We start from the raw sequence: 54,399 nt of genomic DNA on the forward strand, positions 1-54,399 counted from the left end.
CAGGCGGTTAAGGCGCGGGCGATCCATCGGGACGGGCGAGCGAAAAGCGGTGTTCGTCGAGCCGGTTGAGGGTCCAGCCCTGCGAGGCGGCCAGCGCCTCAAGCTCGGTCGGGGCGACAGGATCGTCCGCCTCGATCACGATGGCCGCTACCTCACGAAGGGCGCGGGCCGCCCGCAACGCCGGCCAGGGGCATTTCATCCCCCGCGCGTTGACGATGAGCGGAGCGGCGTCACTTGTTGCCATAGGGGTTCTTGGCGCTGCGCAGCGTCAGGCGCACCGGCACCGCACCGAAGCCCAGTTCCTTGCGGATGCCGTTCACCAGATAGCGGCGATAGCTTTCGGGCAGTTCGTCGAGCCGCGTGCCGAACAGCACGAAGGTCGGCGGACGGGTCTTGTTCTGGGTAATGTAGCGCAGCTTGATCCGCTTGCCGCCAGGAGCAGGCGGGGGATTTGCTTCCAGCGCGCGCTCGAACCAGCGGTTGAGGACGCCGGTCGAGATGCGCTGCGACCAGGCGGTGCGGGTTTCGAAGGCAACGTGGATCAGGTCGTCCAGACCCTTGCCGGTGGCGGCGGAGACGGTCATGATCGGCACCCCGCGCACCTGCGCCAGGCCATCGTCCAGCGCCTTCTTGATGCCCTGATAGAGCGCCGACCCGTTTTCGACCGTGTCCCATTTGTTGAGCGCGATCACGAGCGCGCGCCCTTCCTCCAGCACCTTGTCCGCGATGCGCAGATCCTGCGCCTCCAGCCCGCGCGTCGAATCGAGCAGCAGCACGACGACTTCGGCGAAGTTCACGGCGTTCAGGCCATCGCTGACGGCGAGCTTTTCCAGCTTGTCCTGCACCTTGGCGCGCTTGCGCATGCCCGCAGTGTCGATCAGGCGGACGGGGCGCTCGACCCCCTCCCGGCTGGTCCAGGACCAGTCGACGGCGATGCTGTCGCGCGTGATGCCGGCTTCCGGGCCGGTCAGCAGCCGGTTTTCGCCCAGCAGCCGATTGATGAGCGTCGACTTGCCCGCGTTAGGGCGGCCGACGATCGCGAGCTTAAGTGGCGCGCTTTCGTCATCCTCGTAAAATTCCTTCTCCTCCTCCGCATCCTCTCGCTCCAGATGCGGCAGCAGCGCCTGGAACAGGTCGGCAAGACCCTGTCCATGTTCGGCGGAAAAGGGGATGGGTTCGCCAAGGCCGAGGCCGAACGCCTCCATGACGCCGGGGTCTGCCGCCTTGCCCTCCGCCTTGTTGGCGACCAGCACCACCGGCGCGTCATTGGCGCGCAGCCAGCGGGCGATTTCCTCGTCCAGCGGGGTGATGCCCGCCCGCGCGTCGATCATGAACAGCGCGACATCGCAATTGTCGACCGCCGCTTCGGTCTGGATGCGCATCCGGCCGGGCAGGGATTGGGGGTCTTCATCCTCGTAACCGGCGGTGTCGATGATGGTGAAGTCGAGGCCAAGAAGGTGTGCCTCGCCCTCCCGCCGGTCGCGGGTCACGCCGGGCTGGTCGTCCACCAGTGCCAGCTTCTTGCCGACCAACCGGTTGAACAGGGTGGACTTGCCCACATTGGGGCGTCCGACGATGGCTACCGTGGGCAGCATGCCCGTTTCCTTCCAAAATCATCACGTCATCAAAACAGCGCACCCGCGCAGGCCGGGCCTGCGCGGGTGCGCCGCATAACATATCGGGGGCGTTAGCGGAACGCCGTCAGCTTCCCGTCGTCGGCCAGGACGTAAAGGATGTTGTTGGCGACGATGGGCGACAGCGACATGGACCGGTCTAGATCCTGCGTCGATTGCACCGCGCCGGTGGCGGGATCGGCATAGACCATCTCGCCCCGGGTCGACACCACGATCAGTTTGCCGCCCGCGAGAACGGGACCGGTCCAGCGGATCGCCTTGTCCTTCTTCTTTTCCTTCTGCCAGCGGCGCAGCTGGCTGACCCAGCGGATCTTGCCGGTGGCGCGCGCGACGCAGAGCAGGCGCGCGTCGCTGGTGACGGCGAACACCCATTCGCCCGCGACCCACGGCGTGGAGATCCCGGCGATGTTGATTTCCCACAGGCGCTGGCCGCTGGTCAGTTCATAGGAGGCCATGCGGCCGCCCTGGCCGATGGCGAACACGCGCCCGCGATCGATCACCGGATCGGCGTCGATATCGGTCAGCGTCGCCACCGCGGTCGAGATGCTGGTGCGCGACAGCGCGTCGCCCCATAGGCTGCGGCCGTTTTCATAGCGATAGGCGCTGATTTCGCCCGAGCTGTAGCCCGCGATCACGGTGCCCTGCGCCGCGGCCGGCGCGGCGACGCCGAAGATGCCGGTGACCTGCAGCGTGCCGCTATCGGTCCACTGGGTTTCGCCGTCGCTCTGGTTCAGCGCGAACACCTGGTTGTCCTGGCCCATCACATAGACGTGGCCGTTTTCCAGCGTCGGCGCGCCGCGCAACGGGCCGCCCAGATGCTTTTTCCAGATGATCTTGCCGGTCGCCGCCTCCAGCGCGGCGACGTCGCCGATGCCCGTGCTGGCGAAGAGGCGATCGCCAAGAACGCTGACGCCGCCGCCGAACAGCGCGCGGCCATTGCCCTTGCCATCGGCTGGCAGGCTGGTCTGCCACAGCTTCGACCCGCTTGCCGCATCGAAGGCAATGACATGGGCACCGCTGTCGATCACGAACAGCTTCCCGCCCGACACGACGGGCGAAGCAGCGAGGCGTGCCTGCGGGGTGCTGCCCTCGATCGAGGCCGTCCAGATCTGCGCCGGCGATCCGCCGAGCGAGACATGGCCCATCGCCTTGGACGGGCCGCCGCCGGGCTGCGACCATTCTTCATTGACGTAGGGCGCGGGCAGGCTGACCGGCACATCCGCCAGGGTCGGGTCCGCCTCGACCCCCTGTTCATTGTTGAGGATCGAAACGCGGTTGCCCACGACCGGGGTCTTGGGGCCGCCCTTCTTGCCGCCGACGATGCCGCACCCGGCCAGCAGCGCGATCATCGCCGCTGCCGTCACGCTGCGCCCCAGAGGCGACAGGCTCTTCATGCTCACCATCCGCTCGATTATCCTTCGTTCGGCTCAGCCGGAATCTCGACCGCGTCAATCCCCATGACGCCTGCCATCTGACGCGCGCGTGAACGGATCGAGTCCGGAACGCCCGCATCCTTCGCCATCGCCGCGAACATGGGGCCGGCGAGGTCCGACTTGCCCATCTTCACATAGGCCAGCGCCACCAGTTCGCCCGCACTGCCGAACCAGGGCGCGCCTTCGACCGCCAGCGGCTTCAACCGGTCCACCACCTGCTGGGGCTTCAGGCTGTCGAATTCGAGCGCGGTCTGCCGGATCAGCGCCAGATCGCGATAGGGCTGGTCCAGGCCACTGTCCGCCGCCATCGCTGCATAGATGGCGACCGCCCCCTTGGTATCGCCCTTACGCGATGCGACGCCTGCCTTGGTCAGCAGCGCGGCGGCGCGATAGCCCGGCTGGTCGGCCTGCGTCAGCGCGTCCAGCGCCTTGGCATCCGGCGTACCGCCGCCGATCGCGGCCGCGAGCACCGTATCCACCTGCTCAGAGGTCGCTTCCGACTGCGTCTTGACATGATGCTGCCAGTAGAGCCAGCCGCCAAAGGCCGCTAGGCCCAGCACGATCGCCGCCAGCAGCAGGCGGCCATAACGCTGCCAGAAGGTCAGAAGCTGGTCCTGGCGGACGGCCTCGTCGACCTCGCGCATGAAGACTTCGCTGTTTTGCGGCGTCAGGGCCACGATATACTCCGGAACATGGATCAGAAACGTGCGGACGGAAGGCGCGATCAATAGCGGCGCTTATGCCACAGGCAAATCACTTTTTGGGGCGATAGACCTGTTCTTCGGTCGGGAAGCTGCGGGCCCGCACATCGGCGGCATATTGTTCGGCGGCGGCGCTGATGGTCGCGGCGATATTCTCGAACCGTTTGACGAAGCGCGGCACCCGGTCGAACATGCCCAGCATGTCTTCCGTCACCAGCACCTGCCCGTCGCAACGGGCCGATGCGCCGATGCCGATGACGGGGATGGCGACGCTGTCGGTGACGGCGACGGCGATCTCCTCCATCACCCCTTCGATCACCAAACCGAACGCCCCGGCATCCGCCACCGCCTTTGCGTCTGCCACGATCTTGGCATGTTCCGCCTTGCTCTTGCCGCGCGCGCCATAGCCGCCCAGCGCGTTGACCGCCTGCGGCGTCAGCCCGACATGGCCCATCACCGGGATGCCCCGCTGGCTGAGGAACGCGATGGTTTCGGCCATGGCCACGCCGCCCTCCAGCTTCACGCCCGCCGCGCCGGTTTCCGCCATGATGCGGCTGGCGCTGGCGAAGGCCTGCGCCGGCGAGGCTTCGTAAGCACCGAAGGGCATGTCGACGAGGACGAGGCTGTGATAGCTGCCGCGCACCACCGCCGCGCCATGGGCGATCATCATGTCCAGCGTGACTGCCAGGGTGGAAGGCAGGCCGTAAATTACCTGGCCCAGCGAATCGCCCACCAGCAGCATGTCGCAATGCGGATCGAGCAACTGCGCCTGCCGCGCGGTATAGGCGGTCAGCATCACCAGCGGGTCGGCGGTCCTGCCGTCGACCTTGCGCCGCTGGATCGCGGGTACGGTCAGCCGCTTCATCGGCGCGGGCGTCGGATTGGCCCGGCTGGTCGCGGTGTCAAGGGTGAAGGTCGTGGACATGCGACGCGCTCTACCGCAGCGCGACGCCCCGCGCAAATGGGGCGGCCCAGCTGGCCGCCCCGTCCGTGCGATCAGAAGGAGACCTTGATCGTGCCGCCCCAGGTCTGCGGATCGCCCACCTGGCCGGCGATCAGGCCGACATTGCCCGGCGCGACCTGAAGATTCTCGATATAGTCGACGTCGAAGACGTTGCGGACCCACCCGAACACATCGAACCCTTCGCCGCGGAAGCCGGCACGCAGGTTGGTGAGGGCATAGCCCTTGACCTCCGTATAGATGGACGGCGACGCGTTCGAGTTCCAGTGCGAGCGATAATTGCCATCGACGCCCAGATAGACCTGTCCGTCCTTGTCGAGGAGGTGGGCGGGAATGTTATATTCCGCGCCGTAGGAGAAGGCCCATTTGGACACGCCCGGCAGCCGCTGGCCGGAAATGTCGCAATTGGGGCGGCTGAAGGACGGGTTGGCCGCCGTGCCGGCCTGTCCCGCAGGGCTCCACTGCGCGGCGTTGGTGGTGACCGTACCGCCGGCCAGTTCCGGCGGACAAGGCGCGTCGACGAACTTCTTGTACTTGGCGTCGGTATAGGCGCCGTTCGCGTAGGCGGTGAAGCGGTCGCTGACGAGGATCTTGAAGTCCGCCTCGATGCCCTGCGAGCGGACCTTCTGTGCGTTGGCGAGATAGCCGCGCAGCACGCCGAACTGGCCGTTGTTCACCGTCGCCTGGAAATTCTTGATCTCCGTGCGGAAGGCGGTGAGGTTGAAGGTCGCGCGGCGATCGAGGAACTGGGTCTTGAGGCCCGCCTCGAAATGGTTGACCGACTCCGGCTTCACCGTACCCGCGCTCAGGATCGGCTGGTTGTTGGCGTCGAGCGGCAGGCCGTTCTGGTTGATGCCGACCGTCTTGAAGCTCTTGGCATAGGTGGCATAGGCCAGCACGTCCGGCGCGATCTTGTAGTTGATGTTGAAGTCGTAGGTGAAGTTCCAGTCGCTGGCCGAGGGCGCGCTGATCTGCGGCTGGTATACGCCGCACTGCGCCGCAAGGACCGCGTTGCCGGCCGTCGCTGCGGGCGCGCAGCTGGCGATTACCTGACCCGATCCGGTCGTAACCACGCGCTGGTAGAAGCCCGACTTCTTGTCATAGTTGATCCGCGCGCCCGGCTGGATCGTCAGTTCGGGCGTGACCTTCCAGCTCAGCTGGCCGAACAGCGCGGCGCTGGTGCTTTTGAGATACTGGGTGTTGCTGGCGGTCAGGCCGTTGAGGATGCCGGCGTTGATCTGCGCCGCGTTGGTCAGGCTCCAGCGGCTGGCATCCGCACCCTGCGATTCGACGCCCTGCGTGTCGATCCGCTGCTTGAAGCCGAACAGGCCGACCACGAAGTCGATGTCCTGGCTTTCGTAATTGTAGCGGAATTCCTGGCTATACTGGTCCTGCTGCGACGGGTTCTGCGAACGGGCGACGATGGACAGGCCAGTGAAGTCGCGGTCGTTTTCCGGCTTCCAATCCCAGAAGCGCCAGGCGCTGACGGAGGTCAGCGTGCCCGGCCCCACGTCCCACTTCACCTTCAGCGAGGCGCCGCCGATCTTGTTGCCGGCATTGAGGTTGCTGTCGAGGTCGGAGAGGCGATCATAGGGATTGCGGCTGGGCACCTGATAATTGCGGCCGGCGGCGTTGGCGGCCGCGACCAGCGCATCATATTGACGGGTCAGTAGCCGCTGCGTCGTGCCCACGCGCACGAAGGTGGTGCCGCAGCATTCCGGATCCTGGCGGCTGTAATCGCCGGACAGGGTGATGCTGAGATCTTCCGTGGGCTGGAACAGCAATTGCGCGCGCAGCCCGAGATTGTCCTGTTCGTTGATCCAGCGCCTGGTCGCGACATTGTAGAGCGTGCCGCGCCGGCTGGTGGTGGCGACGGCGACGCGCGCCGCGACAGTTTCCGACAAGGGGCCGGAAATCGCGGCCTTCGCCTGCTTGTAGTTGAGGTTGCCGGCGGTCACCTCGGCCCGGCCCTCGAAATCGAAAGTCGGCTGGTTGGTGGTGATGTTGATCGCGCCGGCGGTCGTGTTCTTGCCGTACAGCGTGCCCTGCGGCCCACGCAGCACTTCCACCTGCGCGACGTCGAGGAAATCGAAGGTCGCGGCGGCGACGCGGCTGTTATAGACGTCATCGACATAGATGCCGACGCCCTGCTCGAACCCGTCGCTGGTCAGGCCGAAGGGCACGCCCAGGCCGCGGATGTTGACCGATGTGTTGCGCGGGTTGGTGGTATAGACCTGAAGCGTTGGTGCAAGCTGCTGCAGCTTCACCACGTTGAAATTGCCGGTCGCCTCAATGCTGTCGCCGCGGATGACCGAGATGGCGAGCGGCACCTGCTGCGCAGTTTCCTGGCGGCGGCGAGCGGTGACGACGATCACGTCGCCGCGCGGCGATCCGCTGGTGGCTCCCTGTTCCGGCGCAGCTTGAGCGGGCGCGGGCTCCTGCGCGGATGCGGCCGACGCAATGAAGCAAAGGCCCGCGACGCCGGCCAGCAATATGGTACGCGCAATCATGTCATTCCCCTTGTTCCGGATGTCCGGTGGACGATTGGGGGGCTTCCCTGTGTCACCTGCCGGTCCCCCGAGCCGCAGGCCGCCGCGCCGGTTCGCGCGGACTTGGTATCAGGCCGGCGATGCCGGTCAGGCGGTCAGCCGCGTCTTTTCCGTGACGTCGATCTGGACCACGCGGGAGTCGTGCACGGTGAGCGTGATCGACCCGAAGCGCAGCCCTTCCAGTACGTCGCGCACTTTCTCGATGCTTGCGATGATATCGCCGCGCTGGCCTTCCGGGCGGGCGTGGCGGATGTCGATCGGTCTGTGTTCGCTCATAGGCACCTCATGCTGCCTTCCTTATCTCAACCTCAAAGATAGACAAAAAAGCAAAATTAAGGGGCGCGCAAGTTTGTCTTGTCGCGCCCCTTCGGGGGGTGAGCCTTATGGATGCATGGCTTGGGAAGGCCGCGCTTCCTTCACGGTCAGCGGCAAGGCGGGGCGCATCTGCCGCGCGGCGGAGGCCTGTTCGCGCGCATTGTCGATAAGCTGTTCCAGCAGCGACTGGCCGAACTGCCAGTCGCCAAGGCCGGAATCGGCGTTTATGTGGCCCGCATAGCCGGCATCGACGAACTGGCTGCCCCAATTCTTGCCGATGCTGTGCGCCCGTTCGAAGAAGATATAGGGGTCGTCGCGGCTGGCCACCATGATCGACGGGAAGGGAAGCTGGGCGCGCGGCGTCGGGCCAAAGCCGCCGATCGTCTCGGGCGTTTCCATCCGGTCGCAATCGGGCGGTGCGACCAGCAGCGCGCCGGTAACGGGCCAGCCATAGGCCTGGCTCTGAAGCGCGCCCCACCAGGCGACCGCCATGCAGCCCAGGCTGTGCGCGGCCAGAATGACCGGCGCGTTGGCCTCGCGAATCGCGGTGTCCAGGCGCGTGACCCAGGCGTTGCGGTTCGGACTGGCCCAGCTGCCAAGATCGACCCGTTGACAGTCGCCGCGCCGTTCGTCCCACAAAGTCTGCCAGTGACCCGGTCCGCTATTGTTAAGGCCGGGGATCGTCAGCACCACCGGCTGGCGCGCATCACCCGAGAAACCGAATCGCTCCATCGTCTGATCCTCATCCTTGTCCGAGCCTCTCAAGATAAATCTATGCAAACGGTAGACAATGGGTCAGCGGTGAAATGTGGTGAAATTTGGGCAGTTGGAAAAAGGGCGATGACGGCCCGTTCGCGGTGGCGGTTTCACCCCGCGACAGCCCTCACCAAGGATAGATCATCCCATAATATTGGTAGACGCTGCGGCCATAATCCTCATCATAGCGGGGATCCTCGCCCGCCCCGTGGCGCGGCGCATGTTCGAGCAGCCGCTTGTCCAGATCGACGACATAACCGCCCTGCTGCGTGTCATAGTGCAGCATCGACCAGGGCAGGGGATAATGATCCTGCCCGATCCCCAGGAAGCCGCCGAAGGACAGGACGGCATAGCGGACCTGGCCGCTTGCCTTGTCCACCATGAAGCGGGCGATCTGACCGAGATGGTCGCCCTGTCGGTTGAAGACCGCCGTGCCCTCCACCCGGTCGGACGCGATCAGATCGCCCTGATGGGCCGGAATGTCGATCATCGTCACGCTCCTGCATCAATTGCGCTATTCTATGGCAACCATGGGGAGCCCGGCGGGTTCCTCCGGTTCATCATCAAAGGAGCAGAGGCAATGAAGATCAATCGCAGCGGTTCGGCGGTCTGGACGGGCGGCCTCAAGGACGGAAAGGGCGCGATCTCGACCCAGAGCGGGGCGCTCAGCGCCTATCCCTATGGTTTTGCCGCGCGGTTCGAGGGGCAGCCGGGCAGCAATCCGGAGGAACTGATCGCGGCGGCGCATGCGTCCTGCTTCACCATGGCGCTCTCCCTCATCCTGGGCGAGGCGGGGCTGACAGCCGAGAAGATGGAGACGAACGCCGTCGTCACGCTGGAGCAACAGGATGGCGGCTTTGCCGTCACCGCCAGCCGCCTGACGCTGAAGGCCACCATCCCCGGCGCGGACGACGCCACCTTCCAGGAACTGGCCGGCAAGGCCAAGGCGAATTGCCCGATTTCCAAGCTGCTGAAGGCGGAGATCAGCCTTGAGGCGGAACTGCTGAACTGACGACCGGCGGCTCCTTCAAAGGGTATCTGGCGCGGACATGCTCGCGCCAGGCGATATAGAGGCCGCTGGCGATGATGAGGACCGCCCCGATCCATGTCGTTGCCATCGGCCATCCTTCGCCGATGAATGCGCCGAGCAGCGTGGTCCAGATGATCGCACTGTAATCCATCGGCAGCACGACCGACACCGGACCATAACGCAGGGCGGCGGTCAGCAGAATTTGCGCCGTCCCGCCGACTACGCCGATGACGAACAGCAGGCCCCAGGTCGCCGCATCATGCGGCTGTGCGAAGAACAGCATGGCAAGCCCGAGCGGCGCCATCGACAGCAGGGTGAACCAGAATACGACCGTGCCGGCCTGTTCCGTGCGGCCGAGTTCGCGCAGCACTAGGCTCACCATCGCGGTCAACACGGCGGCGGCGAGCGCCACCGCGACGCCTTCCGCCGGGAAATGACCCGCGTCCGGGCGAACCATCACCAGTACCCCGGCAAAACCCAGCAGCACCGCACCCCAGCGATGAATGCCCGTTGCTTCCCGCAGAATGAGGGCGGACAGAATCGTGCCGAAAATCGGCATGGTGAAGCCGATCGTCGCCGCTTCGGCCGGGGGCAGCAGGATATAGGACAAGAAATTCAGGATCATGCCGATGAGGCCGATGGTCATCCGCGTCGCATGGACGCCGATGCGTCGGGTGCGGATCGATCCGACGCCGGTGGTCAGCGCGACCGTGGCGAACACGACCGGCAGCGCGATCAGCTGGCGATAGAAGGCCGTTTCGATCAGGTTTACGCCATGGTTGGCAGCGATCCGGCCGGTGACGAACATGATCGAGAGGCAAAGGACCGCCATCAGGCGCAGCGCCATCGCCAGCAGCGGGCGATGCGGACGAGATGCGGGGGCGGCGGTCACGCCACCCCCTTAGCCCGGCAGCGCCGCAGCGCAACCGGGCCATTTGTCATTTTGTGGGCTGGAGCGGCTTGCGGAATTTGAGCGTCATGCGGTCGCTTTCGCCGATGGCGAGATATTTCGCCTTGTCCACGTCCTTCTGGGTCAGGACGGGCGGCAGGGTCCAGACGCCCTTGGGCCAATCCGCCGTATCCTTGGGGTTCGCATTGACTTCGGACGCGCCGACAAATTCGAAGCCAGCCTCCTGCGCAATGCGGCGGATGGTCGAGACCTTGAGATAGCCGCTGGTCTTTTCCAGCGCGGTGTCGCGCCCTTCAGGCAGGCGGTGATCGACCACGCCCAGCGTACCGCCGGGCTTCAGCATGGTGTAGAAGGCCTTGAACGTAGCCGCCTCCGTTCCGCCCATCACCATGTTGTGGACGTTGCGGAAGGTCAGCACGGTATCGACCGTGCCGGCGGGAATCGTCGTCACCTCGTCCGGATAGGCAACTACTTTCACTTTGCCATAGACATCGGGCTTGGCGGCGATGAAGCTCTTGTATCCGTCCAGCCCGCGGCCGCCCGGTTGCAGCGCGTAGAAAGTACCGGATTTTGCGAGCAGCGGAGCCAGGATTTCGGAGTACCAGCCGCCGCTCGGCGCATATTCGACCACGGTCTGCCCCGGCTTCACGCCGAAGAAGGCCAGCGTTTCAGCCGGATGCCGATATTTGTCGCGCGCGATATTGGCGGGCGTGCGGCTGGGGGCGGCGATCGACGCGGCGATCGGATCGGCGGCCTTGCCATGGTGGCCGGCATGTTGGGCGACGGCGGCACCCAGCGGCACCAGCATGGCGGCGAGGGCGAGCGGAACGAGACGGTTCATCGGGAATCCTCTCTCTAGGGGGAGAAGAGGATGTGCCCCGCCCGGACGGGCGAGGCAAGTCAAACCGGCAGCTTGGCGCTTACAGACAGGCTTCGAGGAAGGGCTGGTCGAAGCCGAACATGCGCGCCTTGTCGAGCGTGTAGGGGCGCAGGCCCATGGAGCGATATTCGCCCACGATCTTACCGCTGTCATCCTCGTCATGATATTCGAACTTGAACAGTTCCTGCGTGACGATGACGTCGCCTTCCATGCCGATGACTTCGGTGATGTTGGTGACGCGGCGTGACCCGTCGCGCAGGCGCTTCACCTGCACGATCAGGTCGACCGAATCGGCGATCTGCTTGGAAATGGCTTCCTTGGGAATCTTGATGTCGCCCATCAGGATCATGTTTTCCATACGGCCCAGACACTCGCGAGGCGAGTTGCTGTGCAGCGTACACATGGAGCCGTCATGGCCCGTGTTCATCGCGGCGAGCAGGTCGAAACATTCCGCGCCACGAATTTCGCCCAGGATGATGCGGTCGGGGCGCATACGCAGGGCGTTCTTGACGAGATCGCCGATGGTGATCGCGCCCTGCCCCTCCAGGTTCGGCGGGCGGGTTTCGAGCGGCAGCCAGTGCGGCTGCTGCAAGCGCAATTCCGCCGCGTCCTCGATGGTCAGCACGCGCTCGCCCGGATCGATCATCTTCGACAGGGCATTGAGCATCGTCGTCTTGCCCGAGCCGGTGCCGCCCGAAATCACGATGTTGAACCGGCACGCGCCCGCGATCTTCAGTGCGGTCGCCATCTTCGGCGACATGGCGCCCCACTGGGCGAGCATGTCGATGGTGATCGGCTTGGCCGAGAATTTACGGATGGAGATGGCGGTGCCACGCAGCGAGAGCGGCGGCACGATCACGTTGACGCGGCTTCCGTCGGGCAGGCGGGCGTCGGCCAGCGGCGTGGTCTGGTCGACGCGGCGTCCGACCTTGTTCACGATGCGCTGTGCGATCTGGAACAGATGCTCCTCGTCCCGGAACTTGATCGGCGCGATCTGGAGCTTGCCCTTCTTTTCGATATAGGTCTGCTCCGGGCCGTTGACCATGATGTCGCTGACGTCCGGGTCGGCCAGCAACTCTTCGAGCGGGCCAAGGCCCAGCAGCTCGTCGACCAGCACCTTTTCGAGCGCAAACTGCTCGCGCCGGTTCAGCGTCAGTTTGAGTTCGGCCAGCACTTCCATGATGATCGGGCGGAATTCCTCCGCCAGCTCATCCTTGGTGAGGGTCGCCGCGGCTTCGGGATCGACGCGTTCGAGCAGGCGTGGAAGCACCTGTTCCTTGATCTTATGGACGCTCGCCTCGAACCCGGTGGGGCCGGCGTCCTGAACATGCTCGGCATTGGCGCGTTCGGACAGGCGCGACATGGCGTCGGCGTTGCGCTGCATCTGGCTGGTCGGCGCCGCCAGCGGATCGAACGGCGTTTCGCCAGGCAGGGATGCGATGTCGAGGGGCGGGAACTGGTCTCCGCCGCGCGGCAATTCCTCGCGCGGGGCAGGGCCGCCCTGCATCGGCCGGGCTACGCCGAAGCCGGGCTTGATGCCGGCAGGTCCATTCTTCCGTCCAAAGGCGCTCATGATTCTCCGCCGCTTTGCCGGACCGAGCCCATGCCGATGGCCGCCGATCCGTTAGGGTTCGGAAAGGTGAATAAGACGGAAACTTTGATAAAAGGCTAATGTCGCAGGGCTGGTCAGGCTGACGGATTGTGACCGGGGCCTCCCGGCAAGACGAAAGCCGCGCCCCTTGCGGAACGCGGCTTCGTTTCGATCATAGACGCGGGAGGGAAATCAACCGGCCTTTTCAGCGAGAACCGTCAGGCCCTTTTCATTCACCTCGGCAAAGCCGCCCTCGACCGGGATGGTCTCCGGTGCGGCGCCCGCGCTGGCGTAGACCTGGATCGCGCCGTCGCGCACGGTGGACATGAAGGGCGCATGGCCTTCCAGCACGCCGAAGTCGCCCTCGGTGCCGGGGACGACCACCTGATAGACCTCTGCCGAGCGGACGAGCTTTTCCGGAGTCACAAGTTCGAAATGCAGTGCCATCAACTAAACTCCCCCCTCCCTGTCAGGGAGGGGCCGGGGGTGGGCGCGATTGCACCGCAATCGCCTACTACCTTGCGGGATAGGTCGATGTTCGCTGCGCTCATCACCCACCCCAACCCCTCCCTTGAAAGGGAGGGGCGATATTGCTGTTGCTTACGCCGCTTCCGCAGCCAGCTTCTTGGCCTTTTCGACTGCCTCGTCGATGCCGCCGACCATGTAGAAGGCGTTTTCGGGCAGATGGTCATATTCGCCCTCGACCACCGCCTTGAACGAGCGGACGGTGTCTTCGATCTGGACGAACTTGCCGCTGATGCCGGTGAAGACTTCGGCGACGTGGAAGGGCTGCGACAGGAACTTCTGGATCTTGCGCGCGCGCGCGACGGTCAGCTTGTCCTCTTCGGACAGCTCGTCCATGCCCAGAATGGCGATGATGTCCTGAAGCGACTTGTACTTCTGCAGGATCGACTGGACCGCGCGGGCGGTGTCATAATGTTCCTGGCCCACGGTGCGCGGCTCCAGCACGCGGCTGGTGGAGTCGAGCGGATCGACCGCCGGGTAGATGCCGAGTTCGGAAATGGCGCGGTTGAGCACGGTCGTCGCATCGAGGTGCGCGAACGAGGTCGCCGGCGCCGGGTCGGTCAAGTCGTCCGCGGGGACGTAGACGGCCTGCACCGAGGTGATCGAGCCCTTGTTGGTCGAGGTGATGCGCTCCTGCAGCGCGCCCATGTCGGTCGACAGGGTCGGCTGATAGCCCACGGCCGAGGGAATGCGGCCGAGCAGCGCCGACACTTCAGCGCCTGCCTGGGTAAAGCGGAAGATGTTGTCGACGAAGAACAGCACGTCCTGGTTTTCGACGTCGCGGAAATATTCGGCGATGGTCAGGCCCGAAAGGGCGACGCGGGCACGCGCGCCCGGCGGTTCGTTCATCTGGCCGTAGACCAGCGCGACCTTGGAGCCTTCGGAAATGGCGTTGCCGTCCGCGTCCTTGGCGATGACGCCCGCGTCGAGGAATTCGTGATAGAGGTCGTTGCCCTCGCGCGTCCGCTCACCCACGCCCGCGAAGACGGAGGTGCCGCCATGGCCCTTCGCGATATTGTTGATGAGTTCCTGGATCAGCACGGTCTTGCCTACGCCCGCGCCGCCGAACAGGCCGATCTTGCCGCCCTTCGCATAAGGGGCGAGCAGGTCGATGACCTTGATGCCGGTGACGAGGATCGAGGCGTCGGTCGACTGGTCAACGAACTCGGGGGCCTTGGCGTGGATCGGTGACTTGAGGTCAGTGGCGACCGGGCCGCGCTCGTCGATCGGCTCACCCACCACGTTCAGGATGCGGCCGAGCGTCGCGGGGCCGACAGGCACGCTGATCTGCGCGCCGGTATCGGTCACTTCCTGACCTCGGGTCAGACCGTCGGTCGAGTCCATCGCGATGGTGCGGACGGTGTTTTCGCCGAGATGCTGGGCGACTTCCAGCACCAGCCGCTGTCCGTTGTTGCTGGTTTCCAGCGCCGACAGGATTGCCGGGAGCGCATCGGGGAAGGTCACGTCGACGACGGCGCCGATGACCTGCGAAATGCGGCCTACATTGTTGGTGGTTGCCATGACTGCTGTCCTTGCCTGCACTTAAAGGGCTTCGGCGCCCGAGATGATTTCGACGAGTTCGGTGGTGATCGCGGCCTGGCGGCTGCGGTTATACTGGATGGTCAGCTTGTTGATGAGGTCGCCGGCGTTGCGGGTCGCATTGTCCATCGCGGTCATCGACGCGCCCTGTTCCGACGCATTGTTTTCCAGCAGCGCCTTGAAGATCTGCACCGTCACGTTGCGCGGCAGCAGGTCGTCCAGGATCGCTTCCTCGCTCGGTTCATATTCCACCGTCGCGGCGATGGCGTTGCGGTCGGCGGTCTCCGGAATCTTGACCGGGATGATCTGCTGCTCGGTCGGGATTTGCGCCAGCGCCGATTTGAAGCGGGAATAGAAGAGGTGGGCGACGTCGAACTTGCCGTCGAGGAACATGGTGCTCAGTTCTTGCGCCACTGCCTGGGCCTGCGAGAAGCCGGGTTCCTTGGCGCCAGTGGTGTCGAACTGCGCCACGATCTTGCCGGGATAGGCGCGGTTGATGACCGGGCGGCCCTTGCGGCCGATCAGGTAGAAGATGACCTTCTTGCCGTCGAGTTCCAGCGCGCGCGCCTTGGCCAGTGCAGCCTTGACGATGTTCGCGTTGAACGCGCCGGCAAGGCCGCGGTCGCTATTGGCGACCACCAGCAGATGCACGTCGTCCTTGCCCGTGCCCGCCAGCAGCGGAGACGCGCCTTCGCCCGATCCGCCGGCGATCTTGGTGGCGAGGCTCGCCACCACCGCTTCGAGGCGCTCGCTATAGGGACGCGCGGCCTCGGCGGCGGCTTGCGCCTTGCGCAGCTTCGCGGCGGCGACCATCTGCTTCGCCTTGGTGATCTTCTGGGTCGACTTGACCGACCCGATCCGAATTTTCAGTTCCTTGAGGCTGGGCATATTGCACCCTTCATGGCGTCGCCCCGGACGAACCGGAGCGGCGCATAACGTCTATCAAGCGAAAGTCTTGCCGAATGCGTCGAGCGCGGCCTTGAGCTTGCCCTTCGCGTCGTCGCCCAGATCCTTGCTGTCGCGAATCGCCGCCAGCACTTCGGGGTGATCGTGGCGCAGATAGGCCAGCATCAGTTCCTCGTAACGGGTCACGTCCTTGACCGCGACCGAGTCGAGATAGCCGTTGGTGCCCGCGAAGATCGACGCGGTCTGCTCCTCGAAGGGCAGGGGCGAGAACTGCGCCTGCTTCAGCAGCTCAGTGAGCCGTGCGCCACGGTTCAGCAGCTTCTGGGTCGAGGCGTCGAGATCCGAGCCGAACTGGGCGAAGGCCGCCATTTCGCGATACTGCGCCAGCTCCAGCTTGATCGAGCCGGAAACCTTCTTCATCGCCTTCGTCTGCGCGGCGGAACCGACGCGCGACACCGACAGGCCCACGTTGATGGCCGGGCGGATGCCCTGGTAGAAGAGGTTGGTTTCAAGGAAGATCTGGCCGTCGGTGATCGAGATCACGTTGGTCGGGATGTAAGCCGACACGTCGCCCGCCTGCGTCTCGATGATCGGCAGAGCGGTCAGCGAGCCCGCGCCGTTGGCGTCGTTCATCTTGGCCGCGCGCTCCAGCAGGCGGCTGTGCAGATAGAAAACGTCGCCCGGATAGGCTTCGCGGCCCGGCGGGCGACGCAGCAGCAGCGACATCTGGCGATAGGCGACAGCCTGCTTGGAAAGATCGTCATAGACGATGACCGCGTGCATGCCGTTGTCGCGGAAATATTCGCCCATCGTGACGCCGGTATAGGGCGCGAGATACTGAAGCGGGGCGGGCTCCGAAGCGGTCGCGGCGACGACGATGGAATATTCCATCGCGCCATTCTCTTCGAGCTGCTTCACGATCTGCGCGACGGTCGAGCGCTTCTGGCCGACCGCGACGTAGATGCAATAGAGCTTCTTGCTCTCGTCGTCGCCCGCGTTGATCCCCTTCTGGTTGATGAAGGTGTCGATCGCGACGGCGGTCTTGCCGGTCTGGCGGTCGCCGATGATCAGTTCGCGCTGGCCACGGCCAACGGGCACCAGGGCGTCGATGGCCTTGAGGCCGGTCTGCACGGGCTCGTGCACCGACTTGCGGGGGATGATGCCCGGTGCCTTCACTTCCACGCGCTTGCGTTCGGTGTACTGGATCGGACCCTTGCCGTCGATCGGATTGCCCAGGCCATCCACGACGCGGCCGAGCAGGCCCTTGCCCACCGGCACGTCAACGATGGTGCCGGTGCGCTTGACGGTGTCGCCTTCCTTGATCTCGGCGTCGGAGCCGAAGATCACGACGCCGACATTGTCGGCTTCCAGGTTCAGCGCCATGCCCTGCACGCCGTTGGCGAACTCGACCATCTCGCCGGCCTGGACATTGTCGAGGCCGTGGACGCGGGCGATGCCGTCACCCACGGTCAGCACGGTGCCGACTTCGCTCACTTGTGCTTCGGTGCCGAAATTGGCGATCTGGTCCTTAATGACCTTCGAAATTTCTGCGGCGTTGATATCCATGTTCAGCCTTTCATCGCCAGGGCGAGCGTATTCAAACAGGTACGGATAGAAGAATCGATCATTTGGCTGCCGATCTTGACGACCAGCCCGCCTAGGATCGCGGGATCGACCTTCGCGTCGATCGCAACCTCGCGGCCGGCGCGCGCGCGCAGGCTGCGGGCGAGCGCCGCCACCTGATCGCCGTCGAGCGGGTGGGCGCTGGTCACTTCGGCGCGGGCCTCGCCCTTGTGATTCGACAGCAGCGTTTCATAGGCGCGGATCACCGCCGGCAACTGGGCGAGGCGGCGGTTCTGCGCCAGCACACCCAGGAATTTCGTCGTCAGCGCGTCGATTCCCATGGAGGATGCCACGGCCGCGATCGTCTTGCCCGCTGCATCCCGGCTCAGCACCGGGCTGTTGATCAGGCCCTTCAAATCGGGCGATTCGGCCAGCGCGGCCTTGAGCGCGCGCAGGCTGTCCGCCACGGTGTCGAGCGATTGTGCGTCGCGGGCCAGATCGAACAGCGCCACCGCGTAGCGGCCGCTGAGGCTGGCCTGAATACCGCCGCTAGTCTCCACGCGCTTATCGTCCTCCGTTGACTATGCGGCGCTTGCCACGCCGGTCATGCAAAAAGAGGGCGCGGTCTGATCCCGTCCCGAGCCCCTGTCGACGGGCCGGTTAGCAGTGCCATTATGACTATGCAAGTCATGTGACGCGATTCGACCGAAAGGCGGAAATGCGCGCCAAAATCGACCGGCCGTTGCCGCCCGCCCGAATCGCTCAGGGTGCTGGATCGGACGGGGCGAGCCGTCCCTTCTGGCAATGATAGACGATGCGCTCGTTGGGCTGCGCCGGCAGCAGGGCCGCGACGTCATTCCGCAGCGTCGCGATGCGCGCGAGCAGGTCGGCGTCGGCGGCGCAGCCCTTCACCGGCTTGTCCTTGGTCAGCGCGCGGACCTTGTCCATCGTGTCGAGATCGGGCAGCCAGCGCTGAACGCGCAGCGTCCCGGTGGCGGGGTCGAACTGGCTGTCGGTGACGTAATTGCCTTCGTCCGGCACGCCGGTCCGCTGCCATTGCGATCCGGCGGAGACATATTGGGTGCCGCCGTCCACGCATCCGCCCTCGGCCCAGTTGAAGCCGATGTCGCTGGGCTGCGACACCGTCAGCCGGCTGCGGTTGAGGTCGACCTTGCAGACATTGTCGCCCGCCCAGGCGAAGGCCCCGTTGCTGGTGACGCCGCCATCCTGGGGCAGCTTCACCCGATCGTCGATGCTGGAAAAGCTGGGCTTGAGGAAGAAGAGGCCAAGCGCCGCGATCAGCAGCACGCCGCCGCCCGCCAGGAACCAGGTCGACTGCTTCTCCTTGCCCTGGGTGTAGAAGAGGCCGCCTGCGCCCAGGCCCAGCACCGCCAGCGCCAGCAGCACGGCCGCGCCCGCCATCGCATTTTCGCGCGCGGTAATGACGTCGCGCTCGGCATCGTCGCGCGCCTTCGCCAGCGCCTGGTCGCGCGCCTGTGCGCTGGCGCGGTCCTTCTGTTCGCTCGCCTGCGCCTCGCGCTGGGTCAGGGATGCTTCCGCGGCGTCTGCTTCCGCCATGGAGCGGCAGGGGACGACGGTGTGGAGCGATGAGACGCCCGCCTGCCGCAGGAAGGACGCGACCTCCCGCCAGGACACCGCGAAGCCGAACTCCGCGTCATTGCCGTCCGACACCGACCCGAAGCTGTTGACGCCCAGCACCCTGCCGCAATCGTCGACCAGCGGGCCGCCGCTATTGCCCGCCGCGAGCGGCGCGGTGTGCAGGATCGTGTCGAAGCTCTGGCTGGCGCGGCCCGACGAGATGTTGCCGCTGGTCTTGACGGTCGCCAGCGGCTCGACCAGCTGCTTGAGGCCGAGGCCCTGCGCCCGGTCGACTGTGCCGGGATAGCCGATGGCGGTCACATGGCTGCCGTCGCTCACCGCCCCGGCATAGAAGGTGCTGACCGGCAGCCGCCCTTCCTCCAGCTGGATGAGCGCCAGGTCGTTGCCCGGCGAATAGGCGATGATGCGCCCGCCATAGGTCTTCGTCCCTTCGGACGGGATGACGCCGATGACGAGGTTCTTTTCCTCGCGAGCCAGTTCGACGACATGGGCATTGGTCAATACCTTGTCCGGCGCAACGGCAAAGCCGCTGCCATGGCCCACGAAGTAGGCGTCCGATCCGTCCGTCGCGACCAGCGCGACGCGCACCACCCCGCGCGCCGCGGCGGCGATGTCCTGCTGTTCCGCAAGCGAAACGGACGGCGCGGCGAGCGCGAGAGCGAAGCCGAAGAGGATGGCGAGGCGGCGGCGAAGGGCGTGCATAGGTTCGCGCATCCATATTGAAACCCGTCGGCCGTGCAATCGGGAAATGGTGGAATGCCCCGCAAGGCAGGCGGGCTTTTGAGCGCAAGCGGCGGGAAGCGTGGCAGGAGGGGACGGTTTATCGCATAAGGCCATGACCCATATGACTCGCCTGATCCCGCCCATTCCCGACGATGACACCTGCTGGCAGGCCTTCCTGGCCCGCGACCGGGCGATGGACGGCCGCTTCGTCGGCTGCGTCTCGACGACCGGCATCTATTGCAAGCCAAGCTGCGGCGCGCGCCACCCCCGGCGGGAAAATATGCGCTTCCTGCCCGATCCGGTTGCCGCGCGGGCGGCGGGCTTCCGCGCCTGCCTGCGCTGCCGACCGGACGAGGTGGGGCGCGACAGGCTGGCGGTGGATGCGGCCGTCGCCCTCATTCGGGCGGCCGAGGAAATTCCGGCGCTCGACGCCTTGGCCGCGCATGTCGGCTATGCCCCGCATCATTTCCATCGCCTCTTCAAGCGGCAAACGGGGCTGACGCCGGCCGGATATGCGCGCTCCTTGCGCGCCGATCGGCTGAAGGCGGCGCTGGGGCAGGGGGGCAGCATCACCGACGCCATCTATGAAGCGGGCTACAGCGCGCCCAGCCGCGCCTATGCCGACGCGCAGCGGCACCTGGGGATGACGCCCAGCGCCTGGAAGGATGGCGGACGCGGCGTCGCGATTCGCTGGCGGACGGTCGACACCAGCCTTGGCCCGGTGCTGGTCGCCGCGACGACGAAGGGCCTGTGTCGCATCAGCTTCGGCGAGGGCGAGGCGGAACTGCGCGCGCATTTCCCGAAGGCGGACATCCTTCCCGCCGACGCCGCGTTGGACGCAATGGCGCAGGCGGTGGCCGCGCTGGTGGAAAACCCAGCCGCGCCGCCCGACCTGCCGATGGACGTGGGCGGAACCGCGTTCCAGCAGGCGGTGTGGGCAGCCCTGCGCGCGATCCCGCCCGGCGAGACGCGCAGCTATGCGGAGCTTGCGGCCGCGGCCGGGCGTCCCGCCGCGACCCGTGCTGCGGGCAGCGCGTGCGGGGACAACAGCCTTGCCGTGCTCATCCCCTGCCACCGCATCCTGCGCAGCGACGGCTCGCTCGGCGGCTATGCCTGGGGGCTGGAGCGCAAACGGGCGCTGCTGGACCGGGAACGGGGCGAATAGAGGAAAAGACGGCAGAAAAGGTGGTCACGCCCGAGGCAAAGGCCGGAAGTCCCGCACCCGCTTCATGACGGCGGCGCGCTGCGCGTCGGTCATGCTGCGCCAGTGGACGATCTCGTCGATCGTCCGCCCGCATCCTGTGCATGTCCGGCGCGTGGCGTCCAGCGCGCAGAGATTGCGGCAGGGCGTTTCCATCACATGAAGCTGTAGGGATCGACGTCCACCGCGACCCGCGTGCCCGATTTCCAGGCGAGATTGCCCAGCCATTCGCGGATTGCGCCCTGCACGTCCACCTGCCTGTTGGCATGGATCAGCAGCCGGTGCCGATGCCGTCCGCGCAGCACGGAAAGGGGCGCCGGAGCGGGACCATAGACGCGCATCCCATCGATCACAGGCGCGGACTTGCCGATCAGCCGCGCGGTCTGCGCGGCTTCGTCGGCATCCTCGCTCGACACGATGATCGCGGCGAAGCGGCCGAAGGGCGGGGCGTTGGCGCGGCGGCGGTTTTCCGTCTCAACATCGTAGAAGCGCGCGCTGTCGCCGTCGATCAGCGCCTTGATAACCTCGCTTTCGGGCATCCGCGTCTGGATGAAGACGCGGCCCGGCTTCTCCCCGCGCCCCGCGCGCCCCGCGACCTGCACGATCTGCTGGAAGGTCCGCTCCGCCGCCCTCAGGTCGCCGCCCTCCAGCCCCAAGTCCGCGTCGATCACGCCTACCAGCGTCAGGTTGGGGAAATGATAGCCCTTCGTTACCAGCTGCGTGCCGATGATGATATCGACGTCCCCCGCCTCCACCGACTTCACGAAATCGGCGACCTTCGCCGGTGACCAGAGCGTGTCCGACGTGACGATGGCGGTGCGCGCGTCGGGCCACAGCGCCTTCACCTCGTCCGCGATCCGCTCGACGCCCGGCCCGCAGGCGACCAGCGAATCCTCCTCCTTGCATTCGGGGCAATGGCGGGGCGCAGGCGTCACATGGCCGCAATGGTGGCAGGCGAGCCGATGGGTCAGCCGATGCTCCACCATCCAGGCGGTGCAGTTGGGGCACTGGAAGCGATAGCCGCAATGACGGCACAGCGTCAGCGGCGCATAGCCGCGCCGGTTGAGGAAGAGCAGGCTCTGTTCGCCCTTGGCGCGGGTTTCGTTGATGGCCTTGACCAGCTCGGGCGCGATCCAGCGGCCCCGCTCCGGCGGATCGGTCAGCAGGTTGATGCCATGTATGTCCGGCATCTCCGCCCCGCCATAGCGCGACGGCAGCTTGATCTCGGCATAGCGGCCCAGTTCCACCTGGTGCCGCGTCTCGATGGCCGGCGTGGCGGACGCAAGGATAACGGGGAATTTCTCGATCAGCCCGCGCATCACCGCCACGTCGCGGGCGTGATAATGGACGCCGTCCTCCTGCTTGAAGCTCGCCTCATGCGCTTCGTCCACGACGATGAGGCCAAGGTTCGGATAGGGGAGGAACAGCGCGGATCGCGCGCCCACCACCACCTGCGCCTGCCCGCTCGCGATGGCGCGCCATGCCCGCCGCCGCTCGCTCTGGCGCAGGCCGCTGTGCCAGTTGACGGGGATCGTGCCGAAGCGTTTTTCGAACCGTTCGAGAAAAGGCTCGGTCAGCGCGATTTCCGGCAGCAGCACCAGCACCTGCCGCCCCGCCCGGATCGCAGCGGCGATCGCCTCGAAATAGACCTCCGTCTTGCCGGAGCCCGTCACGCCGTCGAGCAGGAAGGGCGCGAAATCACGGGCGCGCACCGCATCCGCCATCGTTCCCGCTGCCGTCGCCTGCGCGTCCGACAAAGCTGGCGGCGCATGATCTGGATCGGGCAGGGGGAAGGGCGTGTCGACGCTCACTTCCACCGCCTCGAAAATATCCTGCTTGATGAGGCCGCGGATCACCGCGTCGCTCACCCCGCCGATCATCGCCAGTTCGCGGATCAATCCCTGTCGCTCGCCGATCCGCTCCAGCGCTTGGGCGCGCTGTTCGGTCATGCGCTCGGGCACGGCGCCGGTCGCCCGATATTCGATGACGGTTCGCGCCCCTTCCAGCGCTGACATGGACGACAGCGCCATGCGCAGCACTGCGGCGGGGGGGCTGAGATAATAGTCCGCCGTCCATTCGATCAGCCGCCGGAGCGGGTCGGGCAGCGGCGGCGCGTCCACCACCTCCAGCAGGTTGCGCAGCCGGTTGTCGCCCACGCTCTCCACATCTGGGAAACTCTCCTCCTCCCACACCACGCCGATCAGCTGGCGCGGACCCAGCGGCGCGACGACGATGCTGCCCGGCTCCACGCGCATCCCATGGGGCACGCGATAGTCGAGGGGGCCAAGGGCGGCATTGAGCAGGAGGACACGGGCGTGGGACATTTGCGACCCCATGTAGGACATGGGGGGCGGGGGACGCTATAGGCGCTGCCAACGAATCACTTTTCGCCTTTGAGGGGACGACCCATGAAATTCTTCGTCGACACCGCCGACATCGCCGAAATCCGCGAGCTGGAGGCAACCGGCCTGCTCGACGGCGTCACCACCAACCCCACGCTCATCCACAAGTCGGGCCGCAAGTTCCTGGAAGTGATCGAGGAGATTTGCGGCGTGGTGGACGGTCCCGTGTCCGCCGAAGTCGTCGCGCTCGACCATGAGACGATGATGAAGGAAGCCGAGATCCTGCGGAAGATCGCCGACAATGTCTGCATCAAGGTGCCGCTGACCATCGACGGCCTCAAGACCTGCAAGGCGCTGACCGGTGAGGGCACGCAGGTGAACGTCACGCTCTGCTTTTCCGCCAATCAGGCGCTGCTGGCGGCGAAGGCGGGCGCGACCTTCATCTCGCCCTTCGTCGGCCGGCACGACGACAACGGCTTCGACGGGCTGCAACTGATCGAGGACATTCGCCTCATCTACGACAATTACAGCTTCAAGACCGAAATCCTGGCCGCGTCGCTGCGCCACCCGATACACGTCCTCGACTGCGCGAAGATCGGCGCGGACGTCATCACCGCGCCGCCCGCCGTCATCAAGATGCTGTCGAAGCATGTGCTGACCGACAAGGGGCTCGACGCCTTCGCCGCCGACTGGGCGAAGACCGGCCAGACGATCCTCTGACCTGAGCGGCTGGCGACCCCGGCAGGATTCGAACCTGCGACCATTCGCTTAGAAGGCGAATGCTCTATCCAACTGAGCTACGGGGCCGTTCACCGGTCCCGATAGCGGGCGATGCCGTCGCTTGCAATCGCCCAGCCAGCCGATAAGCATGGGCGTCATGAACGAAGGGGCGGTTCAAAGGGTCGATGCCGGCGCGCTGGGTGCGCGGCCGCTGCGCTATTATGATTTCTTCATGGCCGCCTTCGTCGCGATCCTGCTGCTGTCCAACCTGATCGGCGCGGCGAAGCTCTCGACCGTCGGCGGCTTCACCTTCGGGGCCGGCATCCTCTTCTTTCCCCTCGGCTACGTCATCGGCGACGTGCTGACCGAAGTCTATGGCTATGCCCGCGCCCGCCGCTGCGTCTGGGCCGGCTTCGGCGCGATGCTGTTCATGGCGCTGATGAGCTGGGTCGTCGTCGCCCTGCCGCCTGCTGACGGATGGCCCGACCAGCCTGCCTATGAGGCGGTGTTCGGCAGCACCTGGCGCATCGTTGTCGCCTCGCTCATCGCCTTCTGGGCGGGCGAGTTCGCCAACAGCTTTGTCCTTGCGCGGATGAAAATCCTGACGCAGGGCCGGCACCTGTGGATGCGCACCATCGGTTCGACCGTGGTGGGGCAGGGGGTCGACAGCCTGCTCTTCTACCCGCTCGCTTTCCTGGGCAATTGGACGACGGCGCAGGTGTTGACGGTGATGGTCACCAACTGGGCGATGAAGGTCGGGTGGGAAGCGCTGTTGACGCCCGTCACCTATGTCGTGGTGAACAGTCTCAAGAAGCGCGAGGGGCTGGACGTCTATGACGCGGGCACCGACTTCACCCCCTTCCGCGCCCGCCTCTCTTGAAATTTCCACCGGCTGCCGTTTCGATAATGCCATGTTTACTACTGTCGCGGCAAAGCGCCGGGAATGAGCAGGCAATGGCATGACCAATTTTCCGCGCCCGCGCAGGGGCCGGATGTCGAACAGCTGGCGCGGGATACCGCCGCCCAGAGCTATGAAGCGATAGAAGCCGAACTCGCCCGCGCCCGCCGCCGGTTCGACGCGACGTTCCACCATGCGCCGGTGGGCATGGCGCATGTCGCGCTGGACGGCAGCTTCCTGCTGGTCAACCCGCGCTTCTGCGCCATCAGCGGCTATGATGCCGACACGCTGATCCGCACCGGATTCCAGCAGATTACCCACCCCGACGATCTGAACGCGGACGAAGCGCTGCTCGCGCGGCTGAATGCGGGGGAACTGCCGCGCTATTCGATGGAAAAGCGGTATATCCGCGCGGACGGCGCGATCATCTGGGTCAAGCTGACCGTGGCGATGGCGCGCGACGAGGCAGGCGATCCGGAACTCTATGTCGCGGTGATCGAGGATCTGTCCGAATTGCGGCAGGCAAGTTTCGAGGCGATCCACGATTCCCTGACGGGGCTGCTCAACCGGCGCGGCTTCGCTTCACGCGCGCGCGACCGGCTGGATGCGGCTGGCATGTCGCGACCGACGCGCTGCCTCCTCTTCCTCGATCTGGACGGGTTCAAGCAGCTCAACGACCGGGAAGGGCATGGCGCGGGCGACGCTTGCCTGATCGACGTCGCCGGGTTGCTCCGCGAGACCGCAAACGAAGGCGACCTCATCGCCCGGCTGGGCGGCGACGAATTCGTCCTGCTGATGCTCGACGAAGTTGTGGACGGCGCGCTGCGCCGGGCGGAGCGGCTCTGCGCCGCACTTGCAGGCTGCGGCAGGGGCATCACCGGCAGCATCGGCCTTGCCGTCGCGGAGGCGGACGGGGCAGAATTGGATGAGTTGATCGCTCGGGCTGACGCGGCGATGTTGGCGGCCAAGCGTGCCGGCAAGAATCAGGTCCGGGTGGCGGTATCCGCGTCGGCGTAGGCGGCGCGCAGGAAATAAAGCCCATCGGGCGGCGCGTTGAGGCCAAGGGCTGCGCGGTCCTTAGCCTCAAGGGCAGCGCGCAGGTCTTGCGCGGTCCATCGCCCCATGCCCACCATCGCCAGGCACCCGACCATCGACCGCACCTGATGGTGCAGGAAGGATCGCGCCGCCGCATGGATGGCGATGCGGTCGCCTTCCCGGGCCACGTCCAGCCGGTCCAGCGTCTTGACGGGACTGGCCGACTGGCAATGGGCCGAGCGGAAGGTGGTGAAATCATGCAGCCCCACCAGCAGTTGCGCCGCGTCGTGCATCGCTTGCGTATCGAGCGGCTGGATCACGCGCCAGGCCAGCCCCTGTTCAAAGGTCAACGGCGCGCGCCGGTTGACGATCCGATAGACATAGGATCGCCCCACGCAGGAAAAACGCGCATGCCAATCGTCAGGCACCACCGCGCAATCCAAGATCGCGACCGGATCGGGTCGCAATCGCGCGTTCAGCGCCTCCATCAGGCGGAAGGGCGCGATCGGCTTTTCCACATCGGCATGGGCGCGCATGGCGATGCCATGGACGCCGGCATCGGTGCGGCCGGCGGCGTGGACCACCGCCGTTTCACCGGTGACGGCGTGGATCGCCGTCTCGATCGCCTGCTGCACGCTCGGCCCATGTGCCTGCCGCTGCCACCCCATGAATGGGCGGCCGTCATATTCGACGGTGAAGGCAAAGCGGGTCATAGGCGGGTCACGGATCGACGCGGCTGCCCGCCGGCATCTCGTAGCCGCGCAGCAATTCGCCCGCGCTCATCGCGCCCTTGCCCGCGCGCTGCACCAGCGTCGGGCGGATCGCGTCATGACCGCAGCCGATCAGCAGGCTGTCGTCCAGCAGTTCGCCGGCCGGTCCGGCATGATGTTCGACATGGGCGGCCAGGATGCGGAATCGCTCGCCGCGATATTCGAAGAAGGCGCCGGGGGCGGGATTGAACGCGCGCACCTGCCGCTCGACGGCATGGGCGTCCTTGGTGAAGTCGATCCGCGCCTCGGCCTTGTCGATCTTGGCGGCGTAGGTCACGCCCTCTTCGGGCTGGGCCATCGGCGGATGCAGCGAAATGTCGTCGAGCACCTCGACCATCAGCGCCGCCCCCGCTTCGGCCAGTTCCCGTGTCAGCGCGCCCGCCGTCTTGTCCTCGATCGGCGTCACATGCTTGGCGCGCATAGGCCCGGTGTCCAGCCCCGCCTCCATGTCCATGATGGTGACGCCGGTGACATTGTCGCCGGCCAGGATCGCCCGATGGATCGGCGCCGCCCCGCGCCAGCGCGGCAGCAGCGAGGCGTGGATGTTCATGCAGCCATGGCGCGGCGCGGTCAGGATGGGGCGCGGCAGGATGAGGCCATAGGCTGCGACCACCGCGACATCGGCATCCAGCGCGGCGAACGCCGCCTGCGTGTCCGCGTCCTTCAGCGTCAGGGGCGTGCGCACCGCGATCCCCAGCGCTTCGGCCCGCTGATGCACGGGGGAGGGGCGCAGCGCCTTGCCACGGCCCGCCGGGCGCGGCGGCTGGCTGTAGACCGCGACGACCTCATGCCCCGCCGAGATCAGCGCATCGAGGGCCGGAACGGCAAAATCGGGGGTGCCCATATAGATGATACGCATGGTCCACTCCTCAAACCTCTTGTCGGCAGGACATGCAACCCTTTATCTCACGATATGGCTTCACCCGAAATCGACGCACTGACGCAGGCCCTCTCGCGGCTCCCCGGACTTGGCCCCCGGTCGGCCCGGCGCGCGGTGCTGCATCTCCTCAAGAAGCGCGAAGGGGCGATGGAGCCGCTGCTGCGCGCATTGGAGGCGGTGAACGAACGGCTGGTGACCTGCCATGTCTGCGGCAATGTCGATACGGTCGATCCCTGCGGCATCTGCGCCGATCCCCGGCGCGATCCACGCGCGCTGTGCGTGGTGGAGGATGTGTCGGACCTCTGGGCGCTCGACCGGTCGCGGCTGTTCCCCGGCCGCTTCCATGTGCTGGGCGGCCGTCTGTCGGCGCTGGAGGGGGTGCGACCGGAGGATCTGGCGATCGACGCGCTTGTGACCCGCTTGGAACAGGGCGGCGTGGACGAGGTCGTGCTGGCGATGAACGCGACGCTGGAGGGGCAGACCACCGCCCATTATCTGGCCGAGCGGCTGGAGCCTTTCCCCATCCGGCTGACTCAGCTGGCGCATGGCGTGCCGGTGGGCGGGGAACTCGATTATCTGGACGAAGGCACGCTGGCGCAGGCGCTGCGCGCGCGGCGGCCGCTGGGCTGACCTGTCCTATCCCGCCGGCATTTCCTATGCCGGTGTCTCTCTGGCGATCGCCGCGCGGCGGAATATGTCCAACATAGGAAATTCAATGTCGGTTTTTACGGGAAATATGCGAAGTTAAGGGGCGGGATCGATCAGTCTGATCGACACGATCCACCCGCGCCCGGCTTGATCCTGCAGCGCGTTCCGCCTATGTTCGGGCCATGGCCATACGTCCCATTCTCGAAGCGCCCGATCCGCGCCTGCGCACCATATCGACCCCTGTCGAGGCGATCGACGACGATCTGCAGACGCTGATCGACGATATGTTCGACACCATGTACGACGCGCCGGGCATCGGCCTTGCCGCCATCCAGGTGGGCGTGCCCAAGCGCATTCTAGTGATCGATTTGCAGGAACCCGAATCGGACGAGGAGGGTGCGCCGCCGGTCAGGAAGCCGATGGTCTTCATCAATCCGCAGATTCTCAAAGGATCTGAAGAGCTTTCGGTCTATAATGAAGGGTGCCTGTCGGTGCCGGACCAGTTTGCGGAGGTCGAGCGGCCCGCCGCCATTCGTGCCAGCTGGATGGACCGGGACGGCCGAATCCACGAAGAGCAGCTGGAAGGGCTGCTTGCCACCTGCCTCCAGCATGAAATGGACCATCTGGAAGGTATACTTTTCATTGACCATCTGTCCCGCCTGAAGCGGGATATGTTGATGAAAAAGCTGATAAAGGCGCGCAAGGCCGCTTGATCTCCATCAGCTTTTTCAGGCTCTTCGAACGACGCTCCGACCGCCCAAGTCGGGGCGTTTTTCTTGGCATTTTTCCGAAAAATCCTTTTCTTTCAATCTGTTCATCTTCCTCGTTCCGTCTTTCCTGCAGCACGTTCGGACGGAAACCCCATTGTCGCTGAAGCGTTGCTGCGTTTGAGGTGCGTGGGGTTATTACCAAGGAGGAACATTATATGTCGCCGTCTCTGACGAAAATGGGGGCCCTGGCCCTGGTGCTGGCCGGATCGGTCAGCCTTGGCGGCTGCGCCACCAAGGGCTTCGTGCGCGAGCAGGTCGCGACCGTGAACCAGCGCGTCGATGCGCTCGATGCGAAGCTCCAGCAGACCGACGCCACCGCGCAGCAGGCGCTGGGCGAAGCCCGCTCCGCTTCGGGTCTGGCGCAGCAGAACGGCCAGCGTCTCGACCAGCTTGGCGCCCGCGTCGATGGCGTCGAACAGCGCATGGCCGAAGCGCAGCGCAAGCGTCCGCGCAACTGATGCGATCATGGCCGGCGCCCCTTGTCGCCGGCCATATTTTTTGAGTATTCAGCCTGCATGAAAAGCCTGTCCCGGCTCCTGCTGTGTCTAAGCCTGATCGCCGTCCCGTCCGTTCAGGCCGCCGAGAAGGCCAAGCCCAAGACCGCTGCCGCAAAAACCACTGCCGCGTCGAAGGCGCGCGCCGCGAAGAAGCCCGTCGCCAAGGCGTCCGCCCTCCCGGCGGTGCCCGATGCGACGGAGATGGTGGTGGACCCGACACCCCAAGCGGCACGCGTCCTGCGCTGGGTAACCGGTGCTGCGGATAATAAGGGCCTGCCCTATGTCGTGCTCGACAAGGTGGCGGCCCGCATCTGGCTCTATGACGGGAAGGGCAAACGGATCGCGGATGCGCCGGTGCTGATCGGCATCGCGCTGGGCGACGATGCGACACCGGGCGTGGGCGCCAAGTCACTGGCGGAGATCGGCCCGGCCGAAAAGACGACGCCCGCGGGCCGCTTCCTCGCCAAATTCGGCGTCGCGGCGGGCAAGACCCGTGTCCTGTGGGTCGATTATGCGACCTCGGTCGCGCTCCACACCATTCCGCCCGGCAACCCCAAGGAAAAGCGGGTGGACCGGATGCTGTCGCCCGACATCGCCGACAACCGCATCACCTTCGGCTGCATCAACGTGCCCAAGGCCTTCTATGCAAAGGTCGGGCCGCTGTTCCGGAAGAAGGGCGGCTATGCCTATATCTTGCCAGACCTGAAGCCGCCGGAGGATGTCTTCCCGCAACTTCACGCCTATCCGGCCGCGCCGAACGCAGTCTGAACCGCCGGGGTTGCTTCAACCCATGCCCTCAGTATCGAGCGCGTAGCCCGCCGACCGCACGGTGCGGATGATGTCCTGATATTGCCCGTCCGCGTTGATCGCCTTGCGCAGGCGGCGGATATGGACGTCGACGGTGCGCAGTTCGATGTCGCTGTCCTGGCCCCATACGCTATCGAGCAGCCGCTCGCGGGAGAATACCCAGCCGGGATGCTCCAGGAAATGCTTGAGCAGCCGGAACTCGGTTGGGCCAAGCGGGATCACCTGGCCGCTGCGGCGGACCTTGTGCCCCACCGTGTCCATCTCGACATCGGCGAAGGTCAGCGTCTCGCCGGCCAGCGCCGGGCGCACGCGGCGCAGCACCGCGCCCACGCGCGCCACCAGTTCGCGGGGAGAGAAGGGCTTGGTCACATAATCGTCCGCGCCGGTCTCCAGCCCGCGCACCCGATCCTCTTCCTCGCCGCGCGCGGTGAGCATGATGATCGGGATGTTGGCGGTGCCGTTCATGCGGCGCAGGCGGCGGCATACTTCGATACCGGACAGGCTTTCGACCATCCAGTCGAGCAGCACGATGTCGGGCGTGCTTTCCTGCGCCATCAGCAGCGCTTCCTCGCCATCGACGGTATGGGAAACGTCGAAATCCTCGCGCTTGAAATGCCAGATGAGCAGTTCGGCCAGCGCCGCGTCATCCTCCACCAGTAGCATCTTTGCTCGTGCCATGGCTTCAATCCTCCCGGGTCAGGTCTGCGCCGCGTTCGCGTTCGGGCAGTGTCTGGCCGGTCGCGGCATAATAGACCATCTCGGCGACGTTGGTGGCGTGGTCGCCGATCCGCTCGATATTCTTGGCGACGAACAGCAGGTGCGCGCATTCGCTGATCGTCTTGGGATTTTCGACCATGAAGGTGACGAGCGTGCGGAAGACGCTGTTGTAGAAATCGTCGACCACCGTGTCGCGCTCCACCACCGCCAGCGCCAGGTCGGCGTCGCGCGCGGCGAAGGCGTTGAGCGCGTCATGCACCATCTCGCCCGCGACCTGCCCCATGGAGGGCAGCAGGGAAATGGGTTCCAGCGTCCGGGTGTTGGTCGCGATCATCGGCACCCGCTTGGCGATGTTCTTGGCATAGTCGCCGATCCGCTCGACCACGCCGACGATCTTGAGCGCCGCGATCACGTCGCGCAGGTCGTTGGCCATCGGCGCGCGGAGCGCAATGACCTGGATCACCAGCTTCTCGACCTCTGCCTCGATCGCGTCGATGCGCTTGTCGTCGGCGACGACTTCTGCGGCCAATATCTTGTCCTGCCGCTGCAGCGCCAGCATGGCATTCTCGATCGCCGCTTCCGCACGCCCGCCCATTTCGGCGATCAGCCCGCGCAGCCGGTCGATTTCCTCGTCAAATGCCTTGATCGTATGTTCTGCCATGTTCGTCTCTCCCCCGATCAGCCATAACGACCGGTGATGTAATCCTTGGTCCGTTCCTGCCGCGGATTGGTGAAGATGTCGGATGTCACGCCATATTCGACCAGTTCGCCCAGATGGAAGAAGGCCGTCCGCTGCGACACGCGGGCCGCCTGCTGCATATTGTGAGTGACGATGACGATGCCGTATCGCCCGCGCAGTTCGTGGATCAGTTCCTCGATCTTGGCGGTGGCAATGGGGTCGAGCGCCGAGCAGGGTTCGTCCATCAGGATGACCTCCGGCTCCACCGCGATGGCGCGCCCGATGCAGAGGCGCTGCTGCTGCCCGCCGGACAGGGCCGTGCCGCTGTCGGTCAGGCGATCCTTCACCTCTTCCCACAGGCCCGCGCGGCGTAGCGACTTTTCGACGATCACATCCATGTCCGCCTTGCCGGCGGCGAGGCCGTGGATGCGCGGACCATAGGCGATATTCTCGTAGATCGACTTGGGGAAGGGGTTGGGCTTCTGGAACACCATGCCCACCCGGGCGCGCAACTGCACCACGTCCATCGATGGCGCGTAGATATCCTCGCCGTCCAGCGTGATCGTCCCTTCGACCCGCGCCGACGCGACGGTGTCGTTCATGCGATTCAAGGTCCGCAGGAAGGTCGACTTGCCGCAGCCCGACGGGCCGATGAAGGCGGTGACATTGTCCATGTCCACGTCGATGGAAACGCCCTTGATCGCCTGTTTGGGGCCGTAGAAGACCTTGACGTCGCGCGCCGTCATCTTCGGGTTGGCGGGGGCGAGATTTTTCTGTTCTTCGGTCATGGCGGTTACCACCGTTTTTCGAATTTGTTGCGCAGGTAGATGGCGAGGCCGTTCATCGCGAGCAGGAAGACCAGCAGGACGATGATGGCGGCGGAGGTCTTTTCGACGAAGCCCTTCGAGACTTCATCGGACCAGAGGAAGATCTGCACCGGCAGCACGGTCGCCGGATCGGTGACGCCGCCCGGCGGCGTTGCGATGAAGGCGCGCATGCCGATCATGAGGAGCGGCGCGGTCTCGCCCAGCGCCCGCGCCATGCCGATGATCGTTCCGGTCAGGATGCCGGGCAGGGCGAGCGGCAGGACATGCTGGAACACCACCTGCACCGGCGACGCGCCGATGCCGAGCGCGGCGTCGCGGATGCTGGGCGGCACCGACTTGATCGCGTTGCGGCCGGCGATGACGATGACCGGCATGGTCATCAGCGCCAGCGTCATGCCGCCGACCAAGGCCGCCGATCGCGGCAGGTGCGCAAGGTTGAGGAAGATGGAGAGGCCAAGCAGGCCGAAGATGATCGACGGCACTGCCGCCAGATTGTTGATCGACACTTCGATGATGTCGGTCCACCAGGTCTTGGGCGCATATTCCTCAAGATAGAGGGCAGTGGCCACGCCGATCGGGAAGCTCAGGATCAGGGTGACGAGCATCGTCAGCAGCGATCCCTTGAACGCGCCCCAGATACCCACCTGCGTCGGGTCGGTCCCGTCGCTCGCGGTCAGGAAGTTCCAGTTGAAGCCGGTGGACAAACGGCCCGCCTGGTTCAGCCGGTCGACGGCGGCTTCGGCCTCCGGCGACCCTTCGCTCTTGGCGGCGAGGTCGACGGCCGTGGACGCCGGGACGCTGATGGTTTCGGTGCGGCCCAGGATCTTGGGATCCGCCTTGATCGCGTCGCGGATGCTGACCCAGGCGGTAGGCGACAGCAGGTCGTCGGCCTTGTCGCCCAGTTCCGCCCGCGCGACCGTGCTCGTCACCATCGGCAGGTTGGCGTTGGCGAGCGCCTCGTCGGTGATGGCGTCGGGATCGAGCAGCAGGGGCGAGGCGGGGAAATCGACCTTCAGCGCGATCTCCGTGCGGGTGAAGCCGCGCAGGCCGTTGCCCATCATGGTGACGAGCAGGAAGGCAAGGAAGGCGGCCGAGAGCAGCACGGCACCCAGACCCAGCAGGCGGAAGCGCCGTTCCGCAGAATAGCGGCGGGCGATCCGCCGGCGCATTGCGTCCGATTTCCAGTCGGTGGGGACACGCTCGGGAGAGCTGGCGACGGTCATTATTCGTAAGCCTCGCGATATTTCTTTACGACCCGCAGGGCCACGATGTTGAGCAGCAGGGTGACGATGAACAGCACCAGACCCAGCGCGAAGGCCGCCAGCGTCTTGGCGCTGTCGAATTCCTGGTCGCCGGTCAGCAACTGGACGATCTGGGTCGTCACCGTGGTCACACTGGCGAAGGGATTGGCGGTAAGGTTCGCCGCGAGGCCCGCGGCCATCACCACGATCATGGTTTCACCGATGGCGCGGCTGACGGCCAGCAGCACGCCGCCCACGACGCCGGGCAGCGCGGCGGGGATGAGGACGCGGGTGATCGTCTCGCTGGTGGTTGCGCCCATCGCCAGGCTGCCGTCGCGCATCGACTGCGGCACGGCGGCGATGCTGTCGTCGGCCATGGAGGACACGAAGGGGATGATCATCACGCCCATGACGAGGCCGGCGGCCAGCGCGCTTTCAGAAGACGCGCCATGGATGCCAATCGATACCGCAAAATCGCGCAGGGCAGGAGCCACGGTCAGCGCGGCGAAATAGCCGTAGACAACGGTCGGCACGCCCGCCAGCATCTCCAGCGTCGGCTTCATCCACTTGCGGACCGTCGGACTGGCATATTGCGTCAGATAGACCGCGCTCATGAGGCCGAGCGGGATGGCGACGATCATCGCAATGATCGCGCCGATGAAGATGGTGCCCCAGAAGAGCGGGACCGCGCCGAACGCATCCTCATTGCCATAGCCCATCGCCGCCGATTGCGGGCTCCATTTCAGGCCGAAGAGGAAATCGATGGGGTTCACCATCGAAAAGAAGCGGAAGCTCTCCCACAAAAGCGAGGCGACGATGCCGAGCGTCGTGACGATCGCCAGCAGCGACGCGATCAGCAGCAGCGCCATCACCAGCCGCTCGACCCGGGTGCGCGCCCGGAAGTCGGGGCGGACACGGGTGAAGGCGAAGGCTCCGCCGGCAAAGGCAAGTATCAGGGCGAGGACGGCCCCTGCGACGCCATATTTCGTGTCGGCGTCGCGATAGGGCTGGACCAGCGCCTGGCTTGCGGGGTTGAACGCGCCCGCCTGCCGGCCGGTGGCGATGGCCCGCGCCTCGCCCAGCACGGCAGAGCGGGAGAAGGGGTCCGCGGGCAGCGCCTGCGCCGCCGGATCGGCCAGCACGCTCTGGGTGACAAGACCGGGCGCGACATTGGCCCAGACAGCGAGGAAGATCGCCGCGGGAATGAGCGTCCACAGCGCCACATACCAGCCATGATAGCCGGGTAGCGAATGGACGGCGTCGCGCCGCCCGCTGGCCCGCGCCACGGACTGGAGCCGCAGCGCGCGGGCGCGGGCGCTGACCCAGGCGATCGCGCCCAGGCCCGCGAGCAGCAGGAGGATGGCTGGTCCGGTCATGTCCCTCTTACTTCAGGTCGGCGCCGTTGAGGACGGTCAGCGACTTCACCGTTTCGGCGCTCTTCTTGCGAACATCGTCGGGCGCGGCGACCATGCCGCGCTTCGTCAGCACGCCGTCGGGGTTCCAGTTGGCGGCGAAGACGTTCAGGAAGTTCTGGAGACCGGGAATGGCGTGCATATGCGCCTTCTTGACGTAGATGTAGAGCGGGCGCGCACCTGGATACTGGCCGGTCGACACGGTTTCGTAGGTCGCCTGGATGCCGTTGATCGGCACATCCTTCAGGCTGTCCTTATTCTCTTCCAGGAAGCTGTAGCCGAACACGCCGACCGCATTGGGATTGGCCCCCAGCTTCTGCACGATCAGATTGTCGTTCTCGCCCGAATCCACATATTTGCCGTCTTCGCGGACGCGGGTGCAGGTCGCCTTATATTCGTCCTCATTCGTGTCCTTGAGCGCCTTCATCGCCGGGTCGCTCTGGCAGCCCTTTTCCAGGATCAGTTCGGCGAGCGAATCGCGCGTGCCGCTGGTCGAGGGCGGGCCGAAGACGGAAATGGCGATGGCGGGCAGGCTGGGGTCGACATCCTTCCAGGTCTGCGCCTTGTTCGGGCCCTTGCCATAGGGATTGGCGGCCAGCGCCTCATAGACGATCTTGGGGGTGAGGGCGATTGCGGGGCCGTTCTTCGACTGAGCGAAGGCCAAGCCGTCGACGCCCACCTGGACTTCAATGATGTCCTTCACGCCGTTCGCCTGACATTGGTCGAACTCCGACTTCTTCATGCGGCGGGAGGCGTTTTCGATGTCGGGATGCTGCGCGCCGACGCCCGCGCAGAACAGCTTCATGCCCCCGCCGGTGCCGGTGGATTCGATGATCGGCGACTTCATGCCGGCATTGCCCTGCACGAACAGTTCAGCGACCGCCGTCGCGAATGGATAGACCGTCGAGGAACCGACCGCGCGGATCTGGTCACGAGTCGCGCCGGCGCCGCCGGTCTGGTCGCCGCAGGCGGCAAGGCTGATGACGCTCGCGGCGCAGGCGGCGAACAGGGCAAACTTCGTCACGGAAACCTCCATTGCAAGGCCGCGATTCGCTTGTCGCCGCCCCCCTCAGGATGCGGCCCTAGTCGCGGACCATCGCGCCTTTGTGACAGTCAGGTTTCATTTTCATGACATGGTGCCCGAAAGCGCAGAAGGCCGCTTTTTCTCGTCATTCCGCGGCGCGATTTCTTCGATGGGGGGCGGCAGCAGCACGGTAATGGTCGTCCCCTTGCCCAGCGTGCTGGCGATGTCGAACCGGCCGCGATGGCGTTCGACGATATGCTTGACGATAGCGAGGCCCAGGCCGGTGCCCCCCATCGCGCGGCTGCGGCCCGAATCGACGCGATAGAATCGCTCCGTCAGACGGGGCAGATGATCGGGACCGATGCCTTCGCCCTCATCCGCCACCACAAGCCGCGCCATGCCGCTCGGCCCTTCGGCTAGGGTGACGTGGATCGGGGTGCCGGGGCGGCCATATTTGACCGAATTGCCGATAAGATTGTGCAGCAGTTGCGACAATTGCGCACGATCGCCCTGGACCACCGGCACGCCGGGGCTGATCTCCATCTCCACCTCCCGGCCTCGATCGCCATGGCTGGACCGGAATACGGCGACGACCTCCGCCGCCAGTTCGGACAGGTCCACGCGCGCGTCCGGCAGTCGATATTTCTCCGATTCGATCCGGCTCAGGGATATGAGGTCGTCGATCAGCCGCTGCATCCGCCGGGCTTCGCCGTCCATGATCTTCAGGAAGCGCTGGCGCGTGTCCGTGTCCTGGCCCAGTTCAGGGTCGGCCAGCGTTTCGATGAAACCTAATATGCCAGCCAGCGGCGTGCGCAGCTCATGGCTGGCGTTCGCGACGAAATCGACGCGCATACGTTCGGCTGCGTGGGTGCCGCTATGATCGACCAGATGCACCAGCCGCCGCGCATCGGCCACTGCGCCCACAGGGGCCACGCGCATCTGCCAGCGCTGGTCGCGCGCGCCCAGCCCCACCAGTTCGACCATGATCGGCTCGGCGAGCGGCGCGCTGCTGGCCAGCCGTTCGGCGGCGGCGGGGTGGCGGATGGCGATGCGGGCGTCTTCCCCCTCGATATGGTTGCCCAGAAGCCGCTGCGCCGCGCGGTTGGCGCGCACGATCCGGCCGCGTTCCACCAGCATGAGGGGGTCGGAAATCCCTTCCAGCAGGCTGGCGAAGTCGGCATGGGCGGTAAGGTCCGGCAGGTCCGCCGTCTCCTGCGCTTCGTGAATTCTTGCCGCACCACCCTCCGCGCAGATCAGCAGGACGATGAGGCCCGCCAGGATCGGCAGGCCGATCGCCACCGGCGAAGCGCCCAGCATCAGCGCGCCGCCCGTGCCGAGCAGCAGCATGGCGAGCGAAGCCGTGATCTGGGAGATGGTCAGTCGATTCATGGTTACCGCGCTGGATTTTTCGCGCATTTGCTGCGATGTCTCGCCGCAATAGCGTGCAATTTTTACGCTTTGGCAAGCGCGACGAGCAATAGGATTATCGAATGAGCGAGCCGACGCCCGAACAGCAGCATGGCCCGGATGGCGATAGCCATTCGGATCAGGACGATGCGCGGTCGGTCGCTGCGCCCTCCCGTCGCCAGTTGCTGATGGGTGGCGCGGTCGCCGCATCTGCCATCGTCTCGATCCGTCCGGCGCTGGCCAATACCGCCGCCTCGGTGCTCAACTGCACTATCCCGGTGCCCGATCAGGGACGCGCCGCCAACTATGTCGCGCCCGACGGGCAACTGGTTCCGGCAGGAACGCCGGGCGCTTTCCCCGGATCGGGCCGGCCGTTCACCGGCGAGCAGGTCAAGCAGGCGATGCGCGGTGGCCGTCTGCCGGGCGTGGGCTATGAGCAGAATCAGGCCTATCTCAATTATATCCGCCGCCTGCAGCGCGGGACGAGCGGTTTCACCTGCTACGCCTCGCTGCAGATGCCGCGCTGAACGGCGCTCTTTTTCCCGCCGACTGTTTGAACCGATGCCGAGCGTTAGGCACTTGGCTACGTCTTGCGCGCTAAAGCGGCGCGGCGGAGCTTGGAAGGTGCCGAACGTGGACGCGATCATTGCCTATCGCCGGGATGCGGCCGACGCCGTGGCCGTCTGCGCGCTCGACGATCTGGTTCTTCTCTACCACCGGCGTTCGGGCCAGACCCATATGGTCATCAGCCCGGTCCCTGAGATATTGGCGCAGCTCGCCGCCGGTAACGCGATGACCCCAGACATGGTGCATGATGCGCTCGCCCGCGACTATGATCTTGGCGAACGCACCGATGCGGTGGCGGAGATCGGCGCGCATCTTGAATCGCTGGTCGCTCTCGGGCTGGCGCGCCGCGCATGAGGCATGCGATCAGGCTGAAGATCGGGCCAGCGACATTCCGCATCGGGTCCGCCTGGCCGCAGCCCGTGGCGCAGCTGGCGCACCTCTACGCCGCCTATCCGGATGTGTCGGATGCGGTCGCGGATTTCACCGTCCGGCTCCAGCCGACCAGCCCCGCCCGGCGCTGGCTGCGCCCGTCCATCTTCATCACCGGCGACCACGGACTGGCCGATGCCGCACCGATGAGCCTGCCGCACGGGCTGCTGGCGGCGGAGATGGGGATGAACCTGCAGATGGCGCTGGGATGGCGGCGGCATCTGCTGCTCCATGCGTCCAGCGTCGAAAAGGATGGTCGGGCGCTGGTGATGACCGGCGAGTCCGGGTCCGGCAAATCCACGCTGGCCGCGCTGCTGGGCGAGCGGGGCTGGCGGCTGCTGGGCGACGAATTCGCGCTGCTCGATCTCGACAGCGGCATGATCCTGCCCTTTCCCCGGCTCGTCAGCCTGAAGAATCAGGCGATCGACGTGGTGACGGCGGCCGTGGGACCGGAGCGGATGGGGCCGCTGCTCCGCGCCACGGCGAAGGGCGACATCCGCCACATGGTGCCACACGCCGAGGCTGTGCATCGGATGGGGGAGGGGGCCATGCCGGCGCTGCTGCTCTTCCCCCGCTTCGGCCATGCGGCGGACGTTCGCCCCTTGGGGCGGGGCGAAATCTTCATGCGGCTGACGCAGGCATCCACCAACTATGTCGCCCTGGGCGAACGCGGCTTCACGGCCCTGACCCGCTTCGTGACGCAGGTGCCGGCGCGCGCCATCGATTTCCCTTCCGGCGACGCTGCGTTCGACATGGTCGATCGCCTCTGGGAGGAGCTGGCATGAGCGCGGTCTCGCTTGTGCAAGCGCTGCGCGATCCGGCGTCCGTGGCAGGGCTGGATGCGGAGGGTTGGAACGAACTGCTTGCGGCGGCAAAGGCGGAGCGGTTGATCGCGACTCTGGCCTGGCGGCTGGACGGGCAGGCGGTGCCGGTGGAAGCGCGTGCCGTGCTTGCCGATGCGGTGGCGGATGCCGCGCGGGAAGCGCAGCAGGCGCTCTGGGAAGCGGATCGCGCGGCGCACGCGCTCGCGCCGCTTGGCATCCCGGTCGTGCTGCTCAAGGGGACTGCTTATGCCGCGGCCGGCCTGAAAGCCGGGGAGGGGCGCTTCATCGGCGACCTCGACATTCTCGTGCCGCGCGCGGCGATGGCTGATGTGGAACGGGCGCTGATCGCAGCGGGTTGGGAATGGGTGAAGGACGACGCCTATGACGACGCCTATTACCGGCAATGGATGCACGAACTGCCGCCGCTGATCCACGCCGAGCGCGATCGGATGATCGACGTCCATCACACCATCCTGCCGCTCACCGCCAGGCCGAAGCCGGACGCCGCCATCATGCTGGCTGACGCGGTTCCGACAACTGACGGGTTATATGTCCTGTCTCCCGAAGACCGGATCGTCCATGCCGCCGCGCACATGCTGGCGGACGGCGATCTGCGGGGCGGCCTGCGCAACCTGTGGGATATCCATTGCCTCTGCGTCGAAAACGCAGAACGGGATCAGCACTTCTGCTTATCTCTGTTTGAACAGGCCGCGCACCATGGATTGACCTCTGTTGTCTGGCGGGCGCTGAGACTGACGCGTCATCTATATGGAACGCCGCTTACTTCCTACTGCTCGCCCATCAATGTAGGTTATGGTTTGCGGAAGGGCGATAGGCTGTTCATTGCCCGCCTCCTCGCCCGCGACGGATGGGGACGGGAAACGCGCAAGCCGCTGGTCTTCGCCTTCTATGTCCGGTCGCACCTCCTGCGGATGCCGCCGCTCATGCTGGCGCGGCATCTGCTCACCAAATGGCGCAAGGGGCATAGGCCCCAATGATCGGCAGGGCGCTCAGCGCTCGCCCAGCATCGCCCGGATCGCCAGCCCTGCCATGTCCGCCACCGCCAGTATCTGCGCGGCCGTCTTGCCCGCGCGCGCATCGGCGGACATGCCGGACATGATCGCGGCCATATAGTCGGACACGACCTGTGCCTTGTCGGGATGAGTGATTGCAACGAAGTCGCGCATCCGGGTGCAGCTGACGTCAAGAACGGCGCGCGCGCGGCAATTCGCTTCGGGATCGACACCCCGCGCGCCCTCCAGCACCAGGCATCCGGGTGCGTGCGGATCGGCGGCGTAGATCGCCGCCGCCTTGCGCAACAATGTGGACAAGGCCTCCGCCGGATCGTGGCCCGGAGCCAGCAGGTCGCGCATCGGCGCCGCGGCGCAGTGGTATCGCGCGAGCACTTCCTCATATAGCGCGGCCTTGTTGCCGAAGGCGGCATAGAGGCTGGGCGGGTTGATCCCCATCGCCTCCGCCAGCGCCGCCACGCCCACCCCTTCATAGCCATGGGCATGGAACAGAGCCTGCGCCTTCTGCAGCGCTTCGTCGCGGTCGAAAGCGCGGGGCCGGCCACGGCCTTTCGATTTTTCTTTATCGATCACTATAAAAATCCTTGAACCGCCCTCCGCGCATTATACATAGCGACTGCTACAAAATTCTCAAGGATAGCTCTCATGACTGACTTCACATCCAAGAAAGCGCTCGTCATTGGCGGCAGCCGTGGTATCGGCGCGGCGATCGTCCGCCGGTTCGCGGCGGACGGCGCGCAGGTGACCTTCACCTATTCGGGCTCGCACGACGCGGCGCAGGCGCTGGCGGCGGAAACCGGCGCGACCGCCGTCAAATCTGATGCCGCTGACCGGCAGCAGGTGGTGGACGTGGTCGCCGCCCAGGGACCGATCGACATATTGGTGGTGAACGCCGGCGTCGCCATGATCGGCGACCCGCTGACCTTCGACGCGGATGAGGTGGATCGCATGATCGACATCAACGTCCGCGCGCCCTATCACGCGTCGGTGGAAGCCGCACGGCAGATGCCCGATGGGGGCCGCATCATCGTCATCGGCTCCGTCAACGGGGACGCCGTACCCTTCGCTGGCGCGGCGGCCTATGCCCTCACCAAATCCGCGCTCCACGGGCTTGGGCGGGGGCTAGCGCGCGACTTCGGCGATCGACGCATCACCGTCAACATCATCCAGCCCGGCCCCATCGACACGGACATGAACCCGGCGGACGGCGAGATCGCCGAGATCGTGAAGCCCTTCATGGCGATCAAGCGCTACGGCAAGGCGGAGGAAGTCGCCGGCCTGGCCGCCTATCTCGCGGGTCCGGAAGCATCCTATGTCACCGGCGCGTTCCACACGATCGACGGCGGCTTCGGCGCCTGATGCCCTTGTGGTGCGGGCGCTCCATGGGAGCGCCCGCCGCTCACTTCTCTTTCAATATGTCCAGAGCCAGCACGGTCATCGCTTCGCTCGCCGTGGCGATGACCTGGTCGGCTTGCGGGGCCCAGAAGGGGCTGTGCAGCGAGGGAAGGCTCGCCTGGCCCGCCTTTGCCGCTGCCATCTTGTCGGCCGGCACGCCGCCGACCCAGAAGATGAAACTGTTGATGCTCTTGTCCGCGCGGTAGAAGCGGCCGAAATCCTCGCCGCCCATCACGGCCGGCGTCTTCACCACCCGGCCTTCGGGGAAATGGGCTTTCAGCAGCCCCGCCATCTGCTCGGCGAATTCGGGCGGATTATAGGTGGAGGGGGTGAATTCATCCTTCACCGTCACCACCGGCATCCGGTCGTCCGGCACGCCCGCGGCAATGGCCTCTCCGCGCGAGATGCGCTTGATCCCCTCGATCAGCTTGGCGCGGGTCTCGTCCGAATAGCTGCGCACCGTCAGCAGCAGCTTCGCCTCGTCAGGGATGATATTGTGCTTGGCGCCCCCCTGGAAGCTGCCGACCGTCACCACCGCCGGATCCTGCGGTTCCTGTTCGCGGCTGACCAGCGTTTGCAGGCTAGTCACGATCCGCGCGCCCAGCACGATGGGATCGCGCGTCGTCTGGGGATAGGCCCCATGGCCGCCCACGCCCCTCACGTCGATGTCGATGCTGTCGACATTGGCGAGGGCATAGCCTGGCGTATAGCCGATCTGTCCCGCCGCCAGGTTCGCCGCGTCGTGGAAGGCGATGGCGTGGGTCGGACGGGGGAAGCGGGTGTAAAGCCCGTCCTCCAGCATGTCGCGCGCGCCCTTGCCTACTTCTTCGGCCGGCTGGAGGATCATGACGAGCGTGCCGTCCCAGTCCTTCTTGCGCGCCGCCAGCAGCTTCGCCGTCTCGATGAAGGCGGTCATGTGCGTGTCATGGCCGCAGGCGTGCATGACCCCGGTCTCCACGCCCTCGGGCGTCTTGGTGCGCACCTTCGACGCGAAATCGAGCCCGGTCTGCTCCACCACGGGCAGCCCGTCCATGTCGGCGCGGATCAGCAGGACCGGGCCGGACCCGTTTTTCAACACCGCCACGACGCCCGTGCCGCCCACCTTTTCCGTGACGTCGAACTTCAGCGCGCGAAGCCGTTTCGCCAGCTTGGCGGCGGTGTTCACCTCCTGCAGCGACAATTCGGGATTGGCGTGCAAATCGCGGTAGAGCGTCATCAGCCCGTCCATATCTTTGGCGATGGCCGCGCCGATCTCGCTTTGCGGCGCGGCGGCGGCCGGCGCGGGCGTCTGGTTCTGGGCCTCCGGCGTCTGGGCGGCGGCGATGGACGATAGGCTGGCGGCGGCCAGAACGGCCGTGAGCGCATGGCGCATGTTCGATTGTCTCCCTTGCTGCGTGTCAGCATAAAAGGAAAAGCGCGCTCGAAAAGGGGCAAAAGGAAAGGCCCGCTTCCTTGCGGAAACGGGCCTCCTGCTATGAACCGGTGCTGCCGATCAGAGGTGGAACACCAGGCCCGCCATCGGGCGGAAGCTCTCCCAGTCATAGGTGTCGACCTGGAAGCGGACGCGTACGCCGCTGTTGCCGGTCACGCCGCCAAGGCCGATTTCCTTCGGCCCGACTTCGACGCCAGCGCCGTACATCCAGTCCTTGCGGTCGGGCCAGCCGCCCTTGCCGTTGACCCACTGATAGCCGGCCGACGCGTAGATCAGGCCGCTTTCACCGGCGCGTGCGCCGAACCGGCCCTTCACGCCATATTCCCAATCGATGTCGCTGAACCCCTTGGTCGCGTTGCCTTCCACGCCGACGAAGACCGGGCCGAGCGGAACGTTCACGCCCGCGATGCCGCTGATCAGCGCGCCGTTCATGATGGTTTCGCCGGGGATGCGGCCGAATTCGCTGCCACGGTCGAAGGTGTGGTAACCGCCGAGCACGCCGACATAGGGTTCGATGCCGAAGGCGTCGGTGCCGTCAGGCGCGGTTTCCTGCGCGAAGGCGACCGAGGGCAGCGCGGCGATCGCCGCGGCGGCGAGGAGAAGCTTTTTCATGACTGAAATCCTGCGAAGTTTGGTTTGCGTTTGCGGGAGCTTAACCCACGGCAATCTTCGCAGGTTTCCTCCGTGACGCTAAAATCTCGCTGCGTTGCAAAAAAGACACGGAAACTTGCTGTAAGATGAACGGCTTACTGCGCGGTCCACCCTCCATCGATGCTGAGATTGGCGCCGGTGACTTGCGCCGCCGCGTCGCTGCACAAGTAGAGCGCGGTAGCAGCGACCTGCTCGGCGGTGACGAACTGCTTGGTCGGCTGACCCGCGAGCAGCACGTCGTTCATCACCTGCTCCCGCGTCATGTTCCGCGCCTTCATCGTATCGGGAATCTGGTTTTCCACCAGCGGCGTCCAGACATAGCCGGGCGAAATGCAGTTGGCGGTGATGCCGAAGGTCGCGACTTCCAGCGCCACCGTCTTGGTGAAGCCGGCCAGGCCGTGCTTCGCCGTCACATAGGCCGCCTTGAAGGGCGAGGCGACGAGCGAGTGGGCCGACGCGGTCTGGATGATCCGCCCCCACTTCTTCTCCTTCATATAAGAGATGGCGAGCCGCGTGGTGTGGAAGGCGGCGTTGAGGTTCAGCGCGATGATCAAATCCCATTTGTCGAGCGGAAATTCCTCGACCGGGGCGACGTGCTGCATACCCGCATTGTTGATGAGGATGTCGATGCCGCCGAACGCCTCCGCGGCTTCCTTCATCATCGCCTCGATCTGGTCGACCTTCGTCAGGTCGTGGCCAGAATAGCGCGCCGCCGCCCCGGACAGGCTTTCCAGCCCGACGCGTTCCTTCTCGATCGCGGCCGCATCGCCAAAGCCATTGATGACGACGTTCGCGCCTTCCCCGGCCAGCGCCTTGGCATAGGCGAGCCCGATGCCGGAGGTGGAACCGGTGATCAGGGCGGTCTTGCCGGCGAGGGACTTGCTCATGCGCTCTTCTCCTTGAGATGATCGGGGGCGTCGAGGTCGAAGGTCGCGCTCTTGCCGTCGAGGATGTTGCGGGCAATGAGGTCGCCCTTGTGCATCACTTCCTCCACCGCCTCGCGGCCCTGGCTCCAATGATCGAGCATGGTCGATCGTGAAAATTCGAAATCCTTCGCGCCGCTTTCCCAGTTGCGGGTGCGGTAGATGAGGTGGACGATGTTGACGGACGCGCAATCCAGCATCCCGCTAAGGCGCAGCGCATCGGGATCGTTGCGCAGCTCCGACGGCAGCTTATCGAGCAGCGCCTTGATTGCTCCATGCTCCCGCCGCAGCCGCAGATACTGGTCCGTCACCTGGCGGGTGCGGCTGCTATATTGAATGTCCTTCATCCTGGAATAGACATCGGTCATCTGCCGCGGCATCGGCCCTTCGGCGGGAAACAGGTCGACCTGGAATACCAGCATGTCCTCGGTCTGGTGATTGAGGACATGGGAAAGCGGCGTGTTCGACACGATGCCGCCGTCCCAATACCAGCGCCCGTCAATCTCTACGGGCGGGAGGCCGGGGGGCAGGGCACCCGACGCCATGATGTGCCGCGCGTCGATCCGCGTGTTGCCACCAGGGCCGCGCGTATCCCAATAGGCGAAATTGCCGGTTTCGACGTCCACCGCGCCGACCGAAAGCCGCACCGGCCCGTCGTTCAGCAGATCCCAGTCTACGCAGGCGTCCAGCGTGTCCTTCAATGGGGCACTGTCGTAAAAGCTGATTGCGCCCGGAGTCCCTTCGGGCATCAGCGCGGCTGGCCACAGACGCGGGCGGAACATGCCCGGCACGCCGAAAGTCGCGACCGTGGCGGCCGCGCCCAGATGCGCCGCTTCGCGGATCGGGTCGAATTCGGGCAGGATGACATTGGGCATCCCGCCCGACACGGTATACCAGAATTTCTTGAGCCGGCTGATCCGGCGATGCGGCGGATTGCCGGCGATGATGGCCGCATTGACCGCACCGATGGAGATGCCGGCGACCCAGCTGACGTCTACCCCCAATTCGTCGAGCCGTTCATAGACGCCCGACTGGAAGGAGCCGAGCGCACCGCCGCCTTGCAGCAGCAGGGCGACCTCGCGCGGCAGGGGCAAAGGCGTTCGCGCGCGGCGCGGCGGCGCGGCGTGTGCGGGATGCGGTTCGATGTCAGCCATGATGCAGTGCAATATAGACTCTTGGGCCGTCATTCCAACTTAAACTCCCGTAACAAATTGCGCCGCGCCGCAACCTTCCGCCCATCCGGCGGTTCCCCTTACCGCTTGGATCGCATAGGAAACGATCGCGAAAGGGGATGGCGGCATGCGGCTCGACGACGAACAGGAAAGCAGCCATTATGATGTGCAGGACGGGCGCGGCGGCGGCTTCGGCGGCGGACTTGGAGGCGGGCTCGGCATGTTGCTGCCGCTGGTGGGAAGCCGCTTTGGCTGCGGCGGGATCGTGGTCGTGCTCATCATCATGGCGGTCATGGGGATGAACCCGCTCAGCCTTGTCGGCGGCGGCGGCGGGCAGCAAGTCCAGACCGAGCGGCCGAAGGTGGAAGAGCTGTCGGACGTGCAGCGCACCTCTCTTAAGGTGCTGGGATCGACCGAGCGCCGCTGGAGCGACATCTTCCGGGCGGAAGGGCAGCAATATCCGCCGCCAACACTGGTCTTCTACAGCCAGAATGGCCAGTCGGGCTGCGGCGCGGCCATGTCGGCGATGGGGCCGTTCTACTGCCCGGCCGATCAGCGCATCTATCTCGACACCGACTTCTTCAACGAGATGAAGACGCGCTTCAACGCGCCGGGCGACTTCCCGATCGGCTATATCATCGCGCATGAGGTCGGCCATCACATCCAGACCATCACTGGCGAGGCGGACCGCATCCGCAAGGCGCAGCAGCGCGCCTCGGAGGCCGAGGGCAACGCGCTCCAGGTAAAGATGGAATTGCAGGCGGACTGCTATGCCGGCGTGTGGGCCGCGCGCGACACCAATTTGATGGAAGCGGGCGACCTTGAGGAAGGAATGCGCGCGGCCGAGGCGATCGGCGACGATACGTTGCAGAAGGCGGCTGGCCGGCGGCCGGTGCCCGAGAGCTTCACCCACGGCACCAGCGCGCAGCGGATGGAATGGCTGCGCAAGGGCCTCTCGACCGGCGACCCCGCCCAGTGCGACACGTTCAAGGGTGCGATCTGAACGCGGCTATTGCTGGGCGCCGCGGAAGGATGCGCTTGCCTGCGTCCCCGGCACGCTGTTGCCCCCGTTCGCGGGCGCAACTGCGGGCAGCCCGTTGCCGGGCGCCAGCATCGGCTGACCCGCGCCTGGCAAAGGCTCACCGGCATCGCTGATTTCGGTCCGCCCTGCGTCACCCGCTGTTTGGCCGCCGGCTGACGGTGGCATTGGCATGGAAGGAGGCACAGGCGCAACGACCGGCCCGGAGGCAGCCGTCGCGGAACTACGAAGTGCGTCCGGGTCGGAAACCCGCTTTCCCGCATCTTGCACAGGCGTAGAACCTTCGATGCCCATCACGACGACAGGGGCAACAACCAGCACGGCGATGGCAAACCTGCGATACAGCATGAGGCGGACTTTAGACCGATATGCGACGACAGGCCTATTTTACGCACTCAAAGGGTAAATAAACGCCTGCCGATCAGATCAATTCAGGTCCAGTTTGGCGAGTAACGCCATCATGTCGTCCGGCAAGGACTCCCGGCCCGGCGCATAGGTGGACCGCAACGCATTGCCCACGCCTTCATAAGGCGCCGGTACGCCAACGGTCATCAGGCGACGGTTTCCGTCGCGTGCCGCCGCCGATCGGCCGAAGGGTTTGCGTTGCATTTCCATGTTCCCTGAACGGCCATGACGCACAAAAGTTTCTGGCATTGCGAATCCAGCCGCGCAATAGACCCCAGCTATAAGAGAGAGACTTGCGTGACAGACTGGTCGAAAACCGAGGCAAGGATCAGGGCCCATTCGCCTTTTCTGACGCGCGCGCTCGACCGTTTTCCGACGGTCAGGTCGCGGCTGGAGGAGGCGGATTTCGACGGTGCGTTCGACGCCGCCCATTGTGTCGCCCCGGCGGAGGATGGCGTGGCCCGGTCGCTGCGAAAGCGGCGGGGTGCCATCGCGCTGGCGGTCGGGGCGGCCGATCTTGCCGGCGCATGGAATCTCGATCGCGTCACCCGCGCCCTATCGGACTTCGCGGACGCCGCGCTGGAGGAAGCGCTCGCCGCGGCGATGCGCGAACGCTATCCCGATGTGGAGCATCAGGGGTTCGCGGTGCTGGCGCTGGGCAAGCATGGCAGCCGCGAACTCAACTATTCGTCCGACATCGACCCGATCCTGCTCTACGATCCCCGCACCATGCCACATGGCGAGCGGGAGGATGTGGCCGATGCCGCCGTGCGGATTGGGCGGCGGGTCAGCGAATTGCTGAGCGCGCGCGACGGCGACGGCTATGTCTTTCGCGTCGACCTGCGCCTGCGCCCCTCGCCCGAGGCGACGCCCATAGCGCTGCCGGTGGATGCGGCGATCGGCTATTATGAATCGACCGCGCTCGGCTGGGAGCAGGCGGCCTTCATTCGGGCGCGGCCCGCTGCCGGCGACAAGGGCTTGGGGGATTATTTCCTGCGTCAGATCCGCCCGTTCGTCTGGCGGCGCAGCCTCGACTTCGGAGCGATCGATGCCATCGTGGAAATCAGCCGCCGCATCCGCGACCATTATGCGCAGGGACAGGCGTTCGGGCCGGGCTATGACCTGAAACGCGGTCGTGGCGGCATCCGCGAGGTCGAATTTTTCGCGCAGGTGCACCAGTTGATCCATGGCGGGCGCGATCCCTCGCTCCGCTCGGGCAACACGCGCGCAGCCTTGCGCGCGCTTGCGGCTGCGGGCGTGATCGAAGGGGAGGCAGTCACGCGGCTCGACGACGCCTATATCCTCTTCCGCACGGTCGAACACCGCCTCCAGATGGTCGAGGACCGGCAGACGCACGAGTTGCCCAAGTCGCCAGATGCGCTCGACAATGTGGCGCGGCTCCATGGTCTTGACGACGGGGCGGCGCTCATCGACTTGCTGCGCCCCCATGTCGAATGGGTCGGGCGCAATTATGACCGCCTGACGCCGGAAAAGAAGGACGGGTCTCTCTCGCACGATGAAGAACGGCTGAAGGCGCAGCTTGTCGACATGGGCTTTGCCGATGCGGACACGCCGCTCGCCCGGATCGGGCGCTGGCGGGGCGGTACGATCCGTGCGCTGCGCAGCGGGGCGTCTCGCGACGCGCTGGAGGCGCTGCTGCCCGACCTGATGGGGGCGCTTGCCCGCGCGCCCGATCCGTCCCGCGCGCTGAACCGGCTGGACGACATGATCGCCCGCCTGCCGAGCGCGATCAACTTCTTCAAGCTGCTCGCCGCCCGGCCCGCGCTGGTGGGGCTTCTGGCCGAGATATTGAGCCATGCGCCCACGCTCGCCGACGCGTTGGCGCGACGGGCGGAGCTTCTCGACGGCCTGATCGATGCCTCGGCCTTCGATCCGCCGCCGCCCGTGCCCCAGCTCGCCGCGCAGTTCGCCGCGCTTGAACCGGGGGAGGATTATCAGGCGCTGCTGGACCGGGTGCGGCAACGCGTGAACGACCGCCGCTTCGCACTGGGCGCGCAGATCATCCGGGGCGGCGATCCGATCGAGGCCGGCAGGGGCTATGGCCGGATGGCCGAAGCGGCGATCGAGGCCTTGGGCGCTGCAACCGTGGCGGAGTTCGAAAAGGCGCATGGCAAGGTGCCGGGCGGCGAACTGCTGATCCTGGCGCTGGGGCGCATGGGCGGCGGGGTGCTGACCCATGCGTCGGATCTGGATCTCGTCTATCTTTTTACCGGCGACTTTTCGACGGAAAGCGACGGGGCCAAGCCGCTCGGCGCCACCCAATATTTCAATCGCCTGGCGCAGCGCGTCACCAACGCCCTGTCCGTCCACACCGCGTCCGGCCCGCTCTATGATGTGGACACGCGCCTGCGTCCCTCCGGCGCGCAGGGGTTGCTGGCGGTCAGCCTCGACAGTTTCGCCCGCTATCAGCGGGAGGAGGCGTGGACGTGGGAGCATCTGGCGCTGACCCGCGCGCGGCCGGTGTTCGGATCGGAACAGGCGCGCGTGTCGCTCGACGCGGTGCTGGCCGAAACGCTCCGGCGCCCGCGCGACGTCGACATGCTGGCGCGGCAGGCAGTGAAGATGCGCGCCGACATCGCGCGTCACAAGCCGCCGGCCGGCGATCTCGACGTGAAGCTGGTGCCCGGCGGCCTGATTGACCTGGAGTTCCTGATCCACGTCACGCAGTTCCGTCACCGCATGGCGTTCGACCCGGACCTGTCAGCGGCGCTGGCGGAACTTGTCGCGGCCGGCCACCTGCCCGGTGGACTGATCGCCGCGCACGACCTCATAACGCGCTTCCTCATCGTTTCGCGCCTCGTTTCGCCGAAATCGACAGAGCCGCCCGAAGCCACCCGGCCGCTGGTCGCGCGGGCGTGCGGTGCTGACTCTTGGGACAGGCTGCTTGAAAGCTATGCCGAGGCGCGGCAATGCGTGTCGGCAAGCTGGGGCATGCTCGCCGCCCCTTATCAGGAGGCCCACGATGCTGGAACAGGGTGATCCCATCCCTGCGGTGACGCTGAAGGACGTAGAAGGCGTGGATTTCAGGTTCGACGCCTATCGCGGCAAGCCGCTGGTCGTCTATTTCTATCCCAAGGCCGACACGCCCGGATGCACCAACGAGGCGAAGGATTTCTCCGCACTGGCGGACGAATTTGCCGCAGTCGGCGTGCCGGTGATCGGCATTTCCAAGGATAAGCCGGCAAAACTCAAGAAATTCGCCGAGAAATATGGCCTGTCCGTCATCCTTGCCTCGGATGAGGAGCAGGGTGCGGTATGCGAGGCGTTCGGCACCTGGGTCGAAAAGTCGCTCTACGGCCGCAAATATATGGGCATAGAGCGCGCGACCTTCCTCTTCGATGCAGGCGGCCACGTCGCGCGCGTCTGGCCCAAGGTGAAGGTGAAGGGCCACGCGCAGGAGGTGCTGGAGGCGGCGCAGGCGCTTTGATGCTGCCTATTGCCATCGACAGCGTGGGCGCGGCCTGTGCCCATGTGCTGCTGACCCCCCATCCCGTGGCCAAGCTGATGTCCGCCCGCGCGGTCGCCCGCGCCTGGCGGCACGGACGGCTCGAAGCGCGGTTCGACGCGGCGATGCCGGATCGGCCGGCGCGGCCTGATGCGCCCGAATTGCTGCCCCCTAATCGCATGCCAAAACGCGGGAAGATCGGGTCGGATCGCGCCCGGATCGCGATGCTCCACGCGCTCGCCCATATCGAATTCGTCGCGATCGATCTGGCATTTGACTTGATCGGGCGGTTTGGGGGGCAATTCCCTGTCGCCTTCATCGACCAGTGGATGCAGGTCGGGGCAGAGGAAGCGATGCATTTCGCGCTGCTCGACCGGCGCTTGCGGCAGATGGGCAGCCATTATGGCGCGCTGCCCGCGCATGACGGTCTGTGGCAGGCGGCGGAGGAAACCGCCACGGACGCGCTCGCCCGCCTTGCCATCGTGCCCATGGTGCTGGAAGCGCGCGCGCTCGACATCACGCCGGCAACGGTGGAACGGTTCGCAAGCGTGGGCGATCATGCCTCAGCCCGGATGCTGTGCCGGATCATGGCGGACGAGATTCGGCATGTGTCGGCGGGGACGACATGGTTCACCTGGGCGACGAACCGATTGGGGTTGGACTCCCCAAAACATTACCAAATCCTTGTGAAACAGCATTTTCGGGGGGCGCTGAAGCCGCCGTTCAACGCTTCGGCGCGTCGACAGGCCGGTTTGACGGAAGAATTCTACGCCGCGCTTGCAACATAAGGCGGGATTTGCACTCTGCGCTCAGCGGGGGCGATGAAAGTCGCCAAAAATTTGAACACGGGAAGCGCCGAGGGGCAACAGCCTCCGGTGACATAAGTCGGGGTCTGCATGTCGGTTCTTCAGTCGGTGAATGCTCGCGGGTTGCATTGGTTCCAGGTCGCGCGTCCAATTTCTCACATTCTGGGTGGTCTCGGAATTGCCGGCGCACTGTGCGCGGCCGCTCCGGCCCATGCCTCGGAAACCGACGACCCTTATGGGGACGCGTCGGAAGTGAATATGAGCCCGCTCGGGCCGTCCGACGTCGGCTTCTCCAACCTCTTCGCCAGCCTCCAGCGCATGGATGGCAATGCAAAGACCGCCGCCTACATTCCTTCGGGTCGTCCGGTTGAGAAGCTCTCGCTGACCTCCAACTTCGGCGTGCGCTCCGATCCGTTCAACGGCGGCGCGCGGATGCACAAGGGCATCGACATTCCCGGCCCGATGGGCACCCCGATCCATGCGACCGCCGACGGCATCGTCAGCCGTTCGGGCTGGGCCAGCGGCTACGGCAACCTCGTGCAGATCTCGCACGGCAGCGGCATGGAAACGCGCTACGGCCATATGTCGAAGCTGCTGGTCGCCGAGAACAGCTATGTGAAGCGCGGCCAGATCATCGGCCTTATGGGCTCGACCGGCCGCTCGACCGGCAGCCACCTTCATTATGAAGTCCGCGTCGACGGCGCGGCGATCAACCCGCTGCCCTTCGTGGCCGGACCCGACTATCTGGTGGCGATGAACACGAAGCCGCCGGTCGCCATGGGCGGCCCAACCAAGGCGCAGGAGAAGGCCGTCGATTGACGCGCATTTCCTCTCTGACTTTCGCAAAGGCCCGGCAGCACCGCTTGCCGGGCCTTTTGCTTGATCCTATCTAGGCACCATCATGGCCGACATCGATCTTACCTCTTCCGCCGCCGCCCGCGTGGCAACCATCGCCGCCAAGCAGGGCAAGCCCGCCATCTTGCGCCTGTCGGTGGAGGGGGGCGGTTGCTCCGGCTTTCAATATCGATTCGGCCTGGCAGACAGCGTGGAGCCGGAAGATCTGTCGGTGGAGCGGGACGGCGTGACGCTGGTCGTGGATGATGTCAGCATCGACCTGGTGCGCGGAGCCGCTGTCGATTTCGTCTCCGACCTCGCCGGCGCGGCCTTCAAGGTGACCAACCCCAACGCAACCGCCGGATGTGGCTGCGGCACCAGCTTTTCGGTTTGATCCCCAATTTTTTCGTCACCCCAGCGGAGGTTGGGGTCTCCCTTTTCGACGCGCGGCGCTAAAGGCAGGGAGATGCCAGCCTGCGCTGGCATGACGGAAGGACAAGGGACATGCGCATCGCCACCTTCAACATCAACGGCATCAAGGCGCGCCTGCCGCGCCTGCTGGAATGGCTGGACGAAACGCGGCCGGACGTCGCCTGCCTTCAGGAAATCAAGACCAGTGACGAGACCTTCCCGGTCAAGGATATCGAGGCTGCCGGTTACGGCGTGATCTGGCACGGGCAAAAAGGGTTCAACGGCGTTGCGATCCTGGCACGCGGCGAAACGCCTGTGGAGGTGCGCCGGGGCTTGGAGGGCGAGCCGGAGGACGAGCATAGCCGCTATCTCGAAGCCGATGTGAAGGGCGTGCGCGTCGCGTCCATCTACCTGCCCAACGGCAATCCGCAGCCCGGCCCCAAATTCGACTATAAGTTGCGCTGGATGAAACGCCTGCGCGCGCGCGCGTCAGAAATCTGGGCGGAGGAAGTGCCCGCTGTGCTGGCAGGCGACTATAATGTCATCCCGCGCGACGTTGACACCTGGTCGGTCAAGGCCATGGCCGATGACGCGCTGATGCAGCCGGAAAGCCGCGCCGCCTATCGCCGCCTGCTGGGCGATGGCTGGACCGACGCCATCCTGTCTCGACATCCCGCGGGCGGTGTGTGGACCTTCTGGGACTATCAGATGAACGCCTGGCCGCGCGACGCGGGCTTCCGCATCGACCATCTGCTGCTCAGTCCCGCCGCTGCCGACCGCCTGATCGATGCGCAGGTGGACCGCGAATTTCGCGGCCGGGAAAAGGCGAGCGATCATGCGCCGACCTGGGTCGAGCTTCGACCGGAATAATTATCCGGGTAATATTGACAGAATTTCATCCGGGTTATAATGCTGTGTCGAAGGAGATTCGACATGGAACGCACATTCACGGCCTTTGCCGGAGACATCTGGATCGCCACCGGCGATGAGGCCGAAGTACGGGAAGCGGTGCGCGCCATGGGCGACGACGCGCAGGCCGTGCTGCTTTTCGATGACAGGACCGGTCGGCAGGTCGATATAGACCTGCGCGGTCCTGCAGAACCGGTGCCCCGAGGACGCGGTCGCCCGAAACTGGGCGTCCAGCCGCGCGAGATCACGCTGCTGCCGCGCCAATGGGACTGGCTGGCCCAGCAACCGGGTGGCGCGTCCGCCACGCTGCGCCGGCTGGTCGATGCCGCGCGGAAAGCGGACGCGGAGACGCCGTCGCCCCGCGCCGCCAAGGACGCCGCCTATCATTTCCTTACCGCCATGGCCGGCGACCGCCCGCATTACGAAGCGGCGATCCGCGCGCTTTATGCCGGGGACGGAGTGCAGTTCGACGCGCTATGCGCCGATTGGCCTTCGGCCATCCGTGATCATGGCCGCGCGCTCGCCGCGCCGGCGTTCGACCTGCAGGGCGCGCAATAGCAATAGCAATAGGGGCAGGGGCGGATATCAAACCCG

Annotated in this window: 57 protein-coding genes and 1 tRNA gene; 22 read left to right on the forward strand and 36 right to left on the reverse strand. The window is 65.7% G+C overall.

Features of this window, described 5'->3' with window-relative positions; all coding sequences use genetic code 11:
- Window positions 1-7: 7 nt before the first annotated feature.
- From ACFQ24_RS11320 to ACFQ24_RS11360, 9 genes are all read right to left on the reverse strand, one after another.
- Window positions 8-244 carry a sulfurtransferase TusA family protein gene (locus tag ACFQ24_RS11320; RefSeq protein ID WP_380911241.1) on the reverse strand — a complete coding sequence of 79 codons (237 nt, stop codon included), beginning with the start codon at window positions 242-244 and terminating at the stop codon, window positions 8-10.
- Window positions 231-1,595, reverse strand: a complete 1,365-nt coding sequence (der, locus tag ACFQ24_RS11325) for a ribosome biogenesis GTPase Der (RefSeq protein WP_380911243.1) — start codon at window positions 1,593-1,595, stop codon at window positions 231-233. Before der ends, ACFQ24_RS11320 begins: the two co-directional genes overlap by 14 nt.
- Window positions 1,596-1,687: 92 nt before the next feature.
- Complete coding sequence (locus tag ACFQ24_RS11330) at window positions 1,688-3,037, reverse strand: outer membrane protein assembly factor BamB family protein (RefSeq protein WP_380911245.1); 1,350 nt, start codon at window positions 3,035-3,037, stop codon at window positions 1,688-1,690.
- An 8-nt stretch (window positions 3,038-3,045) separates the two neighbouring features.
- Window positions 3,046-3,744: a tetratricopeptide repeat protein gene (locus tag ACFQ24_RS11335; protein ID WP_380911440.1), complete on the reverse strand. Its 699-nt coding sequence runs from the start codon at window positions 3,742-3,744 to the stop codon at window positions 3,046-3,048.
- Window positions 3,745-3,820: 76 nt separating this feature from the next.
- Window positions 3,821-4,693: a 3-methyl-2-oxobutanoate hydroxymethyltransferase gene (panB, locus tag ACFQ24_RS11340; RefSeq protein ID WP_380911247.1), complete on the reverse strand. Its 873-nt coding sequence runs from the start codon at window positions 4,691-4,693 to the stop codon at window positions 3,821-3,823.
- A gap of 71 nt (window positions 4,694-4,764) precedes the next feature.
- Complete coding sequence (locus tag ACFQ24_RS11345) at window positions 4,765-7,239, reverse strand: TonB-dependent receptor (RefSeq protein ID WP_380911249.1); 2,475 nt, start codon at window positions 7,237-7,239, stop codon at window positions 4,765-4,767.
- Window positions 7,240-7,365: 126 nt separating this feature from the next.
- Window positions 7,366-7,554, reverse strand: a complete 189-nt coding sequence (locus ACFQ24_RS11350) for a YezD family protein (RefSeq protein WP_380911251.1) — start codon at window positions 7,552-7,554, stop codon at window positions 7,366-7,368.
- Window positions 7,555-7,659: 105 nt separating this feature from the next.
- Window positions 7,660-8,325 carry an RBBP9/YdeN family alpha/beta hydrolase gene (locus tag ACFQ24_RS11355; protein WP_380911253.1) on the reverse strand — a complete coding sequence of 222 codons (666 nt, stop codon included), beginning with the start codon at window positions 8,323-8,325 and terminating at the stop codon, window positions 7,660-7,662.
- 151 nt (window positions 8,326-8,476) lie between these two features.
- Window positions 8,477-8,839 carry a PRC-barrel domain-containing protein gene (locus ACFQ24_RS11360; RefSeq protein ID WP_380911255.1) on the reverse strand — a complete coding sequence of 121 codons (363 nt, stop codon included), beginning with the start codon at window positions 8,837-8,839 and terminating at the stop codon, window positions 8,477-8,479.
- Window positions 8,840-8,929: 90 nt separating this feature from the next.
- On the opposite strand from ACFQ24_RS11360, the gene ACFQ24_RS11365 reads away from it, so the two are divergent.
- Complete coding sequence (locus ACFQ24_RS11365; RefSeq protein WP_380911257.1) at window positions 8,930-9,361, forward strand: OsmC family protein; 432 nt, start codon at window positions 8,930-8,932, stop codon at window positions 9,359-9,361.
- Here the strand turns inward: ACFQ24_RS11365 and ACFQ24_RS11370 are convergent.
- The 9 genes from ACFQ24_RS11370 to ACFQ24_RS11410 all read right to left on the reverse strand — a co-directional run bounded on the left by ACFQ24_RS11370 (window position 9,333) and on the right by ACFQ24_RS11410 (window position 19,615).
- On the reverse strand, window positions 9,333-10,226 hold the full coding sequence (locus ACFQ24_RS11370; RefSeq protein ID WP_380911442.1) for a DMT family transporter: 894 nt from the start codon (window positions 10,224-10,226) through the stop codon (window positions 9,333-9,335). The genes ACFQ24_RS11365 and ACFQ24_RS11370 overlap by 29 nt on opposite strands.
- Before the next feature lie 91 nt (window positions 10,227-10,317).
- A complete protein-coding gene (locus ACFQ24_RS11375; RefSeq protein ID WP_380911259.1) occupies window positions 10,318-11,130 on the reverse strand; it encodes a class I SAM-dependent methyltransferase in 813 nt (270 codons plus the stop codon).
- Between the two features lie 79 nt (window positions 11,131-11,209).
- The gene (locus ACFQ24_RS11380; RefSeq protein WP_380911260.1) at window positions 11,210-12,742 is read right to left on the reverse strand and encodes a CpaF family protein; all 1,533 of its coding nucleotides are present in this window, start codon (window positions 12,740-12,742) and stop codon (window positions 11,210-11,212) included.
- A gap of 210 nt (window positions 12,743-12,952) precedes the next feature.
- Window positions 12,953-13,207, reverse strand: a complete 255-nt coding sequence (locus tag ACFQ24_RS11385; RefSeq protein ID WP_380911262.1) for an ATP synthase F1 subunit epsilon — start codon at window positions 13,205-13,207, stop codon at window positions 12,953-12,955.
- Between the two features lie 153 nt (window positions 13,208-13,360).
- The gene (atpD, locus tag ACFQ24_RS11390; RefSeq protein WP_380911264.1) at window positions 13,361-14,806 is read right to left on the reverse strand and encodes a F0F1 ATP synthase subunit beta; all 1,446 of its coding nucleotides are present in this window, start codon (window positions 14,804-14,806) and stop codon (window positions 13,361-13,363) included.
- A gap of 21 nt (window positions 14,807-14,827) precedes the next feature.
- A complete protein-coding gene (locus tag ACFQ24_RS11395) occupies window positions 14,828-15,712 on the reverse strand; it encodes a F0F1 ATP synthase subunit gamma (protein ID WP_380911265.1) in 885 nt (294 codons plus the stop codon).
- 54 nt (window positions 15,713-15,766) lie between these two features.
- A complete protein-coding gene (gene atpA / locus ACFQ24_RS11400) occupies window positions 15,767-17,296 on the reverse strand; it encodes a F0F1 ATP synthase subunit alpha (RefSeq protein ID WP_380911267.1) in 1,530 nt (509 codons plus the stop codon).
- Between the two features lie 2 nt (window positions 17,297-17,298).
- The gene (locus ACFQ24_RS11405; protein ID WP_380911268.1) at window positions 17,299-17,853 is read right to left on the reverse strand and encodes a F0F1 ATP synthase subunit delta; all 555 of its coding nucleotides are present in this window, start codon (window positions 17,851-17,853) and stop codon (window positions 17,299-17,301) included.
- 202 nt (window positions 17,854-18,055) lie between these two features.
- On the reverse strand, window positions 18,056-19,615 hold the full coding sequence (locus tag ACFQ24_RS11410) for a S1C family serine protease (protein WP_380911270.1): 1,560 nt from the start codon (window positions 19,613-19,615) through the stop codon (window positions 18,056-18,058).
- A gap of 133 nt (window positions 19,616-19,748) precedes the next feature.
- Between ACFQ24_RS11410 and ada the strand changes: the two genes are divergently transcribed.
- A complete protein-coding gene (ada, locus tag ACFQ24_RS11415) occupies window positions 19,749-20,801 on the forward strand; it encodes a bifunctional DNA-binding transcriptional regulator/O6-methylguanine-DNA methyltransferase Ada (protein ID WP_380911272.1) in 1,053 nt (350 codons plus the stop codon).
- 24 nt (window positions 20,802-20,825) lie between these two features.
- On the opposite strand, the gene ACFQ24_RS11420 is transcribed toward ada, so the two are convergent.
- Together ACFQ24_RS11420 and ACFQ24_RS11425 are read right to left on the reverse strand one after the other, a co-directional pair.
- Window positions 20,826-20,993 carry a DUF1289 domain-containing protein gene (locus ACFQ24_RS11420; protein ID WP_380911274.1) on the reverse strand — a complete coding sequence of 56 codons (168 nt, stop codon included), beginning with the start codon at window positions 20,991-20,993 and terminating at the stop codon, window positions 20,826-20,828.
- Window positions 20,993-23,161 (reverse strand): primosomal protein N', encoded by a 2,169-nt coding sequence (locus ACFQ24_RS11425; RefSeq protein ID WP_380911276.1) that lies wholly within the window; start codon window positions 23,159-23,161, stop codon window positions 20,993-20,995. Before ACFQ24_RS11425 ends, ACFQ24_RS11420 begins: the two co-directional genes overlap by 1 nt.
- A gap of 84 nt (window positions 23,162-23,245) precedes the next feature.
- Here ACFQ24_RS11425 and fsa point away from each other — a divergent pair, with 84 nt between their 5' ends.
- Complete coding sequence (gene fsa, locus ACFQ24_RS11430) at window positions 23,246-23,899, forward strand: fructose-6-phosphate aldolase (RefSeq protein WP_380911278.1); 654 nt, start codon at window positions 23,246-23,248, stop codon at window positions 23,897-23,899.
- Window positions 23,900-23,909: 10 nt separating this feature from the next.
- Here fsa and ACFQ24_RS11435 read toward each other — a convergent pair.
- Window positions 23,910-23,986: transfer RNA gene (locus ACFQ24_RS11435), tRNA-Arg, on the reverse strand.
- 70 nt (window positions 23,987-24,056) lie between these two features.
- Between ACFQ24_RS11435 and ACFQ24_RS11440 the strand changes: the two genes are divergently transcribed.
- Together ACFQ24_RS11440 and ACFQ24_RS11445 are read left to right on the forward strand one after the other, a co-directional pair.
- Complete coding sequence (locus ACFQ24_RS11440) at window positions 24,057-24,779, forward strand: queuosine precursor transporter (protein ID WP_380911279.1); 723 nt, start codon at window positions 24,057-24,059, stop codon at window positions 24,777-24,779.
- Between the two features lie 63 nt (window positions 24,780-24,842).
- Entirely contained in the window at window positions 24,843-25,814 is a 972-nt protein-coding gene (locus ACFQ24_RS11445; protein WP_380911281.1) for a GGDEF domain-containing protein, read from the forward strand.
- Here ACFQ24_RS11445 and truA read toward each other — a convergent pair.
- Both truA and fmt read right to left on the reverse strand, forming a co-directional pair.
- A complete protein-coding gene (gene truA, locus ACFQ24_RS11450; protein ID WP_380911283.1) occupies window positions 25,781-26,545 on the reverse strand; it encodes a tRNA pseudouridine(38-40) synthase TruA in 765 nt (254 codons plus the stop codon). The two genes, ACFQ24_RS11445 and truA, sit on opposite strands and share 34 nt — an antisense overlap.
- A gap of 7 nt (window positions 26,546-26,552) precedes the next feature.
- Window positions 26,553-27,461, reverse strand: coding sequence for a methionyl-tRNA formyltransferase (fmt, locus tag ACFQ24_RS11455; RefSeq protein ID WP_380911285.1), 909 nt, complete (start codon window positions 27,459-27,461; stop codon window positions 26,553-26,555).
- Window positions 27,462-27,515: 54 nt separating this feature from the next.
- On the opposite strand from fmt, the gene recR reads away from it, so the two are divergent.
- The 4 genes from recR (at window position 27,516) to ACFQ24_RS11475 (ending at window position 30,165) form a co-directional block, all read left to right on the forward strand.
- Window positions 27,516-28,112 (forward strand): recombination mediator RecR, encoded by a 597-nt coding sequence (gene recR, locus ACFQ24_RS11460; RefSeq protein ID WP_380911287.1) that lies wholly within the window; start codon window positions 27,516-27,518, stop codon window positions 28,110-28,112.
- Window positions 28,113-28,312: 200 nt separating this feature from the next.
- A complete protein-coding gene (gene def, locus ACFQ24_RS11465) occupies window positions 28,313-28,843 on the forward strand; it encodes a peptide deformylase (protein WP_380911289.1) in 531 nt (176 codons plus the stop codon).
- A 212-nt stretch (window positions 28,844-29,055) separates the two neighbouring features.
- A complete protein-coding gene (locus ACFQ24_RS11470; protein ID WP_380911291.1) occupies window positions 29,056-29,358 on the forward strand; it encodes a hypothetical protein in 303 nt (100 codons plus the stop codon).
- A 57-nt stretch (window positions 29,359-29,415) separates the two neighbouring features.
- Window positions 29,416-30,165, forward strand: coding sequence for a hypothetical protein (locus ACFQ24_RS11475; RefSeq protein ID WP_380911293.1), 750 nt, complete (start codon window positions 29,416-29,418; stop codon window positions 30,163-30,165).
- 15 nt (window positions 30,166-30,180) lie between these two features.
- Here ACFQ24_RS11475 and phoB read toward each other — a convergent pair whose 3' ends face one another.
- The 7 genes from phoB to ACFQ24_RS11510 all read right to left on the reverse strand — a co-directional run bounded on the left by phoB (window position 30,181) and on the right by ACFQ24_RS11510 (window position 37,493).
- On the reverse strand, window positions 30,181-30,882 hold the full coding sequence (phoB, locus tag ACFQ24_RS11480; protein WP_380911295.1) for a phosphate regulon transcriptional regulator PhoB: 702 nt from the start codon (window positions 30,880-30,882) through the stop codon (window positions 30,181-30,183).
- 4 nt (window positions 30,883-30,886) lie between these two features.
- Window positions 30,887-31,582: a phosphate signaling complex protein PhoU gene (gene phoU, locus ACFQ24_RS11485; RefSeq protein ID WP_380911296.1), complete on the reverse strand. Its 696-nt coding sequence runs from the start codon at window positions 31,580-31,582 to the stop codon at window positions 30,887-30,889.
- Between the two features lie 17 nt (window positions 31,583-31,599).
- Window positions 31,600-32,388 carry a phosphate ABC transporter ATP-binding protein PstB gene (pstB, locus tag ACFQ24_RS11490; protein ID WP_380911298.1) on the reverse strand — a complete coding sequence of 263 codons (789 nt, stop codon included), beginning with the start codon at window positions 32,386-32,388 and terminating at the stop codon, window positions 31,600-31,602.
- Between the two features lie 5 nt (window positions 32,389-32,393).
- Window positions 32,394-33,650 (reverse strand): phosphate ABC transporter permease PstA, encoded by a 1,257-nt coding sequence (gene pstA / locus ACFQ24_RS11495; protein WP_380911300.1) that lies wholly within the window; start codon window positions 33,648-33,650, stop codon window positions 32,394-32,396.
- Window positions 33,650-35,044: a phosphate ABC transporter permease subunit PstC gene (pstC, locus tag ACFQ24_RS11500; RefSeq protein WP_380911302.1), complete on the reverse strand. Its 1,395-nt coding sequence runs from the start codon at window positions 35,042-35,044 to the stop codon at window positions 33,650-33,652. The genes pstA and pstC overlap by 1 nt, the downstream gene beginning before the upstream one ends.
- A 7-nt stretch (window positions 35,045-35,051) precedes the next feature.
- Complete coding sequence (locus ACFQ24_RS11505; RefSeq protein WP_380911304.1) at window positions 35,052-36,104, reverse strand: substrate-binding domain-containing protein; 1,053 nt, start codon at window positions 36,102-36,104, stop codon at window positions 35,052-35,054.
- Window positions 36,105-36,206: 102 nt separating this feature from the next.
- Complete coding sequence (locus ACFQ24_RS11510) at window positions 36,207-37,493, reverse strand: ATP-binding protein (RefSeq protein WP_380911306.1); 1,287 nt, start codon at window positions 37,491-37,493, stop codon at window positions 36,207-36,209.
- 101 nt (window positions 37,494-37,594) lie between these two features.
- Here ACFQ24_RS11510 and ACFQ24_RS11515 point away from each other — a divergent pair, with 101 nt between their 5' ends.
- The 4 genes from ACFQ24_RS11515 to ACFQ24_RS11530 all read left to right on the forward strand — a co-directional run bounded on the left by ACFQ24_RS11515 (window position 37,595) and on the right by ACFQ24_RS11530 (window position 40,329).
- On the forward strand, window positions 37,595-38,038 hold the full coding sequence (locus ACFQ24_RS11515; RefSeq protein ID WP_380911308.1) for a hypothetical protein: 444 nt from the start codon (window positions 37,595-37,597) through the stop codon (window positions 38,036-38,038).
- A 106-nt stretch (window positions 38,039-38,144) separates the two neighbouring features.
- Window positions 38,145-38,432 (forward strand): HPr-rel-A system PqqD family peptide chaperone, encoded by a 288-nt coding sequence (locus ACFQ24_RS11520; RefSeq protein ID WP_380911310.1) that lies wholly within the window; start codon window positions 38,145-38,147, stop codon window positions 38,430-38,432.
- On the forward strand, window positions 38,429-39,292 hold the full coding sequence (locus ACFQ24_RS11525; RefSeq protein ID WP_380911312.1) for an HprK-related kinase A: 864 nt from the start codon (window positions 38,429-38,431) through the stop codon (window positions 39,290-39,292). Before ACFQ24_RS11520 ends, ACFQ24_RS11525 begins: the two co-directional genes overlap by 4 nt.
- Window positions 39,289-40,329, forward strand: coding sequence for a nucleotidyltransferase domain-containing protein (locus ACFQ24_RS11530; protein ID WP_380911314.1), 1,041 nt, complete (start codon window positions 39,289-39,291; stop codon window positions 40,327-40,329). Before ACFQ24_RS11525 ends, ACFQ24_RS11530 begins: the two co-directional genes overlap by 4 nt.
- A gap of 12 nt (window positions 40,330-40,341) precedes the next feature.
- On the opposite strand, the gene ACFQ24_RS11535 is transcribed toward ACFQ24_RS11530, so the two are convergent.
- Window positions 40,342-40,935 (reverse strand): TetR/AcrR family transcriptional regulator, encoded by a 594-nt coding sequence (locus ACFQ24_RS11535; protein WP_380911316.1) that lies wholly within the window; start codon window positions 40,933-40,935, stop codon window positions 40,342-40,344.
- Window positions 40,936-41,007: 72 nt separating this feature from the next.
- Here ACFQ24_RS11535 and bdcA point away from each other — a divergent pair, with 72 nt between their 5' ends.
- On the forward strand, window positions 41,008-41,721 hold the full coding sequence (bdcA, locus tag ACFQ24_RS11540; protein ID WP_380911318.1) for an SDR family oxidoreductase: 714 nt from the start codon (window positions 41,008-41,010) through the stop codon (window positions 41,719-41,721).
- 40 nt (window positions 41,722-41,761) lie between these two features.
- Here bdcA and ACFQ24_RS11545 read toward each other — a convergent pair whose 3' ends face one another.
- The 4 genes from ACFQ24_RS11545 to ACFQ24_RS11560 all read right to left on the reverse strand — a co-directional run bounded on the left by ACFQ24_RS11545 (window position 41,762) and on the right by ACFQ24_RS11560 (window position 45,917).
- Window positions 41,762-43,129: an amidohydrolase gene (locus tag ACFQ24_RS11545; RefSeq protein WP_380911319.1), complete on the reverse strand. Its 1,368-nt coding sequence runs from the start codon at window positions 43,127-43,129 to the stop codon at window positions 41,762-41,764.
- Between the two features lie 120 nt (window positions 43,130-43,249).
- Complete coding sequence (locus tag ACFQ24_RS11550; RefSeq protein ID WP_380911321.1) at window positions 43,250-43,801, reverse strand: opacity protein; 552 nt, start codon at window positions 43,799-43,801, stop codon at window positions 43,250-43,252.
- A 134-nt stretch (window positions 43,802-43,935) separates the two neighbouring features.
- Window positions 43,936-44,727, reverse strand: coding sequence for a 3-hydroxybutyrate dehydrogenase (locus ACFQ24_RS11555; RefSeq protein ID WP_380911323.1), 792 nt, complete (start codon window positions 44,725-44,727; stop codon window positions 43,936-43,938).
- Window positions 44,724-45,917, reverse strand: coding sequence for a DUF3734 domain-containing protein (locus ACFQ24_RS11560; protein ID WP_380911325.1), 1,194 nt, complete (start codon window positions 45,915-45,917; stop codon window positions 44,724-44,726). Before ACFQ24_RS11560 ends, ACFQ24_RS11555 begins: the two co-directional genes overlap by 4 nt.
- 145 nt (window positions 45,918-46,062) lie before the next feature.
- Here ACFQ24_RS11560 and ypfJ point away from each other — a divergent pair, with 145 nt between their 5' ends.
- Entirely contained in the window at window positions 46,063-46,938 is an 876-nt protein-coding gene (ypfJ, locus tag ACFQ24_RS11565) for a KPN_02809 family neutral zinc metallopeptidase (RefSeq protein ID WP_380911327.1), read from the forward strand.
- Window positions 46,939-47,400: 462 nt separating this feature from the next.
- Here the strand turns inward: ypfJ and ACFQ24_RS11570 are convergent, their stop codons facing one another.
- Window positions 47,401-47,589 (reverse strand): hypothetical protein, encoded by a 189-nt coding sequence (locus ACFQ24_RS11570; RefSeq protein ID WP_380911329.1) that lies wholly within the window; start codon window positions 47,587-47,589, stop codon window positions 47,401-47,403.
- An 87-nt stretch (window positions 47,590-47,676) separates the two neighbouring features.
- Between ACFQ24_RS11570 and ACFQ24_RS11575 the strand changes: the two genes are divergently transcribed.
- From ACFQ24_RS11575 to ACFQ24_RS11605, 7 genes are all read left to right on the forward strand, one after another.
- The gene (locus tag ACFQ24_RS11575; RefSeq protein WP_380911331.1) at window positions 47,677-50,379 is read left to right on the forward strand and encodes a bifunctional [glutamine synthetase] adenylyltransferase/[glutamine synthetase]-adenylyl-L-tyrosine phosphorylase; all 2,703 of its coding nucleotides are present in this window, start codon (window positions 47,677-47,679) and stop codon (window positions 50,377-50,379) included.
- Window positions 50,363-50,827, forward strand: coding sequence for a thioredoxin-dependent thiol peroxidase (bcp, locus tag ACFQ24_RS11580; RefSeq protein ID WP_380911333.1), 465 nt, complete (start codon window positions 50,363-50,365; stop codon window positions 50,825-50,827). The genes ACFQ24_RS11575 and bcp overlap by 17 nt, the downstream gene beginning before the upstream one ends.
- Window positions 50,824-51,633, forward strand: a complete 810-nt coding sequence (locus tag ACFQ24_RS11585; RefSeq protein WP_380911335.1) for a ferritin-like domain-containing protein — start codon at window positions 50,824-50,826, stop codon at window positions 51,631-51,633. Before bcp ends, ACFQ24_RS11585 begins: the two co-directional genes overlap by 4 nt.
- Window positions 51,634-51,741: 108 nt before the next feature.
- On the forward strand, window positions 51,742-52,470 hold the full coding sequence (locus ACFQ24_RS11590) for a M23 family metallopeptidase (protein WP_380911336.1): 729 nt from the start codon (window positions 51,742-51,744) through the stop codon (window positions 52,468-52,470).
- Between the two features lie 82 nt (window positions 52,471-52,552).
- Window positions 52,553-52,879: an iron-sulfur cluster insertion protein ErpA gene (gene erpA, locus ACFQ24_RS11595; RefSeq protein ID WP_380911338.1), complete on the forward strand. Its 327-nt coding sequence runs from the start codon at window positions 52,553-52,555 to the stop codon at window positions 52,877-52,879.
- Window positions 52,880-52,989: 110 nt separating this feature from the next.
- Window positions 52,990-53,766, forward strand: coding sequence for an exodeoxyribonuclease III (xth, locus tag ACFQ24_RS11600; RefSeq protein WP_380911340.1), 777 nt, complete (start codon window positions 52,990-52,992; stop codon window positions 53,764-53,766).
- 63 nt (window positions 53,767-53,829) lie between these two features.
- On the forward strand, window positions 53,830-54,363 hold the full coding sequence (locus ACFQ24_RS11605) for a DUF2239 family protein (RefSeq protein ID WP_380911342.1): 534 nt from the start codon (window positions 53,830-53,832) through the stop codon (window positions 54,361-54,363).
- The last annotated feature ends 36 nt before the right edge of the window (window positions 54,364-54,399 follow it).

Source organism: Sphingobium olei (assembly GCF_042678845.1).
GTDB classification, from domain to species: domain Bacteria; phylum Pseudomonadota; class Alphaproteobacteria; order Sphingomonadales; family Sphingomonadaceae; genus Sphingobium; species Sphingobium olei.

Coding starts and splice junctions, on each gene's coding strand:
- fmt (WP_380911285.1), bottom strand. CDS start 27,461: ATGCGTATCATCTATATGGGCACCCCCGATTTTGCCGTTCCGGCCCTC.
- pstC (WP_380911302.1), bottom strand. CDS start 35,044: ATGACCGGACCAGCCATCCTCCTGCTGCTCGCGGGCCTGGGCGCGATC.
- ACFQ24_RS11555 (WP_380911323.1), bottom strand. CDS start 44,727: ATGAGCAAGTCCCTCGCCGGCAAGACCGCCCTGATCACCGGTTCCACC.
- ACFQ24_RS11385 (WP_380911262.1), bottom strand. CDS start 13,207: ATGGCACTGCATTTCGAACTTGTGACTCCGGAAAAGCTCGTCCGCTCG.
- phoU (WP_380911296.1), bottom strand. CDS start 31,582: ATGGCAGAACATACGATCAAGGCATTTGACGAGGAAATCGACCGGCTG.
- ACFQ24_RS11445 (WP_380911281.1), top strand. CDS start 24,843: ATGAGCAGGCAATGGCATGACCAATTTTCCGCGCCCGCGCAGGGGCCG.
- phoB (WP_380911295.1), bottom strand. CDS start 30,882: ATGGCACGAGCAAAGATGCTACTGGTGGAGGATGACGCGGCGCTGGCC.
- atpD (WP_380911264.1), bottom strand. CDS start 14,806: ATGGCAACCACCAACAATGTAGGCCGCATTTCGCAGGTCATCGGCGCC.
- ACFQ24_RS11410 (WP_380911270.1), bottom strand. CDS start 19,615: ATGCACGCCCTTCGCCGCCGCCTCGCCATCCTCTTCGGCTTCGCTCTC.
- ACFQ24_RS11605 (WP_380911342.1), top strand. CDS start 53,830: ATGGAACGCACATTCACGGCCTTTGCCGGAGACATCTGGATCGCCACC.
- ACFQ24_RS11355 (WP_380911253.1), bottom strand. CDS start 8,325: ATGGAGCGATTCGGTTTCTCGGGTGATGCGCGCCAGCCGGTGGTGCTG.
- truA (WP_380911283.1), bottom strand. CDS start 26,545: ATGACCCGCTTTGCCTTCACCGTCGAATATGACGGCCGCCCATTCATG.
- erpA (WP_380911338.1), top strand. CDS start 52,553: ATGGCCGACATCGATCTTACCTCTTCCGCCGCCGCCCGCGTGGCAACC.
- ACFQ24_RS11375 (WP_380911259.1), bottom strand. CDS start 11,130: ATGAACCGTCTCGTTCCGCTCGCCCTCGCCGCCATGCTGGTGCCGCTG.
- ACFQ24_RS11345 (WP_380911249.1), bottom strand. CDS start 7,239: ATGATTGCGCGTACCATATTGCTGGCCGGCGTCGCGGGCCTTTGCTTC.
- ACFQ24_RS11350 (WP_380911251.1), bottom strand. CDS start 7,554: ATGAGCGAACACAGACCGATCGACATCCGCCACGCCCGCCCGGAAGGC.
- ACFQ24_RS11470 (WP_380911291.1), top strand. CDS start 29,056: ATGTCGCCGTCTCTGACGAAAATGGGGGCCCTGGCCCTGGTGCTGGCC.
- xth (WP_380911340.1), top strand. CDS start 52,990: ATGCGCATCGCCACCTTCAACATCAACGGCATCAAGGCGCGCCTGCCG.
- ACFQ24_RS11525 (WP_380911312.1), top strand. CDS start 38,429: ATGAGGCATGCGATCAGGCTGAAGATCGGGCCAGCGACATTCCGCATC.
- atpA (WP_380911267.1), bottom strand. CDS start 17,296: ATGGATATCAACGCCGCAGAAATTTCGAAGGTCATTAAGGACCAGATC.
- pstA (WP_380911300.1), bottom strand. CDS start 33,650: ATGACCGTCGCCAGCTCTCCCGAGCGTGTCCCCACCGACTGGAAATCG.
- ACFQ24_RS11510 (WP_380911306.1), bottom strand. CDS start 37,493: ATGAATCGACTGACCATCTCCCAGATCACGGCTTCGCTCGCCATGCTG.
- bdcA (WP_380911318.1), top strand. CDS start 41,008: ATGACTGACTTCACATCCAAGAAAGCGCTCGTCATTGGCGGCAGCCGT.
- fsa (WP_380911278.1), top strand. CDS start 23,246: ATGAAATTCTTCGTCGACACCGCCGACATCGCCGAAATCCGCGAGCTG.
- bcp (WP_380911333.1), top strand. CDS start 50,363: ATGCTGGAACAGGGTGATCCCATCCCTGCGGTGACGCTGAAGGACGTA.
- ACFQ24_RS11425 (WP_380911276.1), bottom strand. CDS start 23,161: ATGTCCCACGCCCGTGTCCTCCTGCTCAATGCCGCCCTTGGCCCCCTC.
- panB (WP_380911247.1), bottom strand. CDS start 4,693: ATGTCCACGACCTTCACCCTTGACACCGCGACCAGCCGGGCCAATCCG.
- ACFQ24_RS11570 (WP_380911329.1), bottom strand. CDS start 47,589: ATGGAAATGCAACGCAAACCCTTCGGCCGATCGGCGGCGGCACGCGAC.
- der (WP_380911243.1), bottom strand. CDS start 1,595: ATGCTGCCCACGGTAGCCATCGTCGGACGCCCCAATGTGGGCAAGTCC.
- ACFQ24_RS11330 (WP_380911245.1), bottom strand. CDS start 3,037: ATGGTGAGCATGAAGAGCCTGTCGCCTCTGGGGCGCAGCGTGACGGCA.
- ACFQ24_RS11475 (WP_380911293.1), top strand. CDS start 29,416: ATGAAAAGCCTGTCCCGGCTCCTGCTGTGTCTAAGCCTGATCGCCGTC.
- ypfJ (WP_380911327.1), top strand. CDS start 46,063: ATGCGGCTCGACGACGAACAGGAAAGCAGCCATTATGATGTGCAGGAC.
- ACFQ24_RS11365 (WP_380911257.1), top strand. CDS start 8,930: ATGAAGATCAATCGCAGCGGTTCGGCGGTCTGGACGGGCGGCCTCAAG.
- recR (WP_380911287.1), top strand. CDS start 27,516: ATGGCTTCACCCGAAATCGACGCACTGACGCAGGCCCTCTCGCGGCTC.
- ACFQ24_RS11380 (WP_380911260.1), bottom strand. CDS start 12,742: ATGAGCGCCTTTGGACGGAAGAATGGACCTGCCGGCATCAAGCCCGGC.
- def (WP_380911289.1), top strand. CDS start 28,313: ATGGCCATACGTCCCATTCTCGAAGCGCCCGATCCGCGCCTGCGCACC.
- ACFQ24_RS11420 (WP_380911274.1), bottom strand. CDS start 20,993: ATGGAAACGCCCTGCCGCAATCTCTGCGCGCTGGACGCCACGCGCCGG.
- ACFQ24_RS11360 (WP_380911255.1), bottom strand. CDS start 8,839: ATGATCGACATTCCGGCCCATCAGGGCGATCTGATCGCGTCCGACCGG.
- ACFQ24_RS11370 (WP_380911442.1), bottom strand. CDS start 10,226: ATGGCGCTGCGCCTGATGGCGGTCCTTTGCCTCTCGATCATGTTCGTC.
- ACFQ24_RS11395 (WP_380911265.1), bottom strand. CDS start 15,712: ATGCCCAGCCTCAAGGAACTGAAAATTCGGATCGGGTCGGTCAAGTCG.
- ACFQ24_RS11440 (WP_380911279.1), top strand. CDS start 24,057: ATGAACGAAGGGGCGGTTCAAAGGGTCGATGCCGGCGCGCTGGGTGCG.
- ACFQ24_RS11545 (WP_380911319.1), bottom strand. CDS start 43,129: ATGCGCCATGCGCTCACGGCCGTTCTGGCCGCCGCCAGCCTATCGTCC.
- ACFQ24_RS11530 (WP_380911314.1), top strand. CDS start 39,289: ATGAGCGCGGTCTCGCTTGTGCAAGCGCTGCGCGATCCGGCGTCCGTG.
- ACFQ24_RS11320 (WP_380911241.1), bottom strand. CDS start 244: ATGGCAACAAGTGACGCCGCTCCGCTCATCGTCAACGCGCGGGGGATG.
- ada (WP_380911272.1), top strand. CDS start 19,749: ATGACCCATATGACTCGCCTGATCCCGCCCATTCCCGACGATGACACC.
- ACFQ24_RS11550 (WP_380911321.1), bottom strand. CDS start 43,801: ATGAAAAAGCTTCTCCTCGCCGCCGCGGCGATCGCCGCGCTGCCCTCG.
- ACFQ24_RS11515 (WP_380911308.1), top strand. CDS start 37,595: ATGAGCGAGCCGACGCCCGAACAGCAGCATGGCCCGGATGGCGATAGC.
- ACFQ24_RS11590 (WP_380911336.1), top strand. CDS start 51,742: ATGTCGGTTCTTCAGTCGGTGAATGCTCGCGGGTTGCATTGGTTCCAG.
- ACFQ24_RS11560 (WP_380911325.1), bottom strand. CDS start 45,917: ATGGCTGACATCGAACCGCATCCCGCACACGCCGCGCCGCCGCGCCGC.
- pstB (WP_380911298.1), bottom strand. CDS start 32,388: ATGACCGAAGAACAGAAAAATCTCGCCCCCGCCAACCCGAAGATGACG.